Source organism: Acinetobacter sp. YH12144, from assembly GCF_013418345.1.
GTDB classification, from domain to species: domain Bacteria; phylum Pseudomonadota; class Gammaproteobacteria; order Pseudomonadales; family Moraxellaceae; genus Acinetobacter; species Acinetobacter amyesii.
This window is the reverse complement of record NZ_VPCD01000013.1, coordinates 57672-114574: the sequence shown is the minus strand read 5'-3', so window position 1 is coordinate 114574 and position 56903 is coordinate 57672. Positions and strand designations below refer to the sequence as shown.

Here is a 56903-nt window from a genome sequence, read left to right as displayed (position 1 = left end):
ATAGCAAGAGTGAACCACCTGATCCCTTCCCGAACTCAGAAGTGAAACCTCTTAGCGCTGATGGTAGTGTGGGGTTACCCATGTGAGAGTAAGTCATCGCCAGCTCATTATTCGAAACACCCCCTGACTAGTCCAGGGGGTGTTTTTTTATGCGTGAGGAAAAGAAAAAGAAGTAATGAGAAAAAAAGAAAGAATTCATCATTCATTTCATGTGATTTATAAATTAAAGACTGAAAGGCGTATACTATCCGTGTCATTGATGGAAAGCTCATGTCTGATTTAGCCTCAAATTCTCCTTATATTGAATATGGCACACGGCCATTTCTTGCCATTTTATTTTCTTTATTTTTAGCAGGCTTCGCAATTTTTTCATCGTTGTATTGTGTACAACCGATGATGCCCATCTTTGCGAATTTCTTTCATGTCAGTCCGACACATAGCAGCTTTCCTTTATCTTTTTCTACCATTGCCTTAGCGATTGGGCTGCTATTCACTGGTTTGATTTCAGATCGATTCGGTCGTAAGCCTGTGATGGTCACCGCTTTATTTTTGGCAGCGTCACTTTCAATCATTAGTTCTATATTTCCACTTTGGAAAATATTTTTATTGAATCGCGTGCTGATCGGATTAAGTGTTAGCGGTGTTGCTGCAGTTGCAATGACTTATATAGGTGAAGAAATTGAGCAAAAAGATATAGGCTTTGCAATGGGCCTGTATATATCGGGTACTGCGATTGGAGGAATGGGTGGTCGTCTCATTGCTGGGGTATTGATTGATTATATTAGTTGGCAAAATGCCATGATGATTATCGGCATCATTAACCTATGTATAGCCACAGCATTCTTTTTATTACTTCCAGCATCTCAACATTTTCAAGCTTATCCCATTCGTTTCAACCGATTTTATGAATCTTTCGTTAAAAATTTAGCAGATCCAAAGCTGAGAATTTTATTCCTTCAAGGCTTTATCCTCATGGGATGTTTTGTCTCTATATTTAACTATATGAGCTACCACCTATTAGAAGAACCTTATCAACTTTCTCAAACATGGATTGGACTAATCTCCATAGCATATTTGGCAGGAATATATAGTTCACCTCGGGCTGCAAGTTGGGGGAAACGCTTTGGCCGGGTAAAAGTTTTACCTTCGATGCTGCTCATGATGTTGTTCGGGCTGTTGATCATGCTCATTCCGGCATTTTGGTCAGTCATTTTGGGGCTGATTGTATTCACTTTTGCTTTTTTTGCAGCGCATTCCACGGCAAGTAGTTGGGTATCAGTTCAATCCCTGCAATACCGTGCCGTAGGTTCATCTTTATATTTATTTTGCTATTACTTAGGTTCTAGTATTTTGGGTAGTAGTAGTGGTTTGGTTTGGGAAATTTCTGGTTGGATTGGGTTGACGAGCTTTATTGCTGTTATCTTGATGATTGGTTTATTTTTAGCAATACAATTGAATAAATAAAGATAGAAATATGTGAATAAGTTATTATTAAATATTCGTTTTACATCTATTTTTAATATAAATAACGCTATAAAAATGGCTAAGTTTACTATTTTTATGATTATACAATTTTGGTCTAATATGCCTTTTAAAAGGTGCCTCATAATAATGAAATACATCACAATATTATAAATAAATTATTTTTGGTTATCATTTTTAAAAGTTTGAAAAATAATAAATATATGATAAATATGAATTATTTGTTTTTTTGAATATTTTTGCATTTGTTTTTAGATAGAATTATATATATAGATCAATATTGGTATTAAAATTAAGGCGATTATGAAAAATATAACTATTTTAATGATGGCTTTGGTTTTTATCTTAATCTCAGCTTGTACAAGTACCACGAATTTAGGGACAGCAGGCGCAGAGCGAAAACAGTTTTTTATCGTTCCTCAAAAGTTATTAACTAAACAGGCGGATAGATCGTATCAACAATTTATTCATCAAGCGAAAGACAAACAACTTTTGATCATTGATCCGAAATTGGATCAGGTTTTAAATAAACTCAAAAAAAATGCGGAGTTTTACCGTCAAGGTTCGAGTCAATGGGATTGGCAAGTCAGTGGGAATTTAAATAAAGATTTAAATGCACATGGTTTTCCAAGTGGGAAAATTGTCATTAACACGGGTTTGTATTGGAGTTTAAAGCTGAATGAAGATGAATTGGCATTTGTGATGGCGCATGAAATGGCACATGCTCTGCGTGATCATCATCGTGAGAAGATTTCCCTGCTGTTTGCAAGTCAGGTGGCGATGATTTCTTCAACTGCGGGTATCGGTACGCTTGCTACTGCGGCCAGTAGTGTGACTGGGCAAGCTGTTTTTTTGCCTAAAGTTTCAAAATTTGAACTGGAAGCTGATGTCCTTGCACTTGATCTGATGTCGAAAGCGGGCTTTGATCCAAATGCAGCATTGAGTTTTTGGCAAAAATATCAGCAGGAAACGACACGCCGTCAAATGCTTGATGTAAAACCATTGATGACTCAAGACAGTATAGATAAGCGTAAGATTTATATTGAAAAATATTTACCTGAAATGCACATTCAATTTCAACAGGCACAGGCTGTAATGTTGAATAAAAATGCGATAACTCATGGCACATTCTAGATTGATTTAAACTAAAGCAAAGTTACAAATGATTTATTTAAATCTTGTTTTATAGTCGTGCTACAGCACTATTACATCTGATGGCTATATAAAACAATTCAATGATTCTGTAGCTATTGTATAAATTATAATCAAGCATGATGAATGGAATTCATGGTAAAATGATCGGCTTTCATCTTCTTTGATCTTTTTTCAGATCATTCCATCTGCCAGCCGAGAATTGCTAGCCATGTCTACTGCTTATACTATGCAGACTGCGCCAAAAGCGTTGTTTGATTACGACAAATATTGGGCGTCTTGTTTTGACCCTGCGCCATTTTTGCCGATGTCACGCGAAGAAATGGATCAACTCGGTTGGGACAGTTGCGACTTTATTTTGGTTTGTGGTGATGCGTATATCGATCATCCATCATTTTGTTCAGGCATTATCGGCCGTACCCTTGAAGCGCAGGGTTTCCGTGTCGGGATTATTGCTCAGCCGGACTGGACCAATGTAGAAGCATTTCGTGTGTTGGGTAAACCGAATATTGCTTGGGGCGTAACAGCCGGCAATATGGATTCGATGATCAACCGTTATACGGCTGACCGTAAAATCCGTTCGGATGATGCGTATTCTCCAGATAATCAACCGAATAAACGTCCAGACCGCGCAGCTACGGTATATTGCCAGCGTGTGCGTGAAGCTTATCCAGATGTGCCTGTATTATTGGGCGGTATTGAAGCGTCGCTGCGCCGTATTGCGCATTATGATTATTGGTCAGATAAAGTCTGCCGTTCAGTATTGATGGACTCGAAAGCCGACCTGTTGATGTATGGTAATGGTGAACGTTCAATCACGGAAATCATGCATCGTTTGGCTCGCGGTGAAAAAATCCAAGAGATTACGGATGTCCGCGGTACTGCATTTATTGTGAATAAAAATAACCGGGCTTCAAAAGCGAAGTTTGTTGAAATCGCATCAAATGATGTCGATGCGATTGGCCGTGTCGATCCGATCATTAACCCTTATGTGATGACCGAAGACCTTGAAGGTTGTGAAATCGAAAAAGGCAAAGACAGCGTTACGCAATATCAAGGCTTCCAAAAAGAAGCGGTAGCAAATCCGATTGTTCGTGAAGGTGATAACTTAGACGCCGACACGCAAATCGTGCAGCTGCAGCCTGCATCAAAAGCCATTAAGCATAAATTGCCGCCGCGTGAATTGGCGGTGATTCGTTTACCTGCCTATGAAGATGTGGCGAATGATCCTGTACTGTATGCACATGCCAACCGTATTTTGCACTTGGAAACCAATCCGGGCAATGCGCGCGCGATGGTGCAAAAGCATGGTGAGCGTGATGTTTGGCTGAATGCGCCGCCGATTCCATTGACTACGGAAGAAATGGATTATGTGTTTGATTTGCCGTATGCACGTCTGCCGCATCCAGCTTATGGTGAAGCGCGTTTTCCTGCCTTTGACATGATTAAGTTCTCTGTGAACATTATGCGCGGCTGTTTTGGCGGCTGTACCTTCTGCTCAATTACAGAGCATGAAGGGCGTATCATTCAAAACCGTTCTGAAGAATCGATTTTGCGTGAAGTTGAAAAAATTCGTGATACCGCACCGGGCTTTACCGGGATCATTTCTGACTTAGGCGGCCCAACGGCCAATATGTACCGTTTGGCATGTAAAGATCCTGAGATTGAAAAGAACTGCCGTAAGCCGTCGTGTGTATTCCCAGGTGTGTGTCAAAACTTGCACACCGATCATGCGCCTTTAACCCAGTTATACCGTAAAGCACGTTCATTGCCGGGGATTAAAAAGATTCTGATCGGTTCTGGTTTACGCTATGACCTTGCGGTGTTAAACCCAGAATATGTCAAAGAATTGGTGACACATCACGTTGGTGGTTACCTGAAGATTGCGCCTGAACATACCGAAAAAGGTCCATTATCGAAGATGATGAAACCGGGGATCGGGACCTATGACCGTTTCAAACAAATGTTTGATCGTTTCAGTAAGGAAGCAGGGAAAGAGCAGTATCTCATTCCTTACTTTATTGCAGCGCATCCGGGTACGACGGACTATGACATGATGAACTTGGCGATTTGGCTGAAGAAGAATGGTTTCCGTGCCGATCAGGTGCAAACCTTCTATCCATCACCAATGGCGACTGCAACGACCATGTATTACACCGGTAAAAACCCGCTGGCTAAAGTGGCGCGTTATACCGAAAATGTCGATATCGTGAAAGGTGAAAAACGCCGTCGTTTGCATAAAGCCTTCTTGCGTTATCATGATCCAAACAACTGGCCATTGCTGCGTGAAGCGCTCAAAGAAATGGGCCGTCAGGATCTGATTGGTAACTCAAAACAGCATTTGATTCCGACGTATCAACCGGCTGGCAGTGCTGAGGGTCAATACCAATCTGCACGTAAAAAGAACTCAAGCATTGCGGGTGATTCACAAAAACGTACAGGTGAACAAGGTAATCGGACGAAGGCTGCTCAATCGCGTCCTTCAAATACCAAGAAGCGTCCTGAGCGTGGTCAAATTTTGACGCAGCATACTGGTCTGCCGCCGCGTGAAACGGGTGAAGCGAAAAAACCTTTTGGCGGTTCGAAACCCAAAGGAAAATCGAAGCCTAAATCACGCGCTTAAAATGATGAAATAAAAAAAGACACTTCGGTGTCTTTTTTTATGGCTGATATGCTCGGCAGCATCAGACAGTTTGCATTTTTATATGTTGTTACAAGCTTAATGCCATATGTGCGTCGGTTATCTCAATGAAATACGAGCAAAATTTGACAGCTTATCGGAATTGTCAGACAGTGAGAGGAAATGCACTTGCTGTCGTTTTAGCGAATGATCTAAAGTATCAATATATAGCAATGGATGCTATTACTCTGAACGAAGTGGCATGTGATGTTTAACGCTTTAAGTTTGCAACTTTTTGTCAGTTTAAATACGTATTGTGTGAAAGTTAGAGTTATTTTTTTTAATAGGAAATTAAAAAAATAATACTGGTTGTATACTTCGTCTTCATAAGAAGTATGTCAAAAACCAAAAATATAAGAAATATAAAGGATTATGAGATGACTATATACATAGTAATAGGGAGTATTTTACTCTTCTGTGTGCTCATAATGGCTTGGAAAAGTTTAGAAGGTGATTCTAAGCAACAAGATAGCGCATTGAAACAACGTGCTATTTTCAACATTAATGAGCAATTAACCTACACGCGTTTAAAAGAAATTTTGCCTAAGCATACAATCCTTGCGCATGTGTCTTTTGATGCACTGTTGACCACGAAATATTATCGGACGCGGAACAAGTATCGAAATATGGTGGCGGACTTTGTCGTCCTCGATGAACAGCACCAAATCTTAGCGATCGTCGCTTTAGATGATCCAATGGTGCTCAAACGGATGCAGCAGTCGCAATATCAAGATGCTTTGCTCGCTTTGGCAGGCTATCGTGTCATTCGTTATGATGATGTGCCTGAGTACGTTCAATTACGCGAAGATTTCTTAAATGAGCAGCGTGTACAAGCGCCATTTGTACCGGTTAATGATTTGAAAAAATATCATTTATATTCAGATTTGGAACGTAAAAAGATCAAAATTATTGGATCTTAGGGATTCAAAGAGCAAAGCCTTTTGCAAAAAAAAGCGTGTCTTTAGACATGCTTTTTTTTAATGGTTATTTAGGCTTAATGATTATTCAGGCTTAACGGCTACGACGGTTAATTCTACCAGTACACGCGGGTCGTATAATTTGGCTTCAACACAAGTTCTGGGTAATGCTTCAATGTCTGACACCCACGCATCCCATACTTCATTAAATGCTGCATAATCCTGTTCAATATCTTTCAGATAAATGGTCACTGACATAATCTGGCTTTTATCTGTACCGGCATCTGCAAGAAATTGATCAATGATCTCAAATGTTTGCTGTGTTTGTCCTTTGATGTCTAAATCAAGGTCTGTTGCCAATTGACCTGCTAAATGGACCAATTGACCTGAAATAGCGATTTCGGAAAAGCGTTTTGAAACATGCAGGCGTTGGATGGTCATGCGGAATATCCTGAAAGCAAAAAGGTCACTTAATCTTGAGTTTTAGGCATTGTAGCTGCAACCAAGGCCGTCAATAAACAGCCAACAGCAAGGTAGATTGCTACATAATGCCATGAACCATCACCCCAAATCACCAAAGCTGCTGCAATCATTGGGGTAAAGCCACCACCGATAATACTGGCCACTTGATAGCCGACACCTGCGCCACTGTAGCGATAGGTGGTACCAAACAGGGAGGTGAAAATCGGCTGGTGTACACTCACCACCATATCATGGGCAATATTGGCAAGGAAAATTGCACCGACAATAATCAGCCAAGTATTTTGAGCATCAAGGGCCATGAAGAATGGAAAGGCAGAAAGCGCACCAATCAATCCACCCAGAACACACATTTTACGATGATCAAATCGATCTGCTAGCCACGCAAAGAGGGGAATGCTGAAGCAGCTAATGGCACCAACCATTAAGGTGATATTGAGGAAGAACTGTTTGTCCATGCCCAATTGAGCGGTGGAATAATTCAGTGCAAAGTTCGTCACCAAATACATGGTGAGTAACTCGGTCAGGCGCAGCGCAATAATGTAGAAAAAGGCTTTTGGGTGTTGGCTAATCGCTTGCAGAATCGGTAATTTTTGCGGCGTTTGTCGAGCTTTGACCACATTGTCGATGAATTCTTGTGATTCGTCTTGATCACGTCGAATCCACATCGCGATAGCCAGCAAGACAATACTGGCAATAAAGGGAATTCGCCATGCCCAATCAGCAAAAGCATCTTCGCCCAAAGTGGCAATAATCAAAGACACAGCGCCTGTTGCAAGAACAAGTCCTACGCCATAGCCAATTTGTACACCACTGCTGTAAAAGGCTTTTTTGCCTTTCGGGGCATTTTCTACAGCCATCAGGGCAGCGCCGCCCCATTCTCCACCAACCGCAAAACCCTGTATTGCTCGAAGTGTCACGAGCAGGATCGGGGCCCACCAACCGATGGCCGCAAAATTGGGTAATAAACCAATGCCGACCGTCGAAATACCCATCAGGATGACGGTGAGCACCAACATTTTTTTCCGACCCAGTTTGTCACCAAAGTGTCCAAATACAATGCCGCCTAAGGGGCGGAACAGGAAGCCGACGCCAAAGGTCGCCAAGGCTGCCAAGGTTCCCATATTGTTGCCAATACTGGGGAAAAACTGATCTTTGAAAATGAGTGCGGCAACAATGCCATAAAGTAAAAAATCGTACCAATCGACTACGGCACCAATGAAGCTACTTAATGCGGCTTTACGCGCACGTTGTTCTTGATTTTGTGAAATATTTTGAGGATTTGGAGCAGATTTTGCAGAAGGCATACAGCGGGGTATTCCATGATTGACAACAGAGTTGCCCTGTAATATTCGGATTTGATCGTCACGCCAATCACAGGACAGCATGCTGAAAGTAAAGGTGATTTTCAGCATCTCAGCGCATACACGGATAATGTAGTGCGCTGATAGAGTACTCTAATTTTAGGCTTTGTGAATAGCAAATTGCTTTAATTTTGTTCTTCTGCCTAAATCTTAAGCAAATACGATCTTCTTGAAGTTTTTAGAGCAGCGAAAGTTGTGTTTCTTGGTTTTGCGCACTTAATTGATAGACCCCTACGCCAATCAGACGAAATCGATCGTCCTCAGAAATATGCATTTCATGCAGTAATTGCTGCAATACCTGCGCAAGGTCTTCACGATGATTCAGTGACGTTTTAAAACTTTTACTGTGCTGTAGCATTTGGAAATTCTTCAGTTTTAATTTGGCCGATACACCGCGCGCGCTTAACTGCTTTTTTTCTAAACTAGACCAAACTTGGTCAATCAGTTTGGGCCAATAGGGCTGACATTGGTTCAGGGTGAGATCATCATCAAAAGTGGTTTCTTTGGAAATCTGCTGACGCTCGCGGCTAGATTGGACCGGTCGTTCATCAATGCCTTGTGCATACAGATAGAGTTGTCGGCCATATTTACCGAAATGATGAATCAGAACGGCTTCTTCAATTTGTTGTAAATCACCCAATGTATTGAGTTGCATGGCTTTTAATTTTTCTTGAGTCACTTTTCCCACACCGGGAATTTTTTTCAGTGCCAAGTCATGGATGAAATGCAAAACTTGAGACGGTTTGATAATACAAATGCCATTGGGTTTGTTCCAATCAGAAGCAACTTTAGCCAAAAATTTATTGGGCGCGACACCTGCGGAGGCAGTTAGACCAGTGCTTTGTAAAATCTCTGCCTGAATTCGCCTAGCGACTTCAGTGGCACTCGGAATATGTTGTAAATTTTCTGTGACGTCCAAATAAGCTTCGTCTAAAGATAGCGGCTCAATCAGAGACGTATAGCGTTGAAAAATGGCATGAATTTGCGCCGAAACAGCACGATATTTTTCAAAATTAGGTTCGATCACCACGACCTGTGGGCAGAGTTTACGGGCCTGTGCCATCGACATTGCTGAGCGTAAACCAAACTCACGTGCAGGATAGGATGCGGCACAGATGACTGCACGAGGGTGATGTGAAGACACAACAACAGGAAGCTGCTTGAGTTCTGGATGTTCCCGCAGCTCTACTGATGCAAAGAATGCATCCATGTCGATATGTATGATTTTCCTCATGCCTAGTTAGATCAGTGCCTGAAAATTGAATGTCAGTATCGCACAGTCAATCTAGCGCTTTCCTCAATTTTTTAACTCGAACGACACAGGTTGACTGAGTAAAACCACCTTGGTGTTTTGAGTTGCTGCCGACTGTATTAATAGATTTAGGCTTTGAGGGGTGTCATCGGCAAAGCGGGGCAAAAATTCGAGCTCTGGATTCAGTGGTTTGAAAAAATTATCCCAATGAATTGGAATCACGGTACTGGGTTGAAGAATCGCTAAGGTTTCTTTGAAATATTGCTGTTGAAACGCTGCCGTTTGCTTGGAAAGTTGGGCAATGCCTAAAAATAAAGTATCGACTTTTAGTTTTTGCAACTGTTTGGGCACAGCACCAGTACTGGCTTTGACTAAACTGTAATGCGGCCCATGTTGGATGAGATAATCATACGATCCACCTTCTTTAAACGCACTAAAATGTGCAGGGAGTTGCAGTGGCTGCGAAATTTCTTCTCCCAAATCATCATTAACGGCCGTTGGCGGAGTATGTTGCGAGGGGATCGCAGTAATGGTGAATTTACCGATTTGCATCGGTTGCCAAGCTTGAACTTCGTGTAGTTGTGATTCATTGATTGGCATCGCCCGTGCGATATTTAAGGTGCTTTTAGAGCCGACAATTATGGCCTTGGGGAGTTGGTGGGCCAACATTGGAATATCGAGCGCATGATCATAATGTGAATGAGTCACGAAAATAGCACGTGTACGTTTTAAGTCGTATTGGTCGATATAGCTTTTTAATAAAGGCTGATCACTTTGAATCTGAGTGAATATGGTCTGACTAAGCGATGGACGAGTAAAGAAGCCATCGATGAGGATTTGCTCTTGGCCATCGTCAAAAAGTAAGGTGGAAACGCCAAAGAATTTGACGTGATAGGGCGCCGCTGAGCGAGTATCTGTAGTGCTTTGTGTGGGAAGTTGATAATGCCACGTTTTAAACGCTGCCAAGGTCCCTGAAGGTTGGATCAAATATGCCAATATCCCGATGGCGAGGATCATAAAGACTGAAAATATAATAAGAAAAATTTTTAAAATACGCATCCTGCGACTCAGTTTTCATGGATTATTTTGTTCGATGTTGTCCTGAGTCGGTGAATAAATCAACGGGGTTTGATCGGGGAAACTCCGTTTTTGTCTAAAAACTCAGTCCAAGCCTTATCATCACCTGAAAATACATTTAAATCGACGGTGGTCGAGATGCCTTGAATTTTTCCTTGATTAGTATGTTGCCAAATCAGCCATTTTGGATTGTTTTTTAGATCGGGTGGGCCTTTATATTCACGGACCCACAGCGGCGTCTGTTTAAACTCGCCAGCTAAGACAATATTATAAAAAGACTTCGAGGTATAAAAAATCGGTTGTTTGCCATAATGGCGGTGCAAGCGATCATGCATATAGCTGATTTCTTTGAGTAACTGCTCTTTGCTGTAGGTGTTAATGCAGTTGGTGTCATATTCCAAATCAATCACGGGAGGAAGGGCATCGGCTTTTTTCGGCACGGAAGCAATAAAATTTTCCGCCTGAATCTTGCCATCACGGCACAGACGGTAAAAATGATAGGCCCCAACTAAAAAGCCGTTTTCCCGTGCTTGTAACCAGTTGTCTTGAAATTTTCGATCTTTAAAATCGCCACCTTCTGTGGCTTTGAGATAAACGAATTGGTATTTTTTAGGTGAAATTTTTGACCATTGAATATCTTTTTGATGATGGGAAACATCAAAGCCTTTGACGGGATATTCTTCTGCAGACGCAGGGCGATGCGGCATCACGGCTAAATAACCCAATCCAGCCACCACCAAGACGCCGCTAATAGCGCTGAGTGCAATAATTGGGCTGTATTTTTTGAATGAACTTTTTGTGGTACGTGATTTGGCTTTTTTAGGCATGAAAATGTATCCAAGTATCCTTTTTATCATAACCCTTTAAGGGCTGATCTGTCATAGATTTGCCCGATGACACAGGTTTAGACATCCACATGTTTAGGAATCTGCCAAAAAATCGCTGCGGTAATCAGGTTAATACAGCCGAGTAAAATCAAGGTGCTATGGAATGCTGTTTCGATTTGTACAGGACCATAATAGGCCGTAAACACGTTGACTAAAGTCCCTGCCAAAGCTACACCGATACTCATCGACACCATCATAATCATCGACAAGAAACTGTTGCCACTGCTGGCATCTTGTTGGGGTAAATCTTTGAGGGTTAAGGTATTCATCGAAACGAATTGCAGCGAGTTTAAAATACCAAAAATAAAAAAGTGTAAGGCACGTAACCAAGTGGGGGTTTCAGCCGTAGAGAGTGCAAAACTGCAAATACAGGCGCCGACCAAGAAGGTATTTACCAATAACACTTTACGATAGCCAAAGCGTTGAATAATTTGACGAATAATCGGTTTAGATGCCAATGAGCCGAGTACCGTCGGTATCATCAATAACCCTGTGATAAATGGCTCAAAGCCAAAAGCCACTTGTAGCATTAAGGGAATCAAAAATGGCATGGCATTGCCGCCAAGGCGGGCAAAGAAGTTGCCGATAATGCCGATGGCATAGATCCGATTTTGAAATAATTTACTGCGAAACAGCGCATTGGCGTGGGTATGTGCATGAAAGGCATAGATCAAACTGGCGATGATCCCCGCAGCGACTAATAGCAGGCTCCACCATAGCGGCAGATGCGGGCTAGCAAAGTTTTCAATGCCTAACGATAAACCCACCATGGCGATGACCAATAAGAAAAAACCCATAAAGTCGAAGCGTTGTACGCTCGGTTCGGTCACATTGGGCATGGCTTTAAAGGTAATAAGTACTCCTAACAGTCCCATTGGAATGTTTATTAAAAAGATCCAATGCCATGTTGCGACTTCCACCATCCAACCGCCAAGGGTAGGACCAATTAAGGGGCCCATTAAACCAGCAAGGCTCATCAGACTCATAGCCGATAAAAACTGTGTCCGAGGAATCACTTTGAGCATCGCCAAACGCCCAACAGGCAGCAGTAATGCGCCACCTATACCTTGAATTACCCGATAAACCAGCAGCTCATTCAGGCTATTGGCCATGCCGCAGCCTAGCGATGCTAACGTAAAAATAATAATGGCTGTGAAATAGGTATTTCGTACACCAAAACGATCGGCCAACCAACCACTTAAAGGAATACACGCCGCAACGGACAAGACATAGGCCACGACCACACTATGCATTTGAAGCGGGTCTTCGCCCAAACTTCTTGCCATCGCTGGGATTGCGGTATTGACGATGGTCGTATCCAGCCCTTGCATAAAAAAGCCAATAGAGACCAATAGCACTAGAAGTCTAAATTCGGGTTGTAAAGCCTGATGTGTTGGCGTGCTATTCATAAGTCAATAAAGCTGAGATTTTTAAACAGTTTAAATGAATATTGCCATTCAGATGTAGTAAAAGCTTTGCATAATTGAGCCAAAAAATTGCAAGAAAAATGCAATGAAAGTTTCATCTCTATGCAACCTAATGTTTATAAATTGGTCATATTTTAATAAAAGACGAATGAAAACATGAAACTACAAATTTCGGCGCTGATGTGATTAAACAAGGCGATGTGGGACCTGAAGATCTGATTTTTATTGCCGCCAAAGATTTGCCCAATGCTTAACCTTTGTTGGTGGTTGGAAATGAAGTGAGCGGTAGCACGGCGGTTTATCAGATTAAATTGAAATAATTAAAGTTTAAAGCATTTGTTTTATTTGAGGTTTTTATTTTAGTGTCGAGAAAAGCATGGCACGAAATTGTATGAACGCCAGATAAACTGTCATAATGCGTTCAAGTCCTTCATTTATTGGAGGGCTTTTTCTTTATGGCAAAGGTGTTTTATTTTCATGACAATCGAAATTCTGATGGTCATAGGCTTCTGTCTCGCGGCCTATTCTATTGTCGGTAATGATGTGCCACAGACATTGGGAACCTTTATTTCATCCAATGCGCATCGCCCTTGGTGGCTGTTGTGGATCTATGTCAGCAGTATTCTAGCTATTGTATTGGTTTATGGTTGGTATAGTTCTGGTGTGGGGGATGCATCTTATGGTCGTTTAGAAACGATTCCATTTCCCGCAGAAGGGGTCACGTGGCTCTATATTGTGCCACCGATCTTACTGATCATTTTGACTCGCTACGGAATTCCGGTCAGCACCACATTCTTAGTGTTAACGATTTTCTCTCCGAGTAGTCTTGGGTCGATGTTAACTAAGTCGATGATGGGTTATGCGGTAGCTTTTGTTGTCGCGATTATTATTTACCGTTTTGTGATTAAAGGCATCTCGGTTTATTTCAGTAAAACACGTGATGAAACACCCTCGAATATTTGGGTGGGACTACAGTGGGTTTCGACGGCATTTTTATGGAGTCAGTGGCTGATTCAGGATTTGGCCAATATTTTTGTCTACGTCCCTCGTCAGGTGCCGCTGGAGTTCCTGATTTTTGCAATTGTGGTGTTTATCGTACTGCTTGGGATCATTTTGTACCAACGTGGCGGGGCGATTCAGGGCATTATCGACACCAAAACGGGTGTGGCTGATATCCGCTCGGCAACCATTATTGACTTTATGTATGCCTTGATTTTATTGGTGTTCAAAGAGTGGAGTAATATTCCAATGAGTACCACTTGGGTGTTCTTGGGCTTACTCGCAGGACGTGAATTTGCCATGTCCATGCATTTACATGAAGTGAATAAATATCGAACTTCACGAAATGTCAGCAAAGATGCGATGAAATTGATGCTTGGTTTGTTGATGAGTATTTTCTTAGCGACAACATTGCCATGGTTCTATCGTGTGGTGTCGGGTTAAGTCGGCACGATCTCGATTTGAATTAGGACATCGAGCAATAAAAAAAGGGGAATAATTTATTCCCCTTTTTGACATCTAAAATACAGTTAAACCACGAAATTTTTCGGGCAATCTAAATTTTTCAGTGCACTAAAGATCTGCTTCGAAGAATTACATACGATCAGTTTGGCACGATGCTGCGGCGGCAAGAAACCTTCAGCGACCGCATGGTCTAATTGTGCAATCAGTGCATCATAGAAGCCATTGACGTTATAAAGCATCATCGGCTTTTGGTGTTGATTCAACTGTCCCCAAGTGGCGATTTCTAAAATTTCTTCGAATGTGCCGAGACCACCGGGCAAGGCAACAAAGGCACTGGCACGTTCTGCCATCATGGCTTTACGCTCATGCATACTGCGCACGACGTGTAATTCAGTCAAATGATTATGTGCAATTTCATAATCCAACATAAACTCAGGAATCACACCAACGGCTTCGCCGCCATGTTCGACCACAGCGTCAGCGACTTGACCCATCAGGCCAATACTGGCGCCACCATAGACCAGACCAAAACCATGTTCAGCCAAGCCTTGCGCCAATGCGATGGCTTTTTCTTGATAAATTGGATTGTTCCCAGAGCGGGAGCCGCAATACAGTGCGATTAAAGGTTGTGTTGTAGCAGGAGAAGGATTACCACGTTTTTCTGTCATTTTTAATCCGCTATTCATTACGTTTTAATTTTACCTTAGCATGTTATTTTTTATGACACTACATTGGCAGCTAAATATGACAATTTAATGTCATCACTGGGTTTAAATTCTTCCATACTGAGATTGTACTTTGGTAAAAAAGGGTGAATTTTTACCTTAACTTGCTATACTTAAAACTTCATTTCAAGCTAAAGAACCGTCATGGGTAGTGGTTGTTGTCACTCAGCACACATCAAAATATTAGAAAGAACGCCATTAAAAGCGTTTGCGCATGTCCAATGCATTTCATCTTCAAATCAGCATGATCTACGTGTGAATAACATTCAGGAGATACAACCATGATCTTTGAATGGATGTCCGATCCTTCTGCATGGGTGGGTTTATTGACACTGGTGGTGCTTGAGATTGTTTTAGGTATCGATAACCTGGTTTTTATTGCGATTCTTGCGGAAAAATTACCGCCAGAACAGCGTAATACCGCACGGATTGTCGGTTTATTGCTTGCACTGTGTATGCGATTGGTCTTACTGGCCTCAATTGCATGGGTGGTGACTCTAACCAATCCACTGTTCCATATTTTCGACCATCCATTCTCCGGTCGAGACCTAATCTTACTGTTTGGTGGGGTGTTCTTGCTATTTAAAGGCACCATGGAACTGCGTGAACGTCTTGAAAACAAGCCGATGCTAAAGGAAGAAAATCCTGTGCATGCGACGTTTTGGATGGTGATTGTGCAGATTGTGGTGCTCGATGCTGTGTTCTCGCTCGACAGCGTGATTACCGCTGTCGGGATGGTGAAACACCTGTCAGTCATGATGATTGCGGTCATTATTGCTGTCGGCATCATGCTGTGGGCATCTAAGCCTCTGATGAACTTCGTGAACCGTCATCCAACGGTAGTGATTCTGTGTCTGTGTTTCTTGATGATGATCGGTTTCTCGCTCTTAGTCGAAGGCTTTGGTTTCCATATTCCAAAAGGTTACTTATACGCGGCCATTGGTTTCTCTGTAATGATTGAGTTCTTGAACCAAACCATGCGTCATAATCAGGAAAAAATGGTGACAACCACAGACTTACGTTATCGCACAGCCTCAGCTGTGATGCGTATGCTCGGTGGGAAAAATGTTGCAGACAATCAAAATGAAAATGAAGATGTGCTTGCAACACGTGCTTTTGCTGATGAAGTCTTTGATGAAGACAATGGGGTTTACCACAGTGTCATGGTACAAGGGGTACTGGGTTTATCTGAGCGTCCAGTAAAGTCCGTGATGACACCTCGTCCTGAACTGGAATGGATTGATTTAGATGAAGAACCTGAGGCGATTCGTGCTCAATTACTCAGTACCACGCATTCACGTTTAATTGTGGCCCATGGTGAGTTAGACAATATCGCGGGTGCGGTACTGACTCATAAAGTCATGAATGACTATATTGAAACGGGCGTACTCGATTTCGAAAAACATCTCCGTGAGCCAGTGGTGGTGCATGAAAATGCACAAGTTTTGATGGTGATGGAACAATTGCGTCAAGCGCCGTTGCAAATGGCTTTGGTGTTGAACGAATACGGTTCAATTGAAGGGATTGCAACACCGATTGATGTCTTAGAAGCGATTGCTGGTGAGTTCCCTGATGAAGATGAACCAGAGACGGCAGCAGAAAGTCTCGATGATGGTTCATTGTTACTCGATGGCTCAACTGACATTCGTCATGTGTCTTTATTGTTGGGTCGTGACTTGGTGGATGATGCTGAACAGTATTCGACATTGTCCGGATATATCTTATTCCATTTGGGCCGCTTACCGGCCAATGGTGAAAAATTCAAAGCGGATGAACACATCTTTGAAGTGGTCACGATGGATGGTCATAAGATTGAAAAAGTGCATGTCATTCCCATGCCAACTGAAGATTAAGTTGCGTATCGGGGGGTAATCTATATAGATCACTGATGTTACGCACGTAAAAGTAATTACGCATTTTTAAAATGATTTTTAAGTCTATTCGACGGAGTCTTACATCTAGGGTTTAAATAAAGGGATTAGCCTTCGGCTGGAGGTACTTTTGTTTCGGCAAAAGTACCCAAAACCATTGTCATCCGCAAAACTCGTTCACTACCGTCAAATTATTCAAAGCATTGCAAAAACATTTTTGATTAGAAGTAGTCCTGTCTCAAACACTTGCGGATGACCTTACCGTGTATCATTCTTTTATTTGAATCGATACGGATCTACTGATGAAAATTGTGTGGAAAGATCCGTTAAAATAGCCTGCATTGTCAGGCTATTTTTTATGGAAACAAATATGTCACAAGTCCAGTGTCCATGTGGCAAAGGTGAGTATGCTAGCTGTTGTCAGCCCTTACATGCGGGGCGTGAAAATGCACAAACTGCAGAGCAGTTGATGCGTTCACGTTATAGTGCATTTGCACAACATGAGATTGATTATATTGTACAAACAACTGCAATTGGACAGCAGCAAGCCTTGGATGTGAGTGCCATTGCAGCGTGGAGTCAGGCCAATCAATGGTTAAAGCTCGAGGTGGTACAAGCCCAAGAAAAGCTCGATAAAAATCATGCTCAAGTTGAATTTAAAGCCCATTATCACGATGGGCAGCAAGCGCAGGTACATCATGAAATTTCACACTTTGTGAAGTTCGAGCAGCGCTGGTATTTCCTTGATCCGACCACAGAGATGCAAATCACCATGAAGCAACCCTGTATTTGTGGTTCTGGACGAAAATTTAAACAATGTTGTGCGCAATTTTTATAACATTTGAGCAGATTTAGCTTAGAATAGCGCGCATCTCAACCCTCAGTGGAAGAAGGGCGATGTTACTTACCGTTATTTATATTATCGCAATCACGGCAGAAGCAATGACAGGTGCATTGTCTGCGGGTCGGCGGAGTATGGACTGGTTTGGGGTAACATTGATTGCCTGTGTCACGGCACTGGGGGGCGGTTCGGTTCGTGATGTGCTGCTTGGGCACTATCCACTGACTTGGGTTAAGCATCCAGAATATCTCATGCTGACCTGCTTTGCTGCATTTGTCACCATCCTGATTGCAAAGTGGATGCGTCATCTTCGTAATATCTTCTTGGTTCTCGATGCCTTGGGTCTCATTGGTTTTACCATTATTGGCTGTCAAATCGCTTTAGAAATGGGACATGGTTTTGTGGTTTCTGCGGTAGCAGGGGTACTAACTGGTGTCTCTGGCGGTATTTTACGAGACATTCTATGTAACGATGTCCCGCTGGTGTTCCGTCGTGAACTTTATGCCAGTATTTCTTTTGTGTCCGTGATTTGTTATTGGCTCTGCATTGAGATTGGCTTATCGCTAGAATTGACCGTCATTGCGACGCTCATTTTCGGTTTCACCTTACGTCTGATCGCCATTTACTTTGGCTTAGAAATGCCTAAATTTATTTATAAAGATGATGATGATCAGTCAGTATCTTCAAAAGATTTGTCGTAGCCGCGTTGCTATAACATCACATTAAAATGCTAAAAAGACGGATCAATGGTCGGTCTTTTGCATGGATCTATACTAAAAAACGCAAAATCATACATCCTGTTGGGAAAGCAGTGTTCATCCTTCCACCAGTTCAGAGATCTTGTTATGGACTTAGTCTCACGTATACAACGCTTACCCATCGGTAAGTTTCACTACACTTTACTTTGGGTTATTGGCCTTGGCTGGATGTTTGATGCCATGGATACGGGACTCATTTCCTTTATCTTAGCGAAAATGGCTGAAGATTGGGCCATGACGCCAAATGATAAAAGTTGGGTGGTTTCGATTGGTTTTGTTGGGATGGCGATCGGCGCGGTGTTTTCTGGAGGACTGGCAGATCGCTTCGGCCGAAAAACAGTCTTTGCATGGACATTGGTGATTTATAGCTTAGCCACCGCTGCATGTGCGTTTGCACCTAATCTAACTTGGTTGTTGGTATTTCGTTTTATTGTCGGCTTAGGTTTAGGTGGACAACTCCCAGTCGCGGTGACTTTGGTCAGTGAATATATTCCAGCGCATGTGCGTGGCCGTTTTATTGTCTTACTAGAAAGTTTTTGGGGACTGGGCTGGTTGGTTGCTGCATTGGTCTCACGCTTTATTATTCCTGATTTTGGCTGGCATGCAGCGTTCTTGATTGGCGGTATTCCTGCGTTATATGCGATCGTGATTTGGAAAATGGTGCCCGAATCGGTGCCTTATTTGATTAACCGTGGACGTTTTGATGAAGCACACGCATTGGTGAAAAAGATTGAAGCCAAATGTGGTGTGCAAGTTGTTGAAATTTTTGAGGTCAAACCGGTTGCAGAAAAGCACAACATCAGTTTTTCACAGCTTTGGTCAGGCATTTTTGCACGTCGTACTTTAATGCTTTGGCTCATTTGGTTCGGTATCGTTTTTTCTTACTACGGTATTTTTACGTGGTTACCAAGTTTATTGGTCAAAGAAGGCTACACCATTGTTCAATCCTTTGAATATGTCTTGGTCATGATTTTGGCACAATTGCCGGGTTATATTGCAGCGGCATGGTTGGTCGAAAAATTGGGTCGTAAAGCTACTTTGGCGGGCTTCATTGGGATGTGTGCCATTTCGGCATATTTCTTCGGTCAGTCTGGCAGTGTGACAGAGATTGTGATTTGGGGCTGTTTAATGTCTTTCTTTAATCTCGGTGCTTGGGGCGTACTTTATACCTATACACCAGAACAATATCCGGCCAATATTCGTGCCTTTGGTTCGGGCTGGGCGGGTGCCATTGGTCGGATCGGGGGCATTGCCGCGCCTTTTGCTGTGACACATATGATGGATATGGATCATGGTTTTAGCTATGTCTTTATGATGTTTACTGCAGTCTTAATTGCAGTTGCCGTGGTGATTCTGGTTTTAGGTGAAGAAACCAAGGGCAAAACTTTAGAATCCATCGGTCTATAAAGACTGTTGAATTTTTAGTTGATCATGGTGAATAAAATGGATATTTTTACGCCATAAGACACAATTTGTCGCAGAGTGTTAGATCATCCCCTTGTATAGGGGACACCTGCGACATAGCATAAGAACCCAATAAAGAACGAACAATTTAGGATTACAGGTTGTTATGACAAGCCTTGCGCATCATGCGACAGAAAACCGTTCCGTAGCAGAATTTACCGAACAAGCATATCTCAACTACGCCATGTACGTGATTATGGATCGTGCATTGCCACATATCAGTGATGGTCTAAAACCCGTTCAGCGTCGTATCGTCTATGCGATGAGTGAACTCGGGTTAAAGCCAACGGGTAAGCCAAAAAAATCTGCACGTACGGTTGGTGATGTACTGGGTAAATACCATCCTCACGGTGACTCAGCTTGTTATGAAGCTATGGTACTCATGGCGCAGCCGTTTAGTTATCGCTATCCATTTATTGAAGGTCAGGGAAACTGGGGCTCACCAGATGATCCGAAATCCTTCGCAGCGATGCGATATACCGAAGCGAAACTGTCTGCTTATAGTGATTTATTACTGTCAGAGTTAGGACAAGGGACCTGTGATTGGCAGGATAACTTTGATGGTTCGATGAAAGAGCCAGTGAATTTACCGGCACGTGTTCCAAATATTTTACTCAACGGCACAACGGGTATTGCTGTGGGTATGGCAACGGATATTCCACCGCATAACTTACGTGAAGTGGTGAAGGGTACGATCGCCTTAATTCGCAATCCTAATTTAACCGATGAAAAAGTCGCAGAATATATTCCTGCACCTGATTTGCCTACACGTGCGGAAATTATTAGTTCTCCAGAAGAATTACTTAAAATTCAAACCACGGGTCGCGGTAGTTATCGAACTCGTGCGGTGTACAGCATTGAGAAAAATGAAATCGTGATTACGGAGTTACCGTATCAGGTTTCAGGTTCGAAAGTGATCACGCAGATTGCAGATCAAATGCAGGCGAAGAAGTTGCCATTGGTCACGGACTTACGTGATGAGTCAGATCATAAAAATCCAACACGTTTAGTGATTGTCCTGCGCTCGAATCGTATTGATGCTGAATCGGTGATGAGTCATCTATTTGCAACCACTGACTTAGAGTCGAGCTATCGTGTCAATATGAACATGATTGGCGCTGACGGTCGTCCGCAAGTGAAATCAATCCGCCGTATTTTGTTGGAATGGATTGAAATCCGTAAAAATACCGTAACACGTCGTTTGACTTATCATCTGAATAAAATTGAAAAACGATTACATATACTTGCAGGCTTGATCATTGCCTATCTGAATATTGATGAAGTGATTCGTATTATTCGTGAAGAAGATCAGCCTAAACCGGTGTTGATGACGCATTTTAATATCGATGAAATTCAGGCCGAAGCGATTTTAGAACTTAAGTTACGTCATTTGGCAAAACTTGAAGAAATGGAAATGCGCCGTGAACAAGAAGAATTGGAAGCCAAAGCAGCCATTATTCGTGAACAATTGGCGAACCCTGAGTCATTAAAAGCACTGATCATTAATGAACTTAAAGAAGATGCGAAGAAATTTGGTGATGACCGCCGTTCTCCAATTGTGAAACGTGCAGAAGCCCATGCGATTAATGAACAAGATATGCTTCCTGCTGATCCTGTGACTGTGGTGTTGTCTGAAGCGGGTTGGATTCGCTCGGCGAAAGGTCATGAAGTCGATGCTGAGAACTTAAATTTCCGTGCAGGTGACCAATATCTCAGCCATGCGCAAGGTAAATCAAATCAACGCGTTTATGTCTTAGATGATGCCGGTCGTAGCTATGCTTTGGGCATCAATACTTTACCATCCGCGCGTGGTTTAGGTGAGCCTCTGAGTTCTAAACTTGCACCTGCAAGTGGTGTCGGCTTTAAACAAGTATTTATTGCTGAAGATGAAACAGAAGTCTTGGCGATGAGTAGTAAAGGCTATGGCTTTAAAACCCAAGCCAAAAACCTCGATACCAATGCAAAAGCGGGTAAAGCCTTCCTTAGTTTATCTGAAGGCGCGGCGGTCATGAATTTAACAGCGATTGAGAATGCAACACATCTTGCACTCCTCAGTTCTGCGGGTCGTTTGCTGTTGGTTGAACTTGATGAATTACCAGTATTGAATAAGGGTAAAGGTAATAAATTGATACAACTTGAGGAAAAAGATCAAATTGTATCCATGACAACTTTGAATTTAGATGAAATAATTCAAGTGCTTGCAGGAAATCAACAATTAAAGCTTAAAGGCGACGATCTGCAAAAATATGTGGGTAAACGTGCATCGAAAGGCGTGTTGTTACCACGTGGATATCAAAAAGCAAATAAACTGTTCATTCAAAGATAATACTAGCATCCATGGAACGAAATACGTTATATATGCTGTTATTCGTGAAATGGATGCAATATTAAGCACAAACAAGTTAAATAATGACCGCTTAATATTGAAAAAAAACAGTTGGATTACTAAGGATTACGACAGGAGAATTGGGCGTTATGGAAAAGATTTGGTTCGCTGAATACCAAAAGACAGGGATTCCAGAAACTGTAGAATTACCCGCAGAAAATACCTCATTGGTCGATATTTTTGAGCGTAATTTTCAGAAGTTTGGCTCAAGAGATGCCTTTATCTTCATGGATAAAGTCTTAACTTTTAAAGAACTTGATGAAGCAAGCCGTAAATTTGCAACCTATTTGCAAAGTTTAGGTTTGGCACAAGGTTCACGCGTTGCAGTTATGATGCCGAATGTTCTTCAATATCCTGTTGTTGCATTAGGTGTATTCCGTGCTGGACTGGTATTGGTCAACGTGAATCCACTGTATACCTCTCGTGAGCTTGAGCATCAATTGAATGACTCTGGAACAGAAGCTCTTGTTATTATTGAAAACTTTGCATCTGTTTACCAAGCGATTATTGGTAAAACCCCAGTAAAACACGTGATCGTGGCATCTGTGGGCGACATGCTCGGTACACTGAAAGGTACATTGGTTAACTTTGTATTACGTTCAGTGCGTAAACAAATTCCAGCTTGGAACATCCCAGGTCATATTCGCTTTAATGCAGCAATGTCTAAAGTGAGTGCAAATAATTACAAGCGTCCAAACCTGACTTTAAGTGATACTGCGGTACTTCAGTATACTGGTGGTACAACTGGCGTATCTAAAGGCGCAGAATTGACTCATCGTAACCTTGTGTCAAACATGTTGCAGTGTGATGGTATTTTCCAAAGTAAATTTGGTCAGCAAGATGGTCAGCCAGATGATCGTATCTTCTGTGCATTACCGCTGTATCACATCTTTGCATTTATGGTGTGTGCACTTTACGGTATGTACAAAGGTCAGGCAAACGTATTGATTCCTAACCCGCGTGATCTACCTGCGGTAATGAAAGAATTACGTAAATACCAACCTTCATTCTTCCCAGCAGTGAATACATTATTCAACGCTTTGGTGAACAATGAAGAGTTCAAGCAACTTGACCACAGCAAGCTAAAAATGGCGATGGGTGGTGGTATGGCAGTACTTCCTTCGACTGCAGAAGCGTGGAAGAAAGTTACCGGTACCAATATCATCGAAGGTTATGGTTTATCAGAAACTTCACCTGTTGCAACTGCAAACCCTCCAGCATCAATGGAATTCAGCGGTACGATTGGTATTCCATTGCCACTGACTGAAGTTGCTATTTTAGATGATGATGGCAATGAAGTTGCTCAAGGTGAGCAAGGTGAAATTTCGATTCGTGGTCCTCAAGTCATGAAAGGCTATTGGAACCGTCCAGATGAAACTGCCAAAGTAATGACGGCGGACGGTTTCTTCCGTACAGGTGACATTGGTGTCATGGATCCACGCGGTTATGTGAAGATTGTAGACCGTAAAAAAGACATGATTTTGGTATCGGGTTTCAACGTTTATCCTTCTGAAATTGAAGAAGTTGTTGCAAAACATCCAAAAGTACTAGAAGTTGCTGCGATTGGTGTTCCTGATGAAAAATCAGGTGAAGTACCTAAATTATTCGTTGTGAAAAAAGATCCATCTTTAACGACTGAAGAAGTTTTGGCATTCGCAAAAGAAAACTTAACTGGCTATAAACGCCCACGTTATGTTGAATTTATGGATGAATTGCCAAAATCGAATGTTGGTAAAATTCTACGTAAAGATTTGCGTAAAACAGCATAATACAATGCATAAAAAAAGCGCCTTCGGGCGCTTTTTTTATCGCTTTTAATTTAGATCATTAAAGATTACCTTTATTCATCGACCAGCGATCAAAGTAGCGACGTCCTACTCCAAAAACACCTAAGAAGATAAACATCGCGCCGAACTGACGACTAAAGCCAGATTGGTTATAACTGCCATAGGTTAAAATATTGTCGACTAAACAATATAGTGCAATGACAATGACCCAATGCCAAAGGGGAAGTTGCTTGATGGAAACTGCATAGAATGCAATCCACATGATGACAAAGCTGAAAACAGTCGACCATACATTTAAGTTGGCACAGATCACAGCAAGTAAAAATGCAGTCACAGGAATGACAATTTTTAAAACACGATCGACGCGAAGCTGATGGCGTTTTTGCTCTTCAAGAACTTCAAATAATTGATCTTGATCAGAAGTACTCATAGAGGATCCTTTCATCTGCCGATTATAAAAACACTATATTTAACAAAAATTATTCACGAAATGCCATGGTATTATAGCAGCCATAAAAATCTTCCTGAGAAAAAACACATGCACAGCATCAGTGGGATCATCTATCTCATTTTGGCCGCTTGTTTACTGCCATATGTATTTACATTTATTGCGAAGCGAGCTGCAGGTTTTAAGTCAAGTGATAATCAAAATCCACGTGAAGTTTTAGCGCGCTCAACAGGATTGGCGAGCCGTGCACATGCAGTGCAGCAAAATAGTTTTGAAAGTTTACCATTATTTATTGCAGCTATTTTAATGGCTGAATACATGGTGATTCATCAGCAATACATCATGACCTTTGGGATTGCCTATCTCGTTTTACGCGTCATTTATGGGTTATGTTATTTAGCCAATTGGGCAACTTTACGTTCGATCATTTGGACCTTGTCGATGTTGTGCCCAATTTGCCTGATGTTATTGGTCATTAAATTAAGCTAAATGTTCTGCTTGATGATTAAATTATCAGCATGATCGCTAAAATCACAAAAAAAGCGATAAAACCGTTATAATTGTGCCGGATTAAAAGATTTAACTTTGTTTAAAGAGTGATGCTATGAGCTACAGCAATATCCCAGCGGGTAAAGATGCACCAAACGACATCTATGTCATTATTGAAATTCCTGCAAATGCAGCACCAATCAAATACGAAATCGATAAAGATTCTGATGCGTTATTTGTAGACCGTTTCATGGGTACTGCAATGTTCTACCCAGCGAACTATGGTTATGTTCCAAATACATTATCTTTGGATGGTGACCCACTAGACGTACTTGTGGTAACTCCACATCCAGTAGAGCCAGGTTCTGTAATTCGTTGCCGTCCTGTTGGTAAATTGAACATGGAAGATGACGGTGGTGTTGACGCAAAACTCGTTGCTGTTCCACACGACAAATTGACTCCGCTCTATAAAGATGTTCAAGAATATACAGATCTTCCTGCATTATTGATCAATCAAATTGAACATTTCTTCCAACACTACAAAGACTTAGAGCCTGGTAAGTGGGTTAAGTTAAGTGGTTGGGAAGGTGCTGATGTTGCGAAACAAGAAGTACTTAGCTCAATTGAAGCTTACAAAGCTGCGAACAAATAATATTGTTTTAAGCTGAGTATCGTTTTTATATAAAATCGATGCTCATAAAAAAAAACCTGCACAGTGTGCAGGTTTTTTTTTCGCTATCTTAGAGTAGCTGCGAAATTAAAATAATTTCACAGGGATGTCTAAGAATAAACGCCATTCGTTTGTATCACCGATATAGTTACCAGCTTGGTAGTTATCACTTGCGCGGTAGTAAGAATGACGTACACGTAAGCTTGCGTCCTTAGCAAAACCAGATTGAACAGTATATTTCACTTGGTTAAAGAATTCGCGCTCTTGACCTTCTTTTGCTGAATTGTTGACTTTAATATCCCAGCCATAAACGAATGCAGAAGTCCAGTTCAAGCCTGGCACACCATAATCAGTAAAGTTTAAGTTATATTGAACTTGTGCCGATTTCTCATGGTTACCAATAAAGTCAGAAAGGTAAGAGTTGGCTACATAAATAGATTGCGCACCGTCAGCATTGCTACCATAGTCATAACCTGTGTTACCAGTGTTTTGTTGGTAAGCCAGCATGACTGAGTGAGCGCCTTGATTTAATGTACCTGCCAATGACCATAGATTATTGCTTCGGCCATCTACATTTGTAGCACCAAGTGATGAAGAAGAGGTTGAAGCGGCTTTGTCCCATTCTGTGTGATAACCACTAAAGTCTAAATTTAAAGAGCGTTTTTCAGCTAACGGAATAGTGTAATTAGCATTAATGTAATGACGATCCAACGCATTTTTGCTATCTAAGCCATAGTAAGATGCATTAAGTTGGTCGTTAAACTTATATTTTGCACCCCAAACCACAGCACGATCTAGATCGTTACCGTCAGAATTAATTTGGTCTGAATATTGATTCTCTGTGAATTTACCAGCAATAACTTCTAGATTTTCAATTTCACGGCTTTTCGCAAGAACACCAGTGAAATATTCTGGAACCATACGTGCTGTATTAGACGCAAGTACAGGAAGATCTAGAACTTGGGTACCGTATTCAACAGTTGTATTTGATACTCGTGCTTTAACGCTAGCTCCGCCACGCGCCCAATGGTCATAGGCGTCTACATCACCATTTGCATCTTTAGCTCCGCCGTTATGAAGCGGAATCATGCCATTGCCAGCATTATCATTGCTGCCTAATTTGAATGAAGCGTCGCCAGTAACATTTACACCAAAGCCGATAATACCTTTTGTAAAACCAGATTCAAGTTTTACAATCGCAGACTGAGCAGCTGAGCTGGTATCTGTTACTCGTTTTACTGCACTAGTATCATTGTCAATGTAATTGGTTTTGTCACGGTTGATGTAACCTGTACGGAACAATACAGAGCCTTCAGCATCTTCCACAAAGCCTTTAGATTCACTTTGTTCGCTAGCAAAAGCAGTAGAAATAAGAGCAGCGTTTACTAATACTGCAAGTGTTAGTTGTTGAGCTTTAAGCATTGGGAGAGAGCCTCATGCAAATTTGGTTAATATGTAGTGCGATTGTATATTTTTTCTTAAAAAAATCACTATTTTTAATGCGCTTATTACACTAAAGTTAGAAAACATTCAGATCATCGGTCAATCTGTAATAAGCAAATGTTTCGTATGTTATTGTTGTTTAACAAATAGTTTATTTAAATTGAATATATATTAAGCTAAAGAGAAGTTTCTTCATTGCTTATCATAAAAAAATATAAAAAACGGTAAAAACTTTCATTTAACTTGCTGATTTATCATTACTCTTCGCGACAATTTGTGCTGAATTTAAATTGGTATTTTGATCAAAAAGTATAAAAACTGCTGAGGTGCATGGCATCAATGTTCAGGCTAAGTAAGCACTGTTGGCGTGTTTTTTTGTAAATAGAGAATGACTTTTAGCGAAGTCGTCAGAAATGTTTTCCTTAAAATCTAGCTCAATAAAAGATGATAATAATCGTGATAAATACATATAAATTAAAACATTAAATCATTGTTAAAGACTGGAACACGATAAAAGATATTTTATGAATCAATAGCTTATTTTTTACTATTTTATATAATCTTACCTTTGTTTTTAAATGATTTAATTGATCAAAATAAGAAAAAAGGGGCTATACAGTGCGGTAAAATCGATTAAAATCGGCGCTAAATTTTACTCAACCCAATCCACGATCGATCCGATGTGGGGACTAAACATGATTCAATTTTATAAAATAGCAATTTTAAGTATTTTAGTGACCCTAGGTACAATCCCTGCATTTGCAGAACAAACTGAACAAGCCACAACTGCACAAGGGAATTGGTCTGGAAGTTTAGGCGTGGTAAACAAATATGTGTACCGTGCGAGTGAAGAAAATGATCAAGCGGCATTACAAGCCGGACTTGAATATGCACACAACAGTGGGCTGTTCGCGGGCTATTGGGGGTCTACACTCAACTATGACCCTACGGACGACAGTCAGTCACATGGTTTTGAACATGATTTCTATGTTGGATATGGACGTGAACTGAATGAAGATTGGAGCTATAAGTCACAAGTGATGGCCTATGTCTATCAAGGTGGCGGTACTGTTTATAACGACGACCGATCTGAAAAGCGTCGCACAACGGGCGTCGAATTTATTCAGGACATAAGTTATAAAGATTTAACTGCAAGCATGGCTGTATTGTTGTCTGATGTTAATTATGGCAACGCAGGAGATGTATATCTGAATGCTGCTTATAGCTATGCATTACCTTATGATGTTTCATTAAATTCATCGCTTGGTGTTTCTGTTTTTAATGACAGTCGTGATGATAGCCTATTAACAACCACAGAAGATGTGGTGTTCACTGAAGCACGTTTAGGCTTGAGTAAACCGATTGCGGATACTGGATTTGAAATTGCTGCTGACTATGTATGGGGCGGTAAAGATCGTGAAGGCGAGGAATTAGACGATAACGTTGTGGTTGGATTGACCTATTCTTTCTAACATTAACGAGTTGATCGTATTCGGTCATATTTTTGAAAGTGCACAATGGTGATTGTGCACTTTTTTTATGCATTTTTGAGATCGGTGTTGAAAAAATATACTCAAAAAAGCGCATTTTTAAAATCCTGTTACAACTATCAACCTAAGGATTTAAATAATCTGAATAGTTGACAATCTGCATTCTAAAAAAAAATTTAGAGAAAAATAGTTAAATAGAGTAATTAAAAAATAACAAATAAAAACAGTATCTTATATGTTTTATGAAAGCCAAAATCGTGACCTTTATAAAAAAAATATGTGTATATTTTTAAACATGGCACAGCGCTTGCTAATACCTCATTGAGTTCAACGAAATAACCAAAAAATACGTCGTCGCACGATGTGGGGGAACAAACCATGAAATTTGCACTTAAAGCTTTATCAATCGCTGTACTTGGAGCAGCATCGACGTTTACATTTGCTGAAGCACCTGCTTCAGAGCATTCTGTATCTGGAAATATCGGCGTACTGTCTAGCTATAATTTACGTGGTATTACCAATGTGCCTGAAAATAAAGATGCGACAATCCAAGGTGGTTTGGATTATAGCCATGCATCAGGCTTCTATGCAGGTTGGTGGGGTTCAACATTAAACTATGGTGATGACCTACCGAATGGTTTTGAAAATGATTTTTATGCGGGCTATAACGGTTCAATTAATGATGATCTTGGTTACACAGCAGGTCTAACTTACTACTATTACTATGATATTGATACAAGTGATGCAAACGGTTTAGAAACAATGCTTGGGCTAAGCTATAAAGATTTTGGCTTAACAGCGCAAACTTTGCTTGAAGATGTTTCATGGGGTAATGCAGGTGATACTTATATCAAAGCATCATATAGCTATGCACTTCCTAAAGACTTCAGTCTAGATACCGCGCTTGGTTTATATGCATATCAAGATTCAGGTGATTTTGAAGAAAATTTAGGAACAACAGAAAGCTTTGGTTTCCGTCACTTTGATATTGGTCTAAGCAAGCCTTTAGCAGATACAGGTGTTACCGCAAGCATGAATTACACAGTTGGTGGTTATGACCGTGCGGATGAAAAACAAAAGAATAAAGTCGTATTTGGTTTGAAATACGAATTCTAATTTTAAAGAGCATTAAAAATGGCGACCTTAGGTCGCCATTTTTTTAAGCATTGAGTTGGCTTCGATAGGACAGTGCTTCAGAAACGTGTTGAGCTTGAATGTGTTCACTTTGAGCCAAGTCGGCAATGGTTCTGGCAACACGTAACACCCGATGATAGGCACGCGCAGATAAATTCATTCTCTGCTGGGCTAACTGTAAAATATTCTGTGCAGTAGCATCCAAAACTGCTTGTTGCTCCAATTGCGTCGGCGTCAGTGCCATATTGGATTTTTGCTGACGCTCTATTTGTAACTCATAAGCTTGAATGACACGATGCCTAACCGTACTTGAGTTTTCAACCTCTTGCGAACTTTGTAATTCATGCGCTGCCAGTGGCGGGACATCTATATGTAAATCAATACGATCTAATAATGGACCTGAAATACGGTTTTGATAGCGTTTAATACTTTCAGCACTACATTGACAACGGCTGTCTTGGTTAAAGGCATAGCCACATGGGCAAGGATTCATTGCTGCGATCAATTGAAAATTCGCAGGGAAGGTGATTTGACGAGAAGCCCGTGAAATCACAATTTCTTTGGATTCGAGTGGTTGCCGTAATACCTCCAATACCTTTCGATCAAATTCAGGCAGCTCATCTAAAAATAAAACCCCTAAATGTGCCAAGGTGATTTCACCCGGTTTAGGATTTGATCCGCCACCGACGAGGGCGATCGCAGATGCAGTATGGTGTGGCGCACGAAATGGACGCTGCCCAAAATGATGATTTGCACCTGCAATGGAATAAATACTCGCGACTTGCAAATTTTCTTGCATATCTAAGGGCGGAAGAATGCTAGCCAAACGTGAGGCGAGTAGGGTTTTTCCTGTACCCGGTGGGCCACGAAATAGTAGGGAATGACCGCCAGCCGCCGCAATTTCTAAAGCACGACGTGGTCTCAGTTGACCTTTCACATCAGATAAATCAAAAGGGTAATTGTGTTGATTGGCTGACGATGTTGAAGGGTGGCTACTGATTAAGGCTGAACGACTTAAATGTTCACACACATCCTTAAGATGCTGTGCAGGAAAGACTTGGAACTCCGGCAGTTGTGCCGCTTCATCGGCATTGAGTGCCGGTAGAATCAGATGATGCCCGATATGCTGACAGGCAATGGCTATACTTAAGATGCCACTGACAGGTCGTAAATAACCATCAAGTGCCAATTCTCCAATAAATTCAAAACCATCTGCTGCATTTTCAGGAAGTTGTCCCGACGCGATCAGAATCCCTAAAGCAATGGCGAGATCTAAACGTGAACCATCTTTGGGTAAATCTGCGGGTGCTAGATTAATGGTCAGACGTTTGGTCGGAAACTGAAAGCCGCTATTAATAATCGCAGAGCGGACACGGTCTTTACTTTCACGGACGGCGGCCTCAGGTAGGCCCACAATGGTCAATGACGGTAGGCCTTGGCTGACATGAACTTCAACTTCAATTTGGGGTGCATTTAAGCCGAGCAAACCCCGAGTATAGATTTTGGCAAAAGACATATTATTGTTCCGTTATGGTGCATTATTTTTAATCGTTATGCGTCTTTTGTTGCACTAAAAAGGTGCTTATTTTTTGTTCTGAATTTTTTGTTCGAGTTCTTCGACGTGTTTCAACAATTCATTTAAACGTAAATTGGCATTATTCAGTGCAGTACGTTGGCGTTCGATTTCTTCTTTCGACACGAGATCCATTTTGCTCACAGCTTCATTGAGTAAGCTGCGAAGATTATGTTCGACGTCTTTTTTCGGCTGATCGATTTGTTCTAATATCGCTTGTAATAAGGTTTCAATCATTGTTTAGACCATCCTCAGTGATTTGGTGGCAGCAGTTTAACATCGCCACATTCATGACCATAGTGCTTTCATTCAAATATGCGTTTAATCGATCAGTAAAATCGTAATTCTTCTAGTAAAAACGTCTATTTTTATAAGCATACGCAAGATTATCCGTATAAAATAGGTTATAAAGAAATCTCATGCTGGGCTGACTATTTTCCCCCGACTGTAGTCATATTGGCATGAAAATTGAACATAAAACCTTACAGGTGAAATAAGCCGAAGGAAAACAAAACATGAAGCTCGTAACTGCAATTGTAAAACCTTTTAAATTAGATGACGTGCGTGAAGCACTCTCTGAAAATGGTGTTCAAGGGATCACTGTCACTGAAGTTAAAGGCTTCGGTCGCCAGAAAGGTCACACTGAACTTTATCGTGGTGCTGAATATGTGGTTGATTTCTTACCAAAAGTAAAAATCGAAATCGCAATCAGTGATGAAATGGTCGATACCGTAATTGAATCAATTACTCGTGTTGCAAGCACAGGAAAAATTGGCGACGGTAAAATTTTTGTAAGCAATCTGGAACAAGTCATCCGTATCCGTACTGGTGAAACAGGTGCAGATGCCGTTTAAAAAATTGGCATGAAGTTTGCTGAGTAGCTAATAACTCAGAAAATCAGGTCGGGGGATACGAATGAAAAAGATGCTAATTGCACTCGGCTTGTCCAGTGCACTTTTAGGTGGTTCTGTTGCGTGGGCTGAAGAAAGCGCAACAGCACCTACAGAAGAAGTCACAGTAGTTGATACTGCAAATACAACAACGCTAAATACAACAGAAGCTGCAGTTCCAGTTGAAGCAGCGCCAGCACCTGCAGAACCAGCACCTACAGAAGAAGAACCTAAGCTCGATACAGGTGATACAGCATGGATTTTAGTATCCACTGCACTTGTTTTACTCATGACAATTCCCGGTTTAGCATTGTTTTACGGCGGTATGGTCCGTAAGAAAAATGTACTCAGCACCATGGCACACAGTTTTGTTGCTGCGGGTGTCGTGAGTTTAACGTGGGTGATTGTGGGTTATACCTTAGCATTTGGTGAAGGCAATGCCTTTATCGGTAGCTTAGACAAATTTATGTTGTCGGGCATCACCACAGAAGCCTTGTCCGGTACGATTCCAGAGATTCTTTTTGTTATTTTCCAAATGACATTTGCCATCATTACCGTTGCCATTATTAGCGGTTCGATTGCAGAACGTATGAAATTCGGTGCTTTCGTTGCGTTCATCGCAATTTGGAGTGTCGTGGTTTATGCACCAATTACCCACTGGGTATGGGGCGGTGGTTGGTTAGGTAACGACGGTGCGCTTGATTTTGCGGGTGGTACGGTTGTTCACATCAACTCAGGTGTTGCGGGTCTCGTTGCAGCGTACATGCTTGGTAAACGTATGGGGCTTGGCCGTGAATCTATGGCACCACATAACCTAACGCTAACTGTCATCGGTGCAAGCCTTGTATGGGTAGGTTGGTTCGGTTTCAACGGTGGTTCTGCACTGGGTGCAAATGGTTCCGCTGGTTATGCATTGGTGGTAACACAAGTTGCAGCAGCGGCAGCAGCAGTGGCATGGTTAATTACTGAAAAAGTGGTTCGTGGTAAAGCGTCTGTCTTGGGCGGTGCTTCTGGTGCGGTAGCAGGTCTTGTGGTGATTACACCTGCGGCAGGTTTCGTAACCGTTGGCGGCGCTTTAGCGATGGGTCTGATCGGTGGTGTGGTTTGCTTCTGGGGGATTACTGCGCTGAAACGTGCGTTGAAAGCGGATGACTCTTTGGATGCGTTTGGTCTACATGGTGTAGGTGGTATCGTGGGTGCGATCCTTACAGCATTCTTTGCCAGCGAATTCATCATGGGTGATAAAGCACCGAGCAACTTAATGCATCAATTATGGGTTCAAGTCGAAGGTGTACTAGCGACTATTGCTTACTCAGCTGTGATGACATTCATTATCTTGAAAGTGATTGATCTAGTGATTGGCATCCGTGTTGAAGCTGATGACGAACGTATGGGTCTAGACTTAAGTCAACATGGCGAACGTGTAGAATAATAAGATCACAGTAAATCAATATATTGTGTAAAACAGCCCGAAAGGGCTGTTTTTTTTCCATATCTAGCGTAAAGCTCTACAAATTTCAAAATTTTTGCTACACTCTAAATCCATTCGGATTTGTTCAATTTAACCGCTATGCATTGTCCATTTTGCAACGCTGAAGACAGTAAAGTGATTGACTCACGTCTTGCTGCTGAAGGCTGTCAGATACGCCGCCGCCGTGAATGTATTAGTTGCGGTGAACGTTTTACAACTTTTGAAAGCTATGAAGTGGTGATGCCGCGTGTCATCAAGTCTGACTCAAAGAGCGAACCTTTTGATGAAGCCAAGCTCCGCCGCTCGCTCATGCATGCCTTGCAAAAGCGTCCAGTAACGCAAGAGCAAATTGAAACGGTACTCAGTGATATTCAATTGCAAATTCGCCGTTTGGGTGAACGTGATGTGAAATCACGCACCATTGGTGAAATTGTCATGCAGTCATTGTTCGCTTTAGATCATGTGGCTTATGTACGTTTTGCTTCTGTGTATCAAGACTTCCAAGATGTAGAAGCTTTTCGTCGTCAAATTGAACAAATGCAGCAGCGTGAGCACTAATGCACATCTGCTTCCATTTTTATCATGAGTGATTACATGTCTGAGTTAGATCAAGTGACGTTGCAGCAGCATCAACAGTGGATGCGGCGTGCAATTGCATTGGCACAGCAGGGGCAATACAGCACGCGTCCTAACCCCAATGTAGGCTGTGTGATTGTCAAAGACGGTCAATTGGTTGGTGAAGGCTTTCATCCAAAAGCGGGTCAGCCGCATGCAGAAGTCTTTGCAATGCGTGATGCAGGTGAGGCCGCACGTGGCGCAACCGCTTATGTGACTTTAGAGCCATGCGCACACTATGGACGTACGCCACCTTGTGCCAAAGGCTTGGTAGAAGCAGGTGTTGCTCAAGTCGTTGTGGCCTGTCCCGATCCCAATCCATTGGTTGCGGGTAAAGGTGTACAAATCCTACGTGATGCTGGCATTGAAGTGATTACGGGTATTTGTGAAGCAGAAGCGCATCAATTGAACTTGGGTTTTTTAAAAGCCATGGCGACGGGCATGCCTTATGTCCGGCTCAAAGTCGCATCGAGCCTTGATGGGCGTACTGCCATGGCTTCAGGTGAGTCTAAGTGGATTACGGGTGCAATGGCGCGACAAGATGTACAGCATTGGCGTGCGATATCAGGTGCTGTGATTACTGGGATTGAAACAGTATTAGCCGATGATTGCTTACTCAACGTACGTCAGCTCGATGACGCTGTTGACATGCGTAACGTGGTTCAGCCGAAACGTATCGTGCTAGATCGTCAAGGCCGCTTGCCATTAAGCGCAAAAATATTGCAGCAACCTGAAACCGTGATGGTCATGGGGCCATATCGTCAGGAACTTGCTGACTTGGGCGTGGTACAATTTGAAATTCAGCCTTTGGCCGATCTGTTAGCAGCATGCGTTCAACAGTTTCAAATTTATGATGTACTTGTGGAAGCTGGTGCGACACTTTCGACCGCTTTCTTACAAGAACATTTGATCGATGAAATGATCAGTTATGTTGCACCGACCTTGTTGGGTCAGTCAGCACGTGCGATGTTTAATGCGGAATTTGACCGCATGGCAGAGCAGCTTCGATTTAAGCTGAAAGATGTCACTCAATTGGGTGATGACATCCGCTTAAGGTTAATCCCTTCTCAAGAGACGCTATGAATTCAGAGTCTACGGTTTATCACAAACGTCGTCATGCGGCTCGTACCACAGACGAATATCTTTTCCATCAGTTGGTTCCTTATTTGGGAAACAAACGCCGCCTATTACATCTGATTTTAGAAGCACTTGAGCAAACGGGAACCTTAAAACGCGAAGATGGTCGTGCGCCGATATTTGCAGACTTTTTTGCAGGTTCGGGTGTGGTATCACGGTTGGCTCGTCAAAACGGCTATCGTGTTATTGCCAATGACTGGGAACCCTACAGCCATGCCTTGAACAGCGCGATTCTCTCTTGCGTTGAAGCACCTGCTTTTAAAGAGTTGGGTGGCTATCAGAAAGCGATTGATTATCTGAACCGTTTGCCAGAAGTTAAAGGTTGGGTGACCCATAACTTGTGTCCACGTAATGATGAAATCTACGATCCGGCACGTGACCGTTTATTCTTTAAACGTCGTAATGGTATGCGTATCGATGCGATTCGTCAGCAAATTGCAACTTGGCAGGCTCAAGGCGCGATTGATGATGTGGAAATGAGTGCTTTGTTGGCACCGTTATTGTATTCAGCAAGTTTTGTCAGCAATACCAGCGGTGTATTTAAAAGCTTTCATCATGGTTGGGGTGGTAAAACCCAAGCAGCCTTAGATCGTATCGGTTCATTGTTATGGCTGACCCCAAGTCGTTTTTGTGAAATTGGTGATCCGAAAAAACCCGCTGCTGAAATGTGGTGTGTCGACGCACAGCATTTGGCCAATCAAATGAGCGGCTTTGAAGTAGATGTGGCTTATCTCGATCCACCATATAACCAACATGCTTATAGCAGTAACTACCATGTGTTGAATGCCTTAACGTTATGGGATCAGGTGGATTTACCAACACCAGACACCAAGGGTTTTAAGAGCGGAATCGATCGTGCATGGCGAAAAGAGCGTCCAAGTCCATATAATTCTTCGAAGCATGCGAAAGAAGCTTATGAAAAATTATTAGAAACCATCAATGCACGTTACATCCTGACGAGCTATTCAACCGATGGTAATATCAGCGCCACAGATTTGTTACAAGCCAATTTAAAACGTGGTCGAGTAAGCTTATTGACGCAAGATGTGCCACGTTACCGTGTGAGCAAGCAGCGTCAGTCTGAACGTGCGCGCGTACTAGAGTTTATTGTCATCACGGATACGCATGCCAAATCAGGTCCACCGATCCGTCAGTTGTTGAGTCAATTGCACCATTTTGCAGAATTAGGTGGTGTCGATACCTCTGGTGTGAGTACGCAACTTGATTTGTGGTAAAAATCATCGCCCCATATTTTTCAGGGATTGAACATGTTTACAGGCATTATTGAAAGTCTAGGTAAAGTTGAAAGCATTCAAAACGTGGGTGGCGATGTCCGCTTGCGTATCCAGACAGATTTAGACATGTCGGATGTGCATTTGGGAGATTCTATTGCCACCAATGGCATTTGCTTAACCGTGATTGACTTTGGCAGCAATTGGTATGCAGCTGATGTATCACGTGAAAGTTTAAATCGGACCACCTTGGAACACTGGAAAGCAGGGCAGGTAGTAAATGTGGAAAAAGCCATGTTGCCGACCACGCGTTTTGGTGGACATATTGTCAGTGGTCATGTCGATGCAGTGGGTGAAATCACTCAAGTTCGTTCAGATGCACGTTCAATTTATTTTGAAGTGACCGCACCGAAAGAAATTGCACGCTATTTAGCAGAAAAAGGCTCTGTGACCGTGGATGGTATTAGCCTGACGATTAACCATTTACGTGGCAATGTGCTGAGCTTAAATTTAATTCCGCACACGGCTGAACGAACCAATATCGGTACGTGGAAAGCTGGGGCTAAAGTGAACTTGGAAGTGGATGTTTTAGCACGTTATATTGAGCGTTTATTGCTCGGAGATAAAGCCGCTGAGACCACAGCGCAATCTAAAATTAGCTTAGATTTTCTCGCTGAAAATGGCTTCTTGAAATAAGTTGATACCGAAGAAAACCAAACAGTCTGATTGAAAAATTAGACTGTTTTTTTATTTTTGGTGATAATGCGTCGCGGAATGACATATATGATGAATAATCAGACAGGTGATAATGATTGATTTCTTACTGAATCTGGAACAGTGGTTACCCATGTTATTGGAAAATTATGGTGTGTGGATTTATGCCATTTTATTTCTGGTGATATTTTCAGAAACGGGTTCAGTATTTATGTTCTTCCTGCCGGGAGACAGCCTGTTGCTTGCCATTGGCGCATTATGCTCAACGACGGAAGTGGTGCATTTACACACCATGGGGCTGATGTTATTTGTCGCATCGGTCTTGGGCTACTGCGTCAATTACTATACGGGCAGCGTGTTAGGCATTAAGTACTTTAATAAGCACACACGTTACTTTAAGCCCGAATATATGGTCAAAACCAATAAATATTTTATGAAGCATGGCGGTAAAACGATTTTAGTCGCACGCTTTGTACCTTTTGTACGTTCTTTTGCGCCTTTTGCCGCTGGGTCTGCGCGCATGAGCCTCGGTACATTTATGTTCTATAACGTGCTGGGTGGTTTCATCTGGATTGGATTATTACTTGGTATTGGTTATTTCCTAGGACATACCGTTTCTGCAGTTGCAGATTTGGTCTAAGCCAAACTTAGACATAAAAAAAGCCCACTGTTGTGGGCTTTTTTTATGGAGTCGATGACAACTTAGTGTTTTGTAACGGTCACCACATCAAGGGTTTGAAAAATCGAGCTGCGGGGCAGTTGCTGAATGCTAAAACCACCTTTTTCTGATTCACGGCTGAGATACACCGAAATACTATGAAAGTCTGAATGACTCAGCCAAAGATCTTTGGCACGAATGTCCCATTGTTCTCCAGCAGATAGAGAGGATATTTTCTGGGTAATCTGGTGAATGATGTCCATATTGAATTCCCATCTGGATGCATGATTATATTTTTAGGATGCCTGAAGCATTGTATTTTGAGGGACAATGCTTCAGCCATATGAACATCATGTTGCAAATACATGTCAGTTTAATGACAGTGACCAGATTTCGATCGACAGCTTACGATGCTTGGGATGATGTAGATTCTGTCGAAAAATTGGAGTTTTCTAAGATATAGTCAATTTCTTCTTGTGCGGCAGCTTTCAATTTTGCACGGAAATCACTGACGGCTATTTCGATTTGCGTTTCTGCCTCAAGTTCCAAACGCACGCGTACACTTTCAAGTTCTGACAACATTTGTCCTTCGCTGACCGATAAGCTTTGGCTTAATCCTGCTAAACCCGTTTCAGGATTTTTATGATAGCGAGCGGCATAGTGTTGTACTTCACGATCAAGATTATGCTGCATCATGGTGAGCGCTTGCGTTTGTGCAGCAAAGCGTAACTCTTCGTCACGTTTCAGTTGTTCTGCATAGGCTTGTTCAGCTTCACGTTTTTCTTCTAAGGCTTTTTCTAAAGCCAATTGTTTACGAATGCGAGCATCTTCAATCAGCTGTGCTTTCAAATCTGCATAGGCAGACTCAATTTTGTCAAAAGACACTTGCTGCTGCTGTTGGTCATTGACCAGCCATTGTTGAATGTCTGTACTGGGATTGAGTACATCGCAAACGCGACCAAGGTCATCAATAAAGGTCTGACGAATAGCTTCAGGTACTTTTAACCAGCGCTGTTTAAAGTCTGGACCGACATTCAATGCCATGGTGCATCTCCTTGCAAATAGGGTAAAACCAATATCACGTTAAAGTTTGTGGGTCTGTGGTTGAACGCCCAAACGTCGATATTGTTTATATTTTTCACGCCCGATAATTTTAGCGGGTTCGTTATTTTCAATAATTTCGATAATGTGACTAAAACTTGCGAACTGTTCAAGTGCTTGATCGTTAAAATTAAACACAATCCAGTCGGCTTGCTCAGGCAATTGGGCAGAAATACAGACCGTTGCCTCGGCTTGATCGATACCATGGGGAATGAAACCTGTGTGATCGAAACTCCACAGGCGTTCATCAAGTTGTTGCTGTAAGTCTGGGTCAGCACAATGTAGCCAAATACGTACAGGCTGACGCAGAATCTTACGGCATAAACGACAAGTGCTTTCGACTTGTCGTTCAGGACTTTTTTCAAATAAATAAAAGCTAACTTTAGCCATTCGCTTGAGCACGATTCGCTAAGAATTGCATTAATAATGGCACAGGACGACCTGTTGCACCTTTATTTGCACCTGAGTTCCATGCAGTACCAGCAATGTCTAAATGCGCCCAACGATATTCACGCGTAAAGCGTTGAAGGAAACATGCAGCTGTTACAGAACCTGCTTTTGGACCACCAATGTTGGCAATATCTGCAAATGGAGAATCAAGTTGTTCTTGATAATCTTCAATTACGGGCATGCGCCATACGCGGTCAAAGCTATGTTGACCTGCAGCAGTCAATTCAGCCGCAAGTTCATCATCCGGAGTGAACATACCAGTAAGGACTGAACCCAATGCCACAACACATGCACCAGTGAGGGTTGCAATATCAATCACCAGTGCAGGGTTAAAGCGTTTTACATAGGTCAAGGTATCGCACAGAACCAAACGACCTTCGGCATCGGTATTTAAAATTTCAACGGTTTGACCGCTCATGGTTGTCACGATGTCACCCGGGCGAGTGGCATGACCAGACGGCATGTTTTCTGCAGCAGCAATTGCGCCGACAACATGAATTGGTAATTTCGCTTCACACAGCGCACGGATGGTACCCAAAACTGATGCAGAACCGCACATGTCGAATTTCATTTCGTCCATGCCAGCACCCGGTTTAAGTGAGATACCACCCGTATCAAAAGTCACGCCTTTACCAACAAGCACCACAGGTGCTTCTTCACGGTTTGAAAGGTATTCGATGGTAATAATACGGCCTGGACGGTCAGAACCTTTGCTCACAGCAAGGAAAGCACCCATACCGAGATCAGCCATTTGCTGTTCATCGAGTACAGTCACTTTGAGTTGATCCGGAAATTCAGCTGCAAGCGCTTGAGCTTGTTCGGCTAAATATTCAGGGAAACAGATATTGCCCGGACGGTTACCTAGGTCACGGGTAAAACTTTGACCTGATTGTACTGCAGAAATTAAGTCAAGCTGTGCAGTGGTTAATGGACTTTCAGCAGCGATTAAATGGATCTGCTCCAAAACAAATTCATTTTTCTTAGACTTGTATTCATCAAAGGCATAAGCCGCTTGCGTCAGGCTAAGTGCAAATAAATAATGTTGTTCTTGTGGTAGGGCAGAGATATCGACACTGATCTGTTTGAATTTTTTTTGTGACGCTTTAATAATGGTTTGTGCAATTTTTGCAAATTTATTGACCTGTAATTCAGCAACTTTGCCGAGGCCTAAAAGAGCGCTATTGCGACAAGCGGCAATGTTCGCCACCAAAGGCAGGCTTTCATTGAGTGCTGCTTTAAATTGAGTCGCTTCAATTAAATTATCTAAATCATTGATTTGATATGAAGTAGCTGCATTTGTAACGTACTCAGAATCTACTAATATCAACAAATATTGGCTGGACGCATTCGCTTGGAATGACGTATTAATAGAAAGTTTCATGTGCGGTATTTATGCCTTTTTAAATTTATAAACCATTAAACCATTGAAACATTTATATGAATAGAGTTTCAATGAGCAACAAGGGTATAGGTTTTATATTTTCTACATTCGGGTAAACTAACGCTAGTTTTTATTGGCCCTATTTTTGGAAGAATTAATTTGATTATTCGGCGTTATCTGGTCAAGCAAGTGGTGTCGACATCACTGGTTGTGATTGCCTTATTGACCTTGATCATGATGGGTGGTCGTTTGATCAAGTACTTTGGTGTGGCGGCGCAAGGTCGTTTAGATGCAAGTATTTTATTTAGCATTATTGGCTACCGTTTGCCTGAATTTTTAACCTTAATTCTTCCGCTCGGTTTCTTTATTGGTCTGATGTTGGTCTTTGGTCGTCTGTATGTCGATCATGAAATGGCTGTGCTCAATGGTAGTGGTGTCAGTCGCAATCAATTGTCACGTTTATTGGTGCCAATGACCGTGGTCTTTATGGCTGTTCAAGCATTTTTGATGCTGTGGGCTTCGCCTTGGGGCATCCGCCAGTTTGAAGCATTAACGACTTCACAAGCGGTACGAACAGGCTTTGACTTGGTTCGACCAAAAGAGTTTATTTCCTCTGGGCCCTATACTATTTATGCAGGCGACTTGTCAGAAGACCGTAAAAACTTAAAAGATATTTTCTTCTATCAGCGTGCAGAAAAGGAGGGTAAGCCTGATGTCATTATTTTGGCAAAAGAAGCGACCCGCGTCGAAGTGCCAGATGACAATGCCAATGTCGTTGATTTAGTTGAAGGTCGCCGTTACGAAATCTATCCAGGACAACCGCGCTATTCTCAAGCTGAATTCCAAAGTTATCGTTTACGTTTAGAAAATGATAAAGAAGCAAAATTTGAAAGTACCGAAGTAGAAGCTTTGCCAACCTCGAAGTTATGGGATAACCGTCATGATCCTGTGGTTGTCAGTGAACTTGGTTGGCGAATTTTTGTGCCGTTCGCTATTTTGGTGGCGTTATTGCTTGCCACCGCTTTGTCTGAGGTCAGTCCTCGTCAAGGGCGTTACCTAAAACTGTTCCCCGCCTTACTTATTTTTGCCAGTTTAATCGTGGCTTTAATGGCGATCAAAACGCGGATCAGTAAAGATGAAATGGGCATCTGGGCTTATCCACTGGTCTTAGTGATTTACGGCATTGCAGCAGCATTGTTCTCGCGTAAACAAAAATTAGCGCCCAAAATTAAGAAACAAATTCAGCGAGTGAGGTCTTAAAATGTTGGCACGTCGTATAGTTGCAAAACATGTGACCAAAACTACTGCTTTAGCCATGCTTGGTGCGACCGCGGTATTGGCTGGCTTACAAGTGCTTTTTACTTATTTAGGTGAATTGGGCTCGCTGAAAGAAGGCTATAACGCATGGAATGCTTTGCAGTATGTGTTATGGAGTTCACCGAATTATTTATATGAAATTTTACCGATTTCAGCCTTGATTGGCGCGGTACTGGGTTTAGGGACCCTAGCTTCAAATAGTGAATTGATTGTCATGCGTTCGGTCGGCATCAGCCTTTGGCGGATTGTGGGCTGGGTGATTCGTTCGGCACTCATTTTGGTGGTTTTATCCTTTGCATTAAGCGAATGGGTCATTCCCTATACCAATGAACAAGCCAAAAGCGTCAAAAGTCACCGCACTGCGGCTGAGTTGGGTGAAGTCAAAGGCTATTGGTCGCGTGAAGGTCAGCGCTTTATTTATATTGACTATGCCAATTCGCAAGGTCAAATTAAAGATGTTCAGGTTGTTGATTTTGATGAAAAATATCGTTTGCGAGGCACTTTGGATGCGGAGCAAGGGAATTTTGTTAAAAATGGCTCTTGGTCGCTACAAAATTCAACCCAAGTCGATCTCTTAGCGACGGGTGATGCTGTAGCGAAGCAAAATGCTGAACAGCCGCTTTCATTGGCGTTGCAACCTAAATATGTGCATATGGTTACCATTGACCCTGAAGACCTATCACCGAGTCAATTGGTGAGCTTTATGAGCTATATGCATGAATATAGCCAAGTCCCGAAGACCTACCAATTGGCATTTTGGCAAAAGTTTGGTTCGCCCTTTGCTTTAATTGCCTTGGTGGTGATTGCGTGTTCATTTATTTTTGGACCTTTACGTCAACAGTCGATGGGTTTTCGCTTGGTGATTGCCTTATTTGCTGGACTGGGCTTTTACTACTTACAAGATTTTTTGGGTTATGCAAGTTTGGTGTACGCACCTTCGCCTGCATGGTTCGTCTTTATACCGATTATTTTGATGTTTGTAGCGGGTGGCTATCTGCTGCACCGCGCACGTTAAGTGCATGCAAGATTGAGTAAAACAATGTTGATGACCTAGATAAACCATGGTTGTCACATAGAGTCTTCACCGAAAATTCGGTAAGATAGTATGATTAATTTATAAACGAAAGAGTGTTCATTATGACGGATGCAACTGCTGGCAAAATCCCACACGTATTGGTAATTATGGATGGTGTGGGTCATCGCGAAGCGGTCGAGGACAATGCCTTTTTAGCAGCAAAACGACCAAACTTGACTGCAATGCAGGAAAAGCATCCGCATGGATTGATTTCAGGCTCTGGCGAAGACGTTGGTTTACCTGATGGTCAAATGGGTAACTCTGAAGTGGGCCACATGAACCTTGGTGCAGGACGTGTGCTGTATCAAGACTTTACTCGTATTACCAAAGATATTCGTACCGGTGCATTCTTTGAACATGACGTTTTAGTCGATGCGGTTGAAAAAGCCAAAGCTGCAAACCGTGCTGTACATATCATGGGCTTGTTGTCTGAAGGTGGTGTACATTCACATGAAGATCACATTGTGGCGATGGCTGAATTGGCATTAAAACGTGGTGCAAAAGTTTATCTTCATGCATTCCTTGATGGTCGTGATACGCCACCAAAAAGCGCACAACCTTCGCTTGAAAAATTAGATGCGCTGTTTGCTCAGTATCCGGGTCAAGGTCGTATTGCCACCATGATTGGTCGTTACTTTGCAATGGATCGTGACAACCGTTGGGATCGTGTTGAGCAAGCTTATCGTCTTTTAACTGAAGGTGAAGCTGTGCGTACAGCAGCGACTGCTGTTGAAGGTCTAGAGCAGGCTTATGCAGCTGAAGAATCAGATGAATTTGTAAAAGCGACGCGTATTGGTGATTTAGCACCGATCCAAGATGGTGATAGCGTTGTCTTTATGAACTTCCGTGCTGACCGTGCGCGTGAAATTACCAAAGCTTTTGTGGAAAAAGATTTTGCAGGTTTTGAACGTAAAGTGGTTCCCGCTTTATCAAAATTTGTCATGTTGACACGTTACCAAGCAACAATTGATGCACCTGTGGCTTATATGCCAGAAGCGTTGCATAATTCGATTGGTGAATACCTGTCTAATTTGGGTAAAACACAACTTCGTATTGCTGAAACTGAAAAATATGCACACGTGACCTTCTTCTTCAGTGGTGGACGTGAAGATGAATATCCGGGTGAAAAACGTATTTTGATTCCATCACCAAACGTTGCGACTTATGATTTAAAACCAGAAATGAGTGCTTATGAAGTCACTGATGAGTTGGTTGCCGCAATTAATTCAGGTGAGTACGACTTACTGGTGGTGAACTATGCCAATGGTGATATGGTCGGACATACTGGTGTATTTGATGCAGCAGTCAAAGCAGTTGAAGCTGTAGACACGTGCTTAGGTCGTGTGTATGAAGCTGTGATGGCAAATAAAGGGCACATGCTCGTGACCGCCGATCATGGTAACGTAGAGCAAATGCAGGATTACCAAAGTGGTCAGGTGCATACTCAACATACCACTGAACTTGTGCCGTTTATCTATGTTGGCCCGACCAATGCAACAATTACAGAAGGTGGTGTTTTGGCTGACGTAGCGCCGACACTTTTAACGCTTATGCACATTCCTGTACCAACAGAAATGCAAGGTCGTAACTTGATTACTCTTGAATCTTAAAATGTAAGGAAGCATGAATGACTAAAGCACACTGGACGTCAGTTGTAAGCCTTACAGCCTTGCTGCTGTGTTCTAGTCATTCGACATGGGGAGCCGACAAAGCAAAGTCGGCTTTCGATGAATTTGATGGCAGCTATGAACAAAGTTATGCCGAAGTACCTGTCGAATCGATCCAACAATTTGTTCAGATCTATGGCATTGTCAAAGAAAATTATGTCGTTGAAAAAAATGACGATGCATTATTCCAACAAGCCATCAAAGGCATGGTCAGTGGTTTAGACCGTTATTCACGATATCTTTCACCTGAAGACTATAAGCAGCTTTTGCAATACACCGAAGGGGATATTGCGAGTGTGGATTTCAATTTGCGCTTTGATGCAGGTCTACAGCAATGGGTCATCACCAATTTAAAGCCTGATGCCGATTCAGCAAAGTTAGATCTGAAAAATGGCGCAGCGGTGTTTAAAATTGATGATCAAGAACTCAAAAAACTCAATCAAGATCAAGTGCGACACCTGCTCACCGGCAGTATCGGCTCGACGCTGAATCTACAGCTGATAACTGCAAGTCAACCGGTCAATTTGGTCAGAAACACTAAAGTTGAAACAGATATAGAATCTAAATTATTAAATAATCAGGTTTTAGTTTTACACGTTAAAGTTTTTCAACAAGATACTGCCAATGAAATTAAGCGTTTAATTGAAAGTCATGGTTCACGTGTCAAAGCTGTATTGTTTGATTTAAGAAATAACCCCGGCGGGTTATTGTCCGCAGCAGTGGAGTCTGCCGATTTATTTTTGAATCAGGGCATTATTGTGTCGACTCGAAGTCGATCTGAAGGTGACCAACAATTTCAGGCTTTACCGAGTTTTGAATTTCAAAATATGAAAGTTGGTATTTTAATCAACAATCGTTCTGCTTCTGCCGCAGAGGTCTTTACCGCAGCATTAAAAGAGCATAAACGTGCATGGGTAGCGGGTGAGAAAAGTTATGGTAAAGGTGTGGTTCAAAAACTATTTCCATTGAGTAATGGTGCGGCTTTACAAATGACTGTGTCGCAATATCTGACACCGAATGGCAAAATGATTGAAGGAATTGGGGTGCAGCCAGACTATAACTATCCGCTGCAACATGATGCACGTGAAGATCACTATGTCGATCATGTTGCAGAGTTATTGCTGAATCAAAAATAAACAGCAATACGCTGGAAAACTTTTACTCTTCGTCTTCGGTATCTAAGCCGAATTTTTTCAACCGATAGCGCAATGAGCGGAATGACATACCTAATTTTTTTGCGGCAAGGGTTCGGTTCCAGTGAGTCAAATTCAACGCATTCATGAGCACTTCTTTTTCGATATTTTCTAAAAAGAGTTCTAAACCTTCTTCAGGTAGTTTACGAGGAACCACACTCTGTTCGTTGCTGTTTGCAGCAAGCTGAGCAGAATCATTCGTTGTTGGAGCGGAATTGAACTGAGCACTCGGTTGTCTTAATGGCGCACTTTGCAGATGTTGAAGATCAATTTGCTCATCATCGCAGAGGGTCATGGCACGTTCGATAATATTGCGGAGTTCACGGACATTACCCGGATAATATTGGTTGAGTAGGAAACTCTTCGCACGTTCAGTCAGAGGCTTAGAGGCAATTTCCCATTCATGGCTAATTTTTTGGATAAAATGTTGTGCCAATAAGAGGATGTCGTCGCCACGTTCACGTAAGGCAGGCAACACTAAATCCATCACATGGATACGGAAGAATAAATCTTGGCGGAATCGACCTTGTTGGACAAGAGCTTCTAAGTCCTGATGACTGGCACTGATCACACGGAAATCAACATCAATTTCACAGTCTGAACCTACGGGGCGAATACGTTTTTCCTGTACCGCACGTAGCAGTTTAACTTGCATGGCTAAAGGTAATTCGGCAATTTCGTCCAGAAATAAGCTACCGCCATGTGCAGATTGAATCAGACCTTGCTTGTCTTGGGTGGCACCACTAAAGCTGCCTTTTTTATGGCCAAAAAGTTCACTTTCCATTAACTCTGTGGGAATTGCCCCACAGTTAATAGCAATAAAGGGCCCTTCATTACGGTTGCTTAAACGGTGAACCAGATTGGCCACGACCTCTTTACCCGTACCAGATTCACCCGTAATAAAAACAGGTGCTTGTGAACGTGCAATTTTCTTTAGAGTTCGACGCAATTGCTGGATTGGAAGCGATTCACCAATCAACATTTTATGTTCTAAAGCATCTTGCGAAGTAATGTCTTCGGCCAAAGGCTTATTCAGGGCTTTTTGTAGCAGTTGTTCAAGATGTTTTGGATTGATCGGTTTGCTGACAAAGTCGAAAGCTCCCGCCTTTAATGCGGCAATGGCAATATCCATGTTGCCATAGGCTGTTAGCACAGCAACGGGCAGGGTCGGACAGTGTTCATTCATCCAATCTAAAAGCTGTAGACCATTACCATCGGGTAAGTTGAGATCGGTTAGGCAGGCATCGTAGCTATAGGTAGACAAGGCTTTTTTAGCTTCGTCGAGGCGATGTGCAACATGCGTTTTAACCCCCATCCTTGATAAAGACATTTGCATCAGCATACATAAGTCTTCTTCGTCATCAACTAACAATACCAGTGGTTGTGAATCCACAGTTTTCCCCTAAAAACAATTAAATAACAGCTTGTAAGCACTCAATCCTAAAGCAAGCTCCCTGTTTTTTTTCTACATAGGAAAGCTGTGCTTGATTCGCTTCACAGAAGCTATGAGCAAGATATAATCCTAAACCAGTTCCAGTAATTTCGGTACTAAAAAATGGTTGAAATAACTGTGCGCGGTTTTGTAAAGCAACCCCATGACCGAAATCTCGGACATCGATCTGGACTTTTTTCTGATCCGTACGCGCCACCACTTCGATATACGACATGTCCGGATTGTTATGGCGAATCGCATTACGAATTAGGTTGATTAAAATTTGTCTGAACTGTGCCTCATCAAAATCGATCAAAGTTTTGGCTTGTACATTGAGTCGAATGTTCTGTTGAATGTCTGCTAGATCTTCTTGTAGGAACAGCGGTAAAAATTGTTCTAGATTCAGACGAGTAGGATGGGTTTCCTTATTGCGCACCATATTTAGGGTGTCTTGAATAATTCGGTCAATCCGCACCGCTTGACGTGAAATCATATGATTCAACATGTGCTGTTGTTCGGTATCACTTTGCGGATATAAATCATTGGCATGCACAATTGCGGCTAATGGATTGCGAATTTCATGTGCAATACTGGCGGAGAGTTGCCCTAAAGCGGCTAATTTTAGTTGTTGCACTTGCTGATTGAGTTTTTGTGCATCTTGTAAAATCAGCAAGGTCAGCATTTGATGCGGCACAACGAGTTTTTGTACCAGTACCTGAATGTGGTATTGGCTTTGTTGTGATTCAAATTGGAATTTTTCACCGCTTTTTAAATCTTCAAATTTGAGTAATTCAAATAAATCGGGCTGCGTGGTATACAGTGGATATTGATCATGATGATAAAAATTTGGCATGCCGAGTAAATGGCAAGCAGCAGGATTACTCAGCACCACATGACAGTTTTCATCCAACACCAAATAGCCCGTATCAATCTGCTCCAAGATATAGCGGTTAATGTTTTGTAGTCGATGTAGCTCTAAGGATTGCGAAAAATTCAGATTTTCTAGTAACTGGAAACGTTTCACGGCAATTTGCGCACTGCCATACACCACACAAAATAAAAAAGCCAAAATCGCACTGTTGGTTAAATTTTTGAGTGAGGTAAATTCAAGAATTGAACCTAAAAACAGTTGATACACCACGCAAATCACAGCGATGAGGGTGATGGCCAAAGCTTTTTGGGCATCTAATAACAAGGATGCTGCAAAAATCGTAATCACAAACAGCAAACTCAAATGTAAATTGGGTCCATCGATGGCTAAGGTCAGTAAGCTCAGCGAAATCACATCTACGATGAATAACAGCAGTAGCTGGTTTGGAATACGGACTTTGAAGCGTCCAAGCGACATGAATTGAATGCTGGTAAACAGCAAATAAATCGTCAATACATATAGGTATAAACGTGGGTATTCATAATCTGAAGTGAATTGAGTGTAGGTCAGTAAAAAGACCAGTAACAGACAGGCACTGATGATAAAGCGATAAGCACTGTACCAAAGGCCCAAATGATACTGGTTCAATTCACTATGAATTGAACGCTCTGTCATAAATAACTGGATGTACGTTGTGTTAAGGTTTGATTAACCCGTAGCGAATTGCCAAGTGAGTTAGTTTGACATCACTATCAATATTCAGTTTTTCAAAAATGCGGTAACGGTAGGTATTCACTGTTTTAACACTAACGAATAATTTATCAGAAATTTCTTGTGCACTTATACAATTGACCACCATCATGGCAACTTGCATTTCACGCTCAGACAGGGCGTCAAAAGGTGATTGTTGTGTATCAGACAAATATGAGCTGGCCAGTTGTTCCGCAATGTCTGCACTGAAATATTTGCCACCTTGCATCACTTTATTAATCGCACGGACCATTTCAGTAACTGGTGCACCTTTGGTGATATAGCCTTTGGCACCTGCTTTTAACAATAAAGACGGGTAGGGTTCTTCAGCAAGTCCACTGACTGCGAGGACTTTTGTATCTGGCGCTGTTTGAAGTAGGCGACGTGTGGTTTCTACACCTCCGATCCCCGGCATATTGACATCTAATAGAACGACATTTGGATGGTGTTGGCGAACAAGTGTAATCGCATCTTCACCCGATTCGGCTTGTCCTATGACTTGGACATCTGCATGGTCTTCGAGCATACGGCAAATACCAGTACGGACTAATTCATGGTCATCTACCACCAAAACTGTGATCACCTACACTCTCCCTCAAATCAAAATCTGTTTTTTTTGTTACATAAAGCAAAATAAGCTTGCAATGAAACGACAAAATTAGCAATCCTATTCTTATATGAAATGAAAAACTTCATACACAATGTGTGAGCAAAAAATGTTCGTAGTTGTGACCAATGTACGGCATATTGTTGGTCTTGCGCAAATGTTTAGTATCCTGAGTTGAGTGAGCAATGGTGAAAAAATTAAATAAATCCTTCATGCACGTTTTGGGCATGTCAATTTTATTCAGTATGAGCAGTTTCAGTTCTGCTGAAATTGTGATGAATAGTGCTGCAAATCAGCAGTCAAATATTAGCTGGTCATCTGAAGATGCAAACCAGTTACTCAACGGTGACGTGTCTTATAGCGCTGAAGAGTCATCTCCTCAAGGGTCAACTAAAGTGACTACTTCTGTACGTAGTACAGGCGGTGTGGTACAGACAGCACCATCGAAAACGGTCCGTATTATTGATACCAATCAATACGCAGGTCAGCCTTCTGTAAATGCGCGTGCAGCACTGGTTATGGATGGTCAAACTGGTGAAGTGCTATATAGCAAAAATAGCAATACCGCTTTACCGATTGCATCAATTACCAAACTCATGACAGCAGTAGTGATTTCAGATGCCCGATTAAACATGTCTGAAAAGATTACCTTACAACAGTCTGATTTCTCATGTTCAGGTTGTAAAAGCTCAAGTTCAACACTTCGTGCTGGCGACAGTATGAACCGCGCAGAAGCTTTGCTGTTTGCTTTAATGAAGTCTGAAAATCCAGCGGCTTCGGCATTAGCACGTACTTATCCAGGTGGCCGTTCTGCGTTTATTTCAGCGATGAATGCGAAAGCACGCTCATTAGGGATGAACTCGACTCATTATATGGAATCGACTGGCTTGCACCCAGGCAATGTCGCTTCGGCACGTGATTTGGGGATTTTGGTGAATACCGCTTCGCAGTATGGTTTGATTCGCCAATTTTCAACCACACCAAGTTATGACTTTAATTTGGGCTACCGCGTGTTGAAATCAAACAATACCAATGCTTTAGTGCGTAATGGTGGTTGGAATATTAATATTTCAAAAACTGGATTTATTAATGAAGCAGGGCGCTGTGTTGTGATGCATACCACACTGAATAACCGTCCAGCGGTGGTGGTGTTATTGGGTGCGGATTCTTCAGTGGCACGAACCAATGATGCGACGCGTTTAATGAACTGGGCGAGCCAGTTACCAAAACGTATTTAAACAAGATTTCAGATTTTTCATTCTTTCAGTATTTAGATTTACTCAACGTTTAAATGCTGAAGTGAATGCAAGATATAAAAAAGCCCTGCATGAGCAGGGCTTTTTTATTCAGTCAGAATATGAATTACATATTTGACAGAATTGAATCACGAACTTGATCCATAGTTGCATCAATCGATAACATCACGGCATCTTGGCATTGCTTGATGGCAGTGTCAGGATCTTTTAAACCGTTACCTGTTACAGTACATACGATCACAGAACCTTCAGCAATTTTACCTGCTTTGATGTCACGAATCGCGCCACCGATAGACGCTGCAGAAGCAGGTTCTACGAATACACCTTCGTACATAGATAGTAGACGCTGTGCTTCTAAGATTTCAGCATCTTGCAGTTCGTCAAACCAACCTTCTGAGTCGCGGACTACGGCTTTAGCATGGTTCCAGCTTTGTGGATTACCAATACGGATCGCAGTTGCTACAGTTTCAGGGTTTTCTACAGGTGCGCCGCGTAGGAATGGTGCCGCGCCAGCAGCTTGGTAACCCACCATTGTTGGTAGACCCGCAGGTTTTGGACCTGTGAATTGATCAGTTTCAGGATCATAAACTACTTGTACAAATTCTTCTTTAGGCTGATTCGCCACAGCTTCGGTATAACCCATCCAATGTGCTGTGATGTTACCCGCATTACCTACAGGTAGGCAGTGGTAGTCTGGTGCACGACCTAATTCGTCAACGATTTCGTAAGCAATGGTTTTTTGACCTTGCAGACGGTATGGGTTGATTGAGTTTACAATCGTAACTGGTGCTTGATCCGCAACTTCTTTTACAAGACGCATACCGTCATCGAAGTTACCGTGGATTTGCATCGTTACCGCGCCATACATCATCGCTTGTGCCATTTTACCCATGGCAATTTTGCCTTCTGGGATTAACACGAATGCTTTAATACCCGCACGTGCAGCATAAGCCGCTGCGGCAGCAGATGTGTTACCTGTAGAGGCACAGATAATCGCTTTTGAGCCTGCTTCCACTGCTTTTGTTACGGCCATGGTCATACCACGGTCTTTAAATGAACCAGTCGGGTTTAAGCCCTCGTACTTCACATAAATTTCAACATTTTTGCCAATAATGCGTGGAATATTCTCAAGCTTAATCAGTGGCGTATTACCTTCGCCCAAAGAAATTGCGCGAGTAGTTGCAGATACGGGTAAACGGTCGCGATAGCGGTCAACTAAACCAGTATAACGATTGGCATTAGACATGATGATGTTCCAATTGTGTGTAGAGCTTGGCGAGAGGAACTGAAATATTCCCCTCGACCCGATTAATTATCAAGCGATTCTAAACGAATTCGTACAATTTCGCCATGAATGACAGGCAATGCTTGAATTTGTTGAAGGGCTTCATCCATTTTAGATTCTTTGACTGGATCAGTCAGAATCACGATAGGAATAAGGTCTTTTAAGCGCGGCTGTTGCATGATCGCATCGATGCTAATTCCTGCACGGCTTAAAATCGTAGTGACATCAGCAAGAACGCCTGTTTGATCTTCGGCATTAATACGGATGTAGTATCCAGTGGTCATTTCTTCACGCGGAAGAATTGGTAAATCGGTCAGTGCTTCAAAAGCAAGCTGCGGAATTGTACCTGCGCCATCTTCGGTATATGAGATGTCACGGACAATATCAACAACGTCAGCAACCACGGCTGATGCTGTCGGGCCTGCACCTGCGCCTGCGCCATAGTAAAGCGTTGGACCAACGGCATTTGCTTGAACCAATACAGCATTTTTAACGCCATTTACATTGGCAATCAGTTGGTCTTCAGGGATCAGCGTTGGATGAACACGAAGCTCAATACCCGTTGCAGCACGACGTGCAATACCTAAATGTTTAATACGGAAACCAAGGTCTTCTGCATATTTGACATCTTGCGCAGTAACTTTGCTGATGCCTTCAGTGAAGACTTTGTCAAACTGGAGTGGGATACCAAAAGCAATAGAAGCCAGCAATGTTAACTTGTGCGCTGCATCGATTCCTTCGACGTCGAAAGTTGGATCTGCTTCGGCATAACCGAGTTCTTGCGCTTCTTTGAGAACGTCTGCAAAGGCACGACCTTTTTCACGCATTTCAGTCAGGATAAAGTTACCAGTACCGTTAATGATACCTGCAAGCCAGTCAATTTTATTGGCTGCCAAACCTTCACGGAGGACTTTAATAATTGGGATACCGCCTGCGACAGCTGCTTCATAAGCAATCTGAACGTGATGATCATCGGCCAATTTAAATAATTCATTGCCGTGTTCAGCTAATAAAGCTTTGTTGGCTGTAACCACTTGTTTGCCATGAACGATTGCTTCACGAATTACTTCATACGCAGGGTGAATGCCGCCCATAACTTCAACCACAACGTCTACATCGGGTTGACGGACGATATCTAATAAATCAGCACTTTGCTTCACTGAAGCAGGTAGTTCTAAATCAGGACGAGGGCGACGCGTACCCACATGGGTAATTTCAATTTCACGACCGGTGCGACGTTTAATCTCAGCAGCATTTTCTTTTAGTAGTTTAAGGGCACCACCACCCACAGTACCAAGACCGAGGATTGCCAGACGAACTGGTTTCACGTCACACTCCATTTATTTCATCATTGCTTTAAGTGAGTTTAGATCATAGCTAAAAAAACGTTCGGACTCTAGGGTAGAAATCACTTTATTCCCACCCATAAAAAACATTCATTTAGCCTATAAAAATTAGTTATTTAAGCGCACTTTCAAGTTCGGAAGCCGACATGTACGCACCGATGTGTTTACCTTCTGCGTTATAGATCGCTGGCGTACCATTCACACCAATATTTAGACCCATTTCATACATGCTGCGCACTGGGTTTTTACATGATGCAGGCTCGATTTGCTCACCGGCAATAGCTTTATCAAATGCGGCACGACGGTCTTTGCTACACCAGATATTTTCCATCATTGGCATGTGTTGTTCACCACGTGGCCAAGCGATATAACGGACTTCAATGCCGCGGGCATTAATATCATCCATTTGTTCATGTAATTTGTGGCAATAAGGACAGCTGACATCGGTAAATACATAAACCACGTGTTTGGTTTTACCTTTGGCTTTATAGATTAGTAAGTCTTCAGTTTTTAATTGATCAAATAATTTTTTGTTGGCTTCTGCTTGTAGGGTATCGCCTACATTAAAGAGTTGTTTTTCACCTAAACGAACCACGTCGCCTTGGAAAATGTATTTACCATCAGCTGTAGCATAGACCGCAGGCATGCCTTCAAAGCTGACCCAAAACAAATTAGGAACTTCAGTCGCTTTCACCCCAGTGACTTTGGCATTGATATTGGCTTTTTGCAGATTGGATTGCAAAGTATCAATTAAACGCTGCTGAGCATTACGTTCAGATAAATTCGAAGCTTCACCAGTTGCAGGCGTACTTGCCGTTAATGTCGCGTCTTTCTTTTCATCATTATTTGAATTAGAACAAGCCACTAACGCCATGCTGGCAACAAGTGTCGATGCGAGAAAAAATTTTGAACGGGTAAATAACATAAACAACCCTTTTCTTTTAGCTTTATCAAACAGGTGAGTAAGCATAGCAAAAAATATCGGCCACGATAGAACTTCTTGGTCTGATATTTCCTGCCGTTAAGCTCTCGGATGATAGTCTGCATGTAATTTTTGCATACGAACTTGCGCGACATGGGTATAAATTTGAGTGGTAGACAAGTCACTGTGACCGAGCAGCATCTGCACGACACGTAAGTCGGCACCGTGGTTGAGCAAATGCGTGGCAAAGGCGTGGCGTAAGGTATGTGGTGATAATTCAGTTTGAATACCTGCAATGAGCGCATAGCGTTTAATCGCGTACCAAAAGTTTTGGCGACTCATCATTCCACCGAGTTGAGTGAGAAATAAAGCATCGGTTGCGCTTTTGTATAAGACGGGACGTGCTTCAGCTAAATATTTCTCGATCCATTCCACCGCCATTTGACCTAAAGGAACTAAGCGCTCTTTATTGCCTTTACCAGTAATCCGTAAATAGCCTTGTTTCAGATTGATCAGTTCTAATCTTAAATTTAATAACTCAGAGACACGTAAACCACAGGCATACAGCACTTCGAGCATGGCACGATCACGTAGACCCAATGCGGTGTTGAGGTCTGGGGCATTAATCAGGGCTTCAACATCTGCTTCAGATAAATCCTTTGGTAGGGCACGACCCAATTTGGGTGTTTTATGGATTGCAACAGGATTGTCGCTGCGTATTTTTTGTTCACGCAAGAACTTGAAAAATGAACGCAGTGCAGAAAGTGAGCGGGCGATCGAGCGAGGGCTTTTTCCTTGTTTCGTCAGGCTAAGCAAGACATCTGAAATGTCGTCACTGCTCCAATCAGTCATGACATGCGTATGACACTCACTGCATTGAATTAAATCAGATAAATATGCATTTCGTGTATGTGGACTGACGGTTTGAGCTATTAAATCATCACGATATCCGTGTAAAAAACTGAGTGATTCTGGAATTTGGACTGGGGTCGGGATTCGTGGTTTTTTATTTAACATGTGCCGCTCATTTTTGAAATTAAACCAAGAAATCACAATGGTTTAATGCAATGTAATTTAAAAAAATAGTCGTGTCGATGCTAGATTGCTAAATGAGAATTGAAATCGAATCCGATTTGTTAATTATTCTCATTTGTTTGTATAATGTTCAAAATTTTTTAGGGTTAGTTGCGTGCGATTATCTGATTTGAAAGTGAAACAAAGCGCAGTCATTCATAAGGTACATCGTAACCAGAATGGCAACAATGCTCCGGCTGATTTAGTCGCTAGCCGTTTAGAGACTTTGGGTTTTGTTCCCGGAACAAAAGTACAGGTGATTACCAAAGGTATTTTTGGTGGTGATCCGATTTTAATTCAAGTTGGGTTTACTCGTTTTGCACTGCGAAAAGTAGAAGCTAAAAAAGTGGAAATAGCAATGGAAGGGGCATCAGCATGAGTGATGCGTTACGTATTGCCCTCGTTGGTAATCCAAACTGTGGTAAAACTTCATTATTCAATCATTTAACGGGTACACGTCAGAAAGTTGCGAACTATGCTGGAGTAACGGTTGAGCGTAAAGTTGGTCAATTTACGTTGCCATCGGGTAAATCTGTTCGAGTTTTGGATTTGCCGGGGACGTATAGCTTAGAAGCGACGAGTCCTGATGAAGCCATTACGCGTGATGTCGTGCAAGGTAAAATTGCAGAAGAAGGCCATCAAGACGTCTTTTTATGTGTAGTTGATGCGACAAACTTAAAATTGCACCTCGGTTTGGTCATGGAAATGATCGATTTGGGTCGTCCAATTTTACTTGTCCTCAACATGATGGATGAAGCACGCCGTCGTGGCATGCAAATTAATACCCAAAAGCTGTCTCAGCGTTTGGGTGTGCCTGTTGTAGAAACCGTTGCTGTGCGTAATGCGGGTATTGAAAACTTAATGGGCGCTTTGGATGCTGAAGGTTTCAGAAAACCAGATGCGTCATTAAGTGATACCAATCTTTCTGGGACTAACCACGAAAAAATTGAACAAATTTTAAAAGACGTGGTGGTGTTTGTTGATCATGAAGATAAACGCTCAGACTTCCTCGATAAAATTTTTCTACATCCAGTCTTTGGTTTAATTACCTTAGCGGTGATGATGTTTATTATTTTCCAAGCGGTGTTTGCATGGGCTGCGCCGTTTATGGATGGTATTGAAACCTTCTTCGGTTGGTTCGGTGAATTGGTTGGTGAACACATTTCACATCCACTCCTGAACAGCTTGGTGGTTGATG

Annotated in this window: 51 protein-coding genes and 1 rRNA gene (1 of these 52 only partly in view); 30 read left to right on the top strand and 22 right to left on the bottom strand. The window is 42.1% G+C overall.

Annotated elements, in window-relative coordinates:
* From rrf to FTU79_RS10410, 5 genes are all read left to right on the top strand, one after another.
* A 5S ribosomal RNA gene (rrf, locus tag FTU79_RS10430) occupies positions 1-105 on the top strand; the annotation flags it as partial.
* Between the two features lie 165 nt (positions 106-270).
* A complete protein-coding gene (locus FTU79_RS10425; RefSeq protein WP_180049905.1) occupies positions 271-1464 on the top strand; it encodes an MFS transporter in 1194 nt (397 codons plus the stop codon).
* Positions 1465-1785: 321 nt separating this feature from the next.
* Complete coding sequence (locus FTU79_RS10420) at positions 1786-2616, top strand: M48 family metallopeptidase (protein ID WP_180049902.1); 831 nt, start codon at positions 1786-1788, stop codon at positions 2614-2616.
* 229 nt (positions 2617-2845) lie between these two features.
* Positions 2846-5257 (top strand): YgiQ family radical SAM protein, encoded by a 2412-nt coding sequence (locus FTU79_RS10415; protein WP_180049900.1) that lies wholly within the window; start codon positions 2846-2848, stop codon positions 5255-5257.
* Between the two features lie 434 nt (positions 5258-5691).
* Positions 5692-6234 carry a DUF2726 domain-containing protein gene (locus tag FTU79_RS10410; protein ID WP_078189487.1) on the top strand — a complete coding sequence of 181 codons (543 nt, stop codon included), beginning with the start codon at positions 5692-5694 and terminating at the stop codon, positions 6232-6234.
* Between the two features lie 81 nt (positions 6235-6315).
* Here the strand turns inward: FTU79_RS10410 and FTU79_RS10405 are convergent, their stop codons facing one another.
* From FTU79_RS10405 to mdtD, 6 genes are all read right to left on the bottom strand, one after another.
* The gene (locus FTU79_RS10405) at positions 6316-6672 is read right to left on the bottom strand and encodes a RidA family protein (protein WP_180049898.1); all 357 of its coding nucleotides are present in this window, start codon (positions 6670-6672) and stop codon (positions 6316-6318) included.
* A 29-nt stretch (positions 6673-6701) separates the two neighbouring features.
* Positions 6702-8018 carry a shikimate transporter gene (gene shiA, locus FTU79_RS10400; RefSeq protein WP_180049913.1) on the bottom strand — a complete coding sequence of 439 codons (1317 nt, stop codon included), beginning with the start codon at positions 8016-8018 and terminating at the stop codon, positions 6702-6704.
* A gap of 235 nt (positions 8019-8253) precedes the next feature.
* Entirely contained in the window at positions 8254-9309 is a 1056-nt protein-coding gene (gene dinB, locus FTU79_RS10395) for a DNA polymerase IV (RefSeq protein WP_180049896.1), read from the bottom strand.
* A 63-nt stretch (positions 9310-9372) separates the two neighbouring features.
* On the bottom strand, positions 9373-10386 hold the full coding sequence (locus FTU79_RS10390) for an MBL fold metallo-hydrolase (protein ID WP_180049894.1): 1014 nt from the start codon (positions 10384-10386) through the stop codon (positions 9373-9375).
* Positions 10387-10445: 59 nt separating this feature from the next.
* On the bottom strand, positions 10446-11231 hold the full coding sequence (locus FTU79_RS10385) for a GH25 family lysozyme (RefSeq protein ID WP_180049892.1): 786 nt from the start codon (positions 11229-11231) through the stop codon (positions 10446-10448).
* A 77-nt stretch (positions 11232-11308) separates the two neighbouring features.
* Positions 11309-12700 (bottom strand): multidrug transporter subunit MdtD, encoded by a 1392-nt coding sequence (mdtD, locus tag FTU79_RS10380; RefSeq protein WP_180049890.1) that lies wholly within the window; start codon positions 12698-12700, stop codon positions 11309-11311.
* A 495-nt stretch (positions 12701-13195) separates the two neighbouring features.
* Here mdtD and FTU79_RS10375 point away from each other — a divergent pair, with 495 nt between their 5' ends.
* The gene (locus FTU79_RS10375) at positions 13196-14161 is read left to right on the top strand and encodes a hypothetical protein (RefSeq protein ID WP_111884840.1); all 966 of its coding nucleotides are present in this window, start codon (positions 13196-13198) and stop codon (positions 14159-14161) included.
* Between the two features lie 86 nt (positions 14162-14247).
* Here the strand turns inward: FTU79_RS10375 and FTU79_RS10370 are convergent, their stop codons facing one another.
* Positions 14248-14868: a TIGR00730 family Rossman fold protein gene (locus FTU79_RS10370; RefSeq protein ID WP_078189478.1), complete on the bottom strand. Its 621-nt coding sequence runs from the start codon at positions 14866-14868 to the stop codon at positions 14248-14250.
* 320 nt (positions 14869-15188) lie between these two features.
* Here FTU79_RS10370 and FTU79_RS10365 point away from each other — a divergent pair, with 320 nt between their 5' ends.
* The 6 genes from FTU79_RS10365 (at position 15189) to FTU79_RS10340 (ending at position 23996) form a co-directional block, all read left to right on the top strand.
* Positions 15189-16760, top strand: coding sequence for a TerC family protein (locus FTU79_RS10365; RefSeq protein ID WP_180005207.1), 1572 nt, complete (start codon positions 15189-15191; stop codon positions 16758-16760).
* A 388-nt stretch (positions 16761-17148) separates the two neighbouring features.
* A complete protein-coding gene (locus tag FTU79_RS10360) occupies positions 17149-17616 on the top strand; it encodes a YchJ family protein (protein WP_180049888.1) in 468 nt (155 codons plus the stop codon).
* A gap of 59 nt (positions 17617-17675) precedes the next feature.
* Complete coding sequence (locus FTU79_RS10355; protein ID WP_078189475.1) at positions 17676-18320, top strand: trimeric intracellular cation channel family protein; 645 nt, start codon at positions 17676-17678, stop codon at positions 18318-18320.
* Positions 18321-18464: 144 nt separating this feature from the next.
* Positions 18465-19784, top strand: a complete 1320-nt coding sequence (locus FTU79_RS10350; protein ID WP_168378243.1) for an MFS transporter — start codon at positions 18465-18467, stop codon at positions 19782-19784.
* A gap of 163 nt (positions 19785-19947) precedes the next feature.
* Complete coding sequence (parC, locus tag FTU79_RS10345; RefSeq protein ID WP_180049886.1) at positions 19948-22167, top strand: DNA topoisomerase IV subunit A; 2220 nt, start codon at positions 19948-19950, stop codon at positions 22165-22167.
* A 149-nt stretch (positions 22168-22316) separates the two neighbouring features.
* Positions 22317-23996, top strand: coding sequence for a long-chain-fatty-acid--CoA ligase (locus tag FTU79_RS10340; RefSeq protein WP_180049883.1), 1680 nt, complete (start codon positions 22317-22319; stop codon positions 23994-23996).
* Between the two features lie 58 nt (positions 23997-24054).
* On the opposite strand, the gene FTU79_RS10335 is transcribed toward FTU79_RS10340, so the two are convergent.
* Complete coding sequence (locus FTU79_RS10335) at positions 24055-24444, bottom strand: hypothetical protein (RefSeq protein ID WP_180049881.1); 390 nt, start codon at positions 24442-24444, stop codon at positions 24055-24057.
* Between the two features lie 108 nt (positions 24445-24552).
* Here FTU79_RS10335 and FTU79_RS10330 point away from each other — a divergent pair, with 108 nt between their 5' ends.
* Together FTU79_RS10330 and ppa are read left to right on the top strand one after the other, a co-directional pair.
* Entirely contained in the window at positions 24553-24951 is a 399-nt protein-coding gene (locus FTU79_RS10330; protein ID WP_078189470.1) for an MAPEG family protein, read from the top strand.
* 115 nt (positions 24952-25066) lie between these two features.
* Positions 25067-25603, top strand: coding sequence for an inorganic diphosphatase (gene ppa, locus FTU79_RS10325; protein ID WP_078189469.1), 537 nt, complete (start codon positions 25067-25069; stop codon positions 25601-25603).
* A gap of 105 nt (positions 25604-25708) precedes the next feature.
* On the opposite strand, the gene FTU79_RS10320 is transcribed toward ppa, so the two are convergent.
* The gene (locus tag FTU79_RS10320) at positions 25709-27043 is read right to left on the bottom strand and encodes an OprD family outer membrane porin (RefSeq protein WP_180049879.1); all 1335 of its coding nucleotides are present in this window, start codon (positions 27041-27043) and stop codon (positions 25709-25711) included.
* Between the two features lie 716 nt (positions 27044-27759).
* Here FTU79_RS10320 and FTU79_RS10315 point away from each other — a divergent pair.
* Together FTU79_RS10315 and FTU79_RS10310 are read left to right on the top strand one after the other, a co-directional pair.
* The gene (locus FTU79_RS10315) at positions 27760-28536 is read left to right on the top strand and encodes a TorF family putative porin (protein ID WP_180049877.1); all 777 of its coding nucleotides are present in this window, start codon (positions 27760-27762) and stop codon (positions 28534-28536) included.
* 396 nt (positions 28537-28932) lie between these two features.
* Positions 28933-29670, top strand: coding sequence for a TorF family putative porin (locus tag FTU79_RS10310; protein WP_180049875.1), 738 nt, complete (start codon positions 28933-28935; stop codon positions 29668-29670).
* A gap of 43 nt (positions 29671-29713) precedes the next feature.
* Here FTU79_RS10310 and FTU79_RS10305 read toward each other — a convergent pair whose 3' ends face one another.
* Positions 29714-31204: a YifB family Mg chelatase-like AAA ATPase gene (locus FTU79_RS10305; RefSeq protein ID WP_180049873.1), complete on the bottom strand. Its 1491-nt coding sequence runs from the start codon at positions 31202-31204 to the stop codon at positions 29714-29716.
* Between the two features lie 66 nt (positions 31205-31270).
* Positions 31271-31498: an accessory factor UbiK family protein gene (locus FTU79_RS10300; protein WP_078189551.1), complete on the bottom strand. Its 228-nt coding sequence runs from the start codon at positions 31496-31498 to the stop codon at positions 31271-31273.
* A 278-nt stretch (positions 31499-31776) separates the two neighbouring features.
* Here FTU79_RS10300 and glnK point away from each other — a divergent pair, with 278 nt between their 5' ends.
* The 7 genes from glnK to FTU79_RS10265 all read left to right on the top strand — a co-directional run bounded on the left by glnK (position 31777) and on the right by FTU79_RS10265 (position 37960).
* On the top strand, positions 31777-32115 hold the full coding sequence (gene glnK, locus FTU79_RS10295) for a P-II family nitrogen regulator (protein WP_067763174.1): 339 nt from the start codon (positions 31777-31779) through the stop codon (positions 32113-32115).
* Positions 32116-32176: 61 nt separating this feature from the next.
* Positions 32177-33583 carry an ammonium transporter gene (locus FTU79_RS10290; protein ID WP_180022078.1) on the top strand — a complete coding sequence of 469 codons (1407 nt, stop codon included), beginning with the start codon at positions 32177-32179 and terminating at the stop codon, positions 33581-33583.
* Positions 33584-33721: 138 nt separating this feature from the next.
* Positions 33722-34180, top strand: a complete 459-nt coding sequence (gene nrdR, locus FTU79_RS10285) for a transcriptional regulator NrdR (RefSeq protein WP_067763170.1) — start codon at positions 33722-33724, stop codon at positions 34178-34180.
* 36 nt (positions 34181-34216) lie between these two features.
* Entirely contained in the window at positions 34217-35320 is a 1104-nt protein-coding gene (gene ribD / locus FTU79_RS10280) for a bifunctional diaminohydroxyphosphoribosylaminopyrimidine deaminase/5-amino-6-(5-phosphoribosylamino)uracil reductase RibD (RefSeq protein ID WP_180024232.1), read from the top strand.
* Positions 35317-36609 carry a DNA adenine methylase gene (locus tag FTU79_RS10275; RefSeq protein WP_078189462.1) on the top strand — a complete coding sequence of 431 codons (1293 nt, stop codon included), beginning with the start codon at positions 35317-35319 and terminating at the stop codon, positions 36607-36609. The genes ribD and FTU79_RS10275 overlap by 4 nt, the downstream gene beginning before the upstream one ends.
* A gap of 33 nt (positions 36610-36642) precedes the next feature.
* A complete protein-coding gene (locus FTU79_RS10270; RefSeq protein ID WP_180035947.1) occupies positions 36643-37302 on the top strand; it encodes a riboflavin synthase in 660 nt (219 codons plus the stop codon).
* Positions 37303-37414: 112 nt separating this feature from the next.
* Complete coding sequence (locus FTU79_RS10265; protein ID WP_078189460.1) at positions 37415-37960, top strand: VTT domain-containing protein; 546 nt, start codon at positions 37415-37417, stop codon at positions 37958-37960.
* A gap of 62 nt (positions 37961-38022) precedes the next feature.
* Here the strand turns inward: FTU79_RS10265 and FTU79_RS10260 are convergent, their stop codons facing one another.
* The 4 genes from FTU79_RS10260 to FTU79_RS10245 form a co-directional block, all read right to left on the bottom strand.
* Positions 38023-38241, bottom strand: a complete 219-nt coding sequence (locus FTU79_RS10260) for a hypothetical protein (RefSeq protein WP_180035948.1) — start codon at positions 38239-38241, stop codon at positions 38023-38025.
* Between the two features lie 142 nt (positions 38242-38383).
* On the bottom strand, positions 38384-39022 hold the full coding sequence (locus FTU79_RS10255) for a hypothetical protein (RefSeq protein ID WP_180049871.1): 639 nt from the start codon (positions 39020-39022) through the stop codon (positions 38384-38386).
* 39 nt (positions 39023-39061) lie between these two features.
* Positions 39062-39469 carry a DNA polymerase III subunit chi gene (locus tag FTU79_RS10250; protein WP_078189457.1) on the bottom strand — a complete coding sequence of 136 codons (408 nt, stop codon included), beginning with the start codon at positions 39467-39469 and terminating at the stop codon, positions 39062-39064.
* Positions 39462-40910, bottom strand: a complete 1449-nt coding sequence (locus FTU79_RS10245) for a leucyl aminopeptidase (protein WP_180039925.1) — start codon at positions 40908-40910, stop codon at positions 39462-39464. The genes FTU79_RS10250 and FTU79_RS10245 overlap by 8 nt, the downstream gene beginning before the upstream one ends.
* A gap of 159 nt (positions 40911-41069) precedes the next feature.
* Here FTU79_RS10245 and lptF point away from each other — a divergent pair, with 159 nt between their 5' ends.
* The 4 genes from lptF to FTU79_RS10225 all read left to right on the top strand — a co-directional run bounded on the left by lptF (position 41070) and on the right by FTU79_RS10225 (position 46105).
* Positions 41070-42170, top strand: a complete 1101-nt coding sequence (lptF, locus tag FTU79_RS10240) for an LPS export ABC transporter permease LptF (RefSeq protein WP_180049869.1) — start codon at positions 41070-41072, stop codon at positions 42168-42170.
* Position 42171: 1 nt separating this feature from the next.
* Positions 42172-43242 carry an LPS export ABC transporter permease LptG gene (lptG, locus tag FTU79_RS10235; RefSeq protein WP_180039929.1) on the top strand — a complete coding sequence of 357 codons (1071 nt, stop codon included), beginning with the start codon at positions 42172-42174 and terminating at the stop codon, positions 43240-43242.
* A 122-nt stretch (positions 43243-43364) separates the two neighbouring features.
* Positions 43365-44912, top strand: coding sequence for a 2,3-bisphosphoglycerate-independent phosphoglycerate mutase (gene gpmI / locus FTU79_RS10230; protein ID WP_180049867.1), 1548 nt, complete (start codon positions 43365-43367; stop codon positions 44910-44912).
* A gap of 17 nt (positions 44913-44929) precedes the next feature.
* Positions 44930-46105 carry a S41 family peptidase gene (locus FTU79_RS10225; RefSeq protein WP_180049865.1) on the top strand — a complete coding sequence of 392 codons (1176 nt, stop codon included), beginning with the start codon at positions 44930-44932 and terminating at the stop codon, positions 46103-46105.
* A gap of 22 nt (positions 46106-46127) precedes the next feature.
* On the opposite strand, the gene FTU79_RS10220 is transcribed toward FTU79_RS10225, so the two are convergent.
* From FTU79_RS10220 to FTU79_RS10210, 3 genes are read right to left on the bottom strand one after another with little or no spacing between them, the layout of a single operon-like run.
* On the bottom strand, positions 46128-47555 hold the full coding sequence (locus FTU79_RS10220) for a sigma-54 dependent transcriptional regulator (RefSeq protein ID WP_180049863.1): 1428 nt from the start codon (positions 47553-47555) through the stop codon (positions 46128-46130).
* Positions 47556-47574: 19 nt separating this feature from the next.
* A complete protein-coding gene (locus FTU79_RS10215) occupies positions 47575-49140 on the bottom strand; it encodes a PAS domain-containing sensor histidine kinase (RefSeq protein ID WP_180049861.1) in 1566 nt (521 codons plus the stop codon).
* A 22-nt stretch (positions 49141-49162) separates the two neighbouring features.
* Positions 49163-49798 carry a response regulator gene (locus FTU79_RS10210; protein ID WP_078189449.1) on the bottom strand — a complete coding sequence of 212 codons (636 nt, stop codon included), beginning with the start codon at positions 49796-49798 and terminating at the stop codon, positions 49163-49165.
* Between the two features lie 212 nt (positions 49799-50010).
* On the opposite strand from FTU79_RS10210, the gene FTU79_RS10205 reads away from it, so the two are divergent.
* The gene (locus tag FTU79_RS10205; protein ID WP_180049911.1) at positions 50011-51060 is read left to right on the top strand and encodes a serine hydrolase; all 1050 of its coding nucleotides are present in this window, start codon (positions 50011-50013) and stop codon (positions 51058-51060) included.
* Positions 51061-51184: 124 nt separating this feature from the next.
* Here FTU79_RS10205 and thrC read toward each other — a convergent pair whose 3' ends face one another.
* From thrC to xerD, 4 genes are all read right to left on the bottom strand, one after another.
* Entirely contained in the window at positions 51185-52324 is a 1140-nt protein-coding gene (gene thrC, locus FTU79_RS10200; RefSeq protein WP_078189447.1) for a threonine synthase, read from the bottom strand.
* Positions 52325-52386: 62 nt separating this feature from the next.
* Positions 52387-53691, bottom strand: coding sequence for a homoserine dehydrogenase (locus FTU79_RS10195; RefSeq protein WP_078192857.1), 1305 nt, complete (start codon positions 53689-53691; stop codon positions 52387-52389).
* 130 nt (positions 53692-53821) lie between these two features.
* Positions 53822-54634 (bottom strand): DsbC family protein, encoded by an 813-nt coding sequence (locus FTU79_RS10190; RefSeq protein ID WP_180049859.1) that lies wholly within the window; start codon positions 54632-54634, stop codon positions 53822-53824.
* A gap of 96 nt (positions 54635-54730) precedes the next feature.
* The gene (gene xerD / locus FTU79_RS10185; RefSeq protein ID WP_180049857.1) at positions 54731-55648 is read right to left on the bottom strand and encodes a site-specific tyrosine recombinase XerD; all 918 of its coding nucleotides are present in this window, start codon (positions 55646-55648) and stop codon (positions 54731-54733) included.
* A gap of 172 nt (positions 55649-55820) precedes the next feature.
* On the opposite strand from xerD, the gene FTU79_RS10180 reads away from it, so the two are divergent.
* Both FTU79_RS10180 and feoB read left to right on the top strand, forming a co-directional pair.
* The gene (locus FTU79_RS10180; RefSeq protein ID WP_180049855.1) at positions 55821-56084 is read left to right on the top strand and encodes a FeoA family protein; all 264 of its coding nucleotides are present in this window, start codon (positions 55821-55823) and stop codon (positions 56082-56084) included.
* Positions 56081-56903: the beginning of a ferrous iron transport protein B gene (gene feoB / locus FTU79_RS10175; protein ID WP_180049853.1), read on the top strand. It continues 1043 nt past the right edge of the window; 823 of the gene's 1866 nt are visible here — the first part of the coding sequence; its start codon is at positions 56081-56083; its stop codon lies off the right edge, out of view. Before FTU79_RS10180 ends, feoB begins: the two co-directional genes overlap by 4 nt.

Excerpts from the sequence above, each read along its gene's own strand:
- FTU79_RS10425 (WP_180049905.1), top strand. The coding sequence starts at position 271 with ATGTCTGATTTAGCCTCAAATTCTCCTTATATTGAATATGGCACACGG.
- FTU79_RS10420 (WP_180049902.1), top strand. The coding sequence starts at position 1,786 with ATGAAAAATATAACTATTTTAATGATGGCTTTGGTTTTTATCTTAATC.
- FTU79_RS10415 (WP_180049900.1), top strand. The coding sequence starts at position 2,846 with ATGTCTACTGCTTATACTATGCAGACTGCGCCAAAAGCGTTGTTTGAT.
- FTU79_RS10410 (WP_078189487.1), top strand. The coding sequence starts at position 5,692 with ATGACTATATACATAGTAATAGGGAGTATTTTACTCTTCTGTGTGCTC.
- FTU79_RS10405 (WP_180049898.1), bottom strand. The coding sequence starts at position 6,672 with ATGACCATCCAACGCCTGCATGTTTCAAAACGCTTTTCCGAAATCGCT.
- shiA (WP_180049913.1), bottom strand. The coding sequence starts at position 8,018 with ATGCCTTCTGCAAAATCTGCTCCAAATCCTCAAAATATTTCACAAAAT.
- dinB (WP_180049896.1), bottom strand. The coding sequence starts at position 9,309 with ATGAGGAAAATCATACATATCGACATGGATGCATTCTTTGCATCAGTA.
- FTU79_RS10390 (WP_180049894.1), bottom strand. The coding sequence starts at position 10,386 with ATGCGTATTTTAAAAATTTTTCTTATTATATTTTCAGTCTTTATGATC.
- FTU79_RS10385 (WP_180049892.1), bottom strand. The coding sequence starts at position 11,231 with ATGCCTAAAAAAGCCAAATCACGTACCACAAAAAGTTCATTCAAAAAA.
- mdtD (WP_180049890.1), bottom strand. The coding sequence starts at position 12,700 with ATGAATAGCACGCCAACACATCAGGCTTTACAACCCGAATTTAGACTT.
- FTU79_RS10375 (WP_111884840.1), top strand. The coding sequence starts at position 13,196 with ATGACAATCGAAATTCTGATGGTCATAGGCTTCTGTCTCGCGGCCTAT.
- FTU79_RS10370 (WP_078189478.1), bottom strand. The coding sequence starts at position 14,868 with ATGAATAGCGGATTAAAAATGACAGAAAAACGTGGTAATCCTTCTCCT.
- FTU79_RS10365 (WP_180005207.1), top strand. The coding sequence starts at position 15,189 with ATGATCTTTGAATGGATGTCCGATCCTTCTGCATGGGTGGGTTTATTG.
- FTU79_RS10360 (WP_180049888.1), top strand. The coding sequence starts at position 17,149 with ATGTCACAAGTCCAGTGTCCATGTGGCAAAGGTGAGTATGCTAGCTGT.
- FTU79_RS10355 (WP_078189475.1), top strand. The coding sequence starts at position 17,676 with ATGTTACTTACCGTTATTTATATTATCGCAATCACGGCAGAAGCAATG.
- FTU79_RS10350 (WP_168378243.1), top strand. The coding sequence starts at position 18,465 with ATGGACTTAGTCTCACGTATACAACGCTTACCCATCGGTAAGTTTCAC.
- parC (WP_180049886.1), top strand. The coding sequence starts at position 19,948 with ATGACAAGCCTTGCGCATCATGCGACAGAAAACCGTTCCGTAGCAGAA.
- FTU79_RS10340 (WP_180049883.1), top strand. The coding sequence starts at position 22,317 with ATGGAAAAGATTTGGTTCGCTGAATACCAAAAGACAGGGATTCCAGAA.
- FTU79_RS10335 (WP_180049881.1), bottom strand. The coding sequence starts at position 24,444 with ATGAGTACTTCTGATCAAGATCAATTATTTGAAGTTCTTGAAGAGCAA.
- FTU79_RS10330 (WP_078189470.1), top strand. The coding sequence starts at position 24,553 with ATGCACAGCATCAGTGGGATCATCTATCTCATTTTGGCCGCTTGTTTA.
- ppa (WP_078189469.1), top strand. The coding sequence starts at position 25,067 with ATGAGCTACAGCAATATCCCAGCGGGTAAAGATGCACCAAACGACATC.
- FTU79_RS10320 (WP_180049879.1), bottom strand. The coding sequence starts at position 27,043 with ATGCTTAAAGCTCAACAACTAACACTTGCAGTATTAGTAAACGCTGCT.
- FTU79_RS10315 (WP_180049877.1), top strand. The coding sequence starts at position 27,760 with ATGATTCAATTTTATAAAATAGCAATTTTAAGTATTTTAGTGACCCTA.
- FTU79_RS10310 (WP_180049875.1), top strand. The coding sequence starts at position 28,933 with ATGAAATTTGCACTTAAAGCTTTATCAATCGCTGTACTTGGAGCAGCA.
- FTU79_RS10305 (WP_180049873.1), bottom strand. The coding sequence starts at position 31,204 with ATGTCTTTTGCCAAAATCTATACTCGGGGTTTGCTCGGCTTAAATGCA.
- FTU79_RS10300 (WP_078189551.1), bottom strand. The coding sequence starts at position 31,498 with ATGATTGAAACCTTATTACAAGCGATATTAGAACAAATCGATCAGCCG.
- glnK (WP_067763174.1), top strand. The coding sequence starts at position 31,777 with ATGAAGCTCGTAACTGCAATTGTAAAACCTTTTAAATTAGATGACGTG.
- FTU79_RS10290 (WP_180022078.1), top strand. The coding sequence starts at position 32,177 with ATGAAAAAGATGCTAATTGCACTCGGCTTGTCCAGTGCACTTTTAGGT.
- nrdR (WP_067763170.1), top strand. The coding sequence starts at position 33,722 with ATGCATTGTCCATTTTGCAACGCTGAAGACAGTAAAGTGATTGACTCA.
- ribD (WP_180024232.1), top strand. The coding sequence starts at position 34,217 with ATGTCTGAGTTAGATCAAGTGACGTTGCAGCAGCATCAACAGTGGATG.
- FTU79_RS10275 (WP_078189462.1), top strand. The coding sequence starts at position 35,317 with ATGAATTCAGAGTCTACGGTTTATCACAAACGTCGTCATGCGGCTCGT.
- FTU79_RS10270 (WP_180035947.1), top strand. The coding sequence starts at position 36,643 with ATGTTTACAGGCATTATTGAAAGTCTAGGTAAAGTTGAAAGCATTCAA.
- FTU79_RS10265 (WP_078189460.1), top strand. The coding sequence starts at position 37,415 with ATGATTGATTTCTTACTGAATCTGGAACAGTGGTTACCCATGTTATTG.
- FTU79_RS10260 (WP_180035948.1), bottom strand. The coding sequence starts at position 38,241 with ATGGACATCATTCACCAGATTACCCAGAAAATATCCTCTCTATCTGCT.
- FTU79_RS10255 (WP_180049871.1), bottom strand. The coding sequence starts at position 39,022 with ATGGCATTGAATGTCGGTCCAGACTTTAAACAGCGCTGGTTAAAAGTA.
- FTU79_RS10250 (WP_078189457.1), bottom strand. The coding sequence starts at position 39,469 with ATGGCTAAAGTTAGCTTTTATTTATTTGAAAAAAGTCCTGAACGACAA.
- FTU79_RS10245 (WP_180039925.1), bottom strand. The coding sequence starts at position 40,910 with ATGAAACTTTCTATTAATACGTCATTCCAAGCGAATGCGTCCAGCCAA.
- lptG (WP_180039929.1), top strand. The coding sequence starts at position 42,172 with ATGTTGGCACGTCGTATAGTTGCAAAACATGTGACCAAAACTACTGCT.
- gpmI (WP_180049867.1), top strand. The coding sequence starts at position 43,365 with ATGACGGATGCAACTGCTGGCAAAATCCCACACGTATTGGTAATTATG.
- FTU79_RS10225 (WP_180049865.1), top strand. The coding sequence starts at position 44,930 with ATGACTAAAGCACACTGGACGTCAGTTGTAAGCCTTACAGCCTTGCTG.
- FTU79_RS10215 (WP_180049861.1), bottom strand. The coding sequence starts at position 49,140 with ATGACAGAGCGTTCAATTCATAGTGAATTGAACCAGTATCATTTGGGC.
- thrC (WP_078189447.1), bottom strand. The coding sequence starts at position 52,324 with ATGTCTAATGCCAATCGTTATACTGGTTTAGTTGACCGCTATCGCGAC.
- FTU79_RS10190 (WP_180049859.1), bottom strand. The coding sequence starts at position 54,634 with ATGTTATTTACCCGTTCAAAATTTTTTCTCGCATCGACACTTGTTGCC.
- xerD (WP_180049857.1), bottom strand. The coding sequence starts at position 55,648 with ATGTTAAATAAAAAACCACGAATCCCGACCCCAGTCCAAATTCCAGAA.